The sequence below is a fragment of the Pseudomonas putida W15Oct28 genome (genome assembly GCF_000708715.2).
Taxonomy (GTDB): Bacteria; Pseudomonadota; Gammaproteobacteria; order Pseudomonadales; family Pseudomonadaceae; genus Aquipseudomonas; species Aquipseudomonas putida_R.
In genome coordinates this window covers 1-44454 of sequence record NZ_JENB01000043.1, presented here as the reverse complement: position 1 = coordinate 44454, position 44454 = coordinate 1, and the positions used below count along the sequence as shown (strand labels likewise).

The 44454-nt window shown below is 63.6% G+C and carries 43 protein-coding genes and 2 pseudogenes; 27 read left to right on the top strand and 18 right to left on the bottom strand.

What is annotated here, in order from left to right; translation table 11 throughout:
* Positions 1–311: 311 nt before the first annotated feature.
* Positions 312–692 carry a hypothetical protein gene (locus AK81_RS22775; RefSeq protein WP_043202730.1) on the top strand — a complete coding sequence of 127 codons (381 nt, stop codon included), beginning with the start codon at positions 312–314 and terminating at the stop codon, positions 690–692.
* A 5-nt stretch (positions 693–697) separates the two neighbouring features.
* Here the strand turns inward: AK81_RS22775 and AK81_RS22770 are convergent, their stop codons facing one another.
* Entirely contained in the window at positions 698–1534 is an 837-nt protein-coding gene (locus tag AK81_RS22770) for a CvfB family protein (RefSeq protein ID WP_016498413.1), read from the bottom strand.
* Positions 1535–1664: 130 nt separating this feature from the next.
* Between AK81_RS22770 and AK81_RS22765 the strand changes: the two genes are divergently transcribed.
* Positions 1665–2525, top strand: a complete 861-nt coding sequence (locus AK81_RS22765) for a DUF6279 family lipoprotein (RefSeq protein WP_043202726.1) — start codon at positions 1665–1667, stop codon at positions 2523–2525.
* Between the two features lie 129 nt (positions 2526–2654).
* On the opposite strand, the gene aceK is transcribed toward AK81_RS22765, so the two are convergent.
* On the bottom strand, positions 2655–4364 hold the full coding sequence (aceK, locus tag AK81_RS22760) for a bifunctional isocitrate dehydrogenase kinase/phosphatase (protein ID WP_043202723.1): 1710 nt from the start codon (positions 4362–4364) through the stop codon (positions 2655–2657).
* 248 nt (positions 4365–4612) lie between these two features.
* On the opposite strand from aceK, the gene AK81_RS22755 reads away from it, so the two are divergent.
* The 18 genes and pseudogenes from AK81_RS22755 (at position 4613) to AK81_RS22675 (ending at position 21341) form a co-directional block, all read left to right on the top strand.
* Positions 4613–5494 carry a DMT family transporter gene (locus AK81_RS22755; protein WP_043202720.1) on the top strand — a complete coding sequence of 294 codons (882 nt, stop codon included), beginning with the start codon at positions 4613–4615 and terminating at the stop codon, positions 5492–5494.
* A 302-nt stretch (positions 5495–5796) separates the two neighbouring features.
* The gene (locus AK81_RS22750; RefSeq protein ID WP_043202719.1) at positions 5797–6642 is read left to right on the top strand and encodes an ABC transporter ATP-binding protein; all 846 of its coding nucleotides are present in this window, start codon (positions 5797–5799) and stop codon (positions 6640–6642) included.
* Positions 6643–6673: 31 nt separating this feature from the next.
* The gene (locus tag AK81_RS22745; RefSeq protein ID WP_050491936.1) at positions 6674–7675 is read left to right on the top strand and encodes an ABC transporter substrate-binding protein; all 1002 of its coding nucleotides are present in this window, start codon (positions 6674–6676) and stop codon (positions 7673–7675) included.
* Positions 7676–7704: 29 nt separating this feature from the next.
* A complete protein-coding gene (locus tag AK81_RS22740; RefSeq protein WP_043202718.1) occupies positions 7705–8481 on the top strand; it encodes an ABC transporter permease in 777 nt (258 codons plus the stop codon).
* Positions 8478–9209: pseudogene (locus AK81_RS30870) on the top strand (SDR family oxidoreductase); the annotation flags it as partial. The gene AK81_RS22740 and the pseudogene AK81_RS30870, both read left to right, overlap by 4 nt.
* Positions 9210–9212: 3 nt before the next feature.
* A pseudogene (locus AK81_RS30865) lies at positions 9213–9647 on the top strand (cupin domain-containing protein); the annotation flags it as partial.
* A 4-nt stretch (positions 9648–9651) separates the two neighbouring features.
* The gene (locus AK81_RS22730) at positions 9652–10509 is read left to right on the top strand and encodes an alpha/beta fold hydrolase (RefSeq protein WP_043202717.1); all 858 of its coding nucleotides are present in this window, start codon (positions 9652–9654) and stop codon (positions 10507–10509) included.
* Between the two features lie 5 nt (positions 10510–10514).
* Entirely contained in the window at positions 10515–11333 is an 819-nt protein-coding gene (locus AK81_RS22725; RefSeq protein WP_154100833.1) for an IclR family transcriptional regulator, read from the top strand.
* A 1-nt stretch (position 11334) separates the two neighbouring features.
* A complete protein-coding gene (locus tag AK81_RS22720) occupies positions 11335–12132 on the top strand; it encodes an SDR family oxidoreductase (protein ID WP_043202713.1) in 798 nt (265 codons plus the stop codon).
* Positions 12125–13807 carry a thiamine pyrophosphate-binding protein gene (locus AK81_RS22715; protein ID WP_043202712.1) on the top strand — a complete coding sequence of 561 codons (1683 nt, stop codon included), beginning with the start codon at positions 12125–12127 and terminating at the stop codon, positions 13805–13807. Before AK81_RS22720 ends, AK81_RS22715 begins: the two co-directional genes overlap by 8 nt.
* Positions 13808–13817: 10 nt before the next feature.
* Positions 13818–14621 carry an aspartate dehydrogenase gene (locus AK81_RS22710; protein WP_043202710.1) on the top strand — a complete coding sequence of 268 codons (804 nt, stop codon included), beginning with the start codon at positions 13818–13820 and terminating at the stop codon, positions 14619–14621.
* A 10-nt stretch (positions 14622–14631) separates the two neighbouring features.
* Positions 14632–16122, top strand: a complete 1491-nt coding sequence (locus tag AK81_RS22705) for an aldehyde dehydrogenase (protein WP_043202708.1) — start codon at positions 14632–14634, stop codon at positions 16120–16122.
* The gene (locus AK81_RS22700) at positions 16119–17087 is read left to right on the top strand and encodes a VOC family protein (RefSeq protein ID WP_043202706.1); all 969 of its coding nucleotides are present in this window, start codon (positions 16119–16121) and stop codon (positions 17085–17087) included. Before AK81_RS22705 ends, AK81_RS22700 begins: the two co-directional genes overlap by 4 nt.
* A 10-nt stretch (positions 17088–17097) precedes the next feature.
* Complete coding sequence (locus tag AK81_RS22695; protein ID WP_043202705.1) at positions 17098–17325, top strand: recombinase-like helix-turn-helix domain-containing protein; 228 nt, start codon at positions 17098–17100, stop codon at positions 17323–17325.
* A 20-nt stretch (positions 17326–17345) separates the two neighbouring features.
* A complete protein-coding gene (locus AK81_RS22690; RefSeq protein WP_043202704.1) occupies positions 17346–18380 on the top strand; it encodes an aromatic ring-hydroxylating oxygenase subunit alpha in 1035 nt (344 codons plus the stop codon).
* A gap of 14 nt (positions 18381–18394) precedes the next feature.
* On the top strand, positions 18395–19354 hold the full coding sequence (locus AK81_RS22685; protein ID WP_043202702.1) for a PDR/VanB family oxidoreductase: 960 nt from the start codon (positions 18395–18397) through the stop codon (positions 19352–19354).
* A gap of 194 nt (positions 19355–19548) precedes the next feature.
* Entirely contained in the window at positions 19549–20778 is a 1230-nt protein-coding gene (locus AK81_RS22680) for a hypothetical protein (RefSeq protein WP_043202701.1), read from the top strand.
* Positions 20779–20870: 92 nt separating this feature from the next.
* Positions 20871–21341 (top strand): DUF4265 domain-containing protein, encoded by a 471-nt coding sequence (locus AK81_RS22675; protein WP_043202697.1) that lies wholly within the window; start codon positions 20871–20873, stop codon positions 21339–21341.
* A gap of 3 nt (positions 21342–21344) precedes the next feature.
* Here the strand turns inward: AK81_RS22675 and AK81_RS22670 are convergent, their stop codons facing one another.
* From AK81_RS22670 to cysK, 3 genes are all read right to left on the bottom strand, one after another.
* Positions 21345–22226 (bottom strand): DMT family transporter, encoded by an 882-nt coding sequence (locus AK81_RS22670; RefSeq protein WP_043202696.1) that lies wholly within the window; start codon positions 22224–22226, stop codon positions 21345–21347.
* 451 nt (positions 22227–22677) lie between these two features.
* The gene (locus tag AK81_RS22665; protein WP_043202694.1) at positions 22678–23613 is read right to left on the bottom strand and encodes an aspartyl/asparaginyl beta-hydroxylase domain-containing protein; all 936 of its coding nucleotides are present in this window, start codon (positions 23611–23613) and stop codon (positions 22678–22680) included.
* A 171-nt stretch (positions 23614–23784) separates the two neighbouring features.
* Positions 23785–24759: a cysteine synthase A gene (gene cysK, locus AK81_RS22660; protein ID WP_043202693.1), complete on the bottom strand. Its 975-nt coding sequence runs from the start codon at positions 24757–24759 to the stop codon at positions 23785–23787.
* Positions 24760–24893: 134 nt separating this feature from the next.
* On the opposite strand from cysK, the gene AK81_RS22655 reads away from it, so the two are divergent.
* From AK81_RS22655 to AK81_RS22645, 3 genes are all read left to right on the top strand, one after another.
* The gene (locus AK81_RS22655) at positions 24894–25967 is read left to right on the top strand and encodes a DUF748 domain-containing protein (RefSeq protein ID WP_043202691.1); all 1074 of its coding nucleotides are present in this window, start codon (positions 24894–24896) and stop codon (positions 25965–25967) included.
* Between the two features lie 221 nt (positions 25968–26188).
* A complete protein-coding gene (locus AK81_RS22650) occupies positions 26189–27034 on the top strand; it encodes an AAA family ATPase (RefSeq protein WP_003254658.1) in 846 nt (281 codons plus the stop codon).
* A 13-nt stretch (positions 27035–27047) separates the two neighbouring features.
* Positions 27048–28226, top strand: coding sequence for a vWA domain-containing protein (locus tag AK81_RS22645; RefSeq protein WP_043202690.1), 1179 nt, complete (start codon positions 27048–27050; stop codon positions 28224–28226).
* 114 nt (positions 28227–28340) lie between these two features.
* On the opposite strand, the gene AK81_RS22640 is transcribed toward AK81_RS22645, so the two are convergent.
* The 7 genes from AK81_RS22640 to AK81_RS22610 all read right to left on the bottom strand — a co-directional run bounded on the left by AK81_RS22640 (position 28341) and on the right by AK81_RS22610 (position 33702).
* Positions 28341–29258 (bottom strand): biotin-dependent carboxyltransferase family protein, encoded by a 918-nt coding sequence (locus tag AK81_RS22640; protein WP_043202688.1) that lies wholly within the window; start codon positions 29256–29258, stop codon positions 28341–28343.
* Positions 29255–29941, bottom strand: coding sequence for a 5-oxoprolinase subunit PxpB (pxpB, locus tag AK81_RS22635; RefSeq protein ID WP_043202686.1), 687 nt, complete (start codon positions 29939–29941; stop codon positions 29255–29257). The genes AK81_RS22640 and pxpB overlap by 4 nt, the downstream gene beginning before the upstream one ends.
* Positions 29938–30717, bottom strand: a complete 780-nt coding sequence (locus AK81_RS22630) for a 5-oxoprolinase subunit PxpA (protein ID WP_043202684.1) — start codon at positions 30715–30717, stop codon at positions 29938–29940. The genes pxpB and AK81_RS22630 overlap by 4 nt, the downstream gene beginning before the upstream one ends.
* A gap of 150 nt (positions 30718–30867) precedes the next feature.
* The gene (locus tag AK81_RS22625; RefSeq protein WP_081042134.1) at positions 30868–31836 is read right to left on the bottom strand and encodes an RHS repeat-associated core domain-containing protein; all 969 of its coding nucleotides are present in this window, start codon (positions 31834–31836) and stop codon (positions 30868–30870) included.
* A gap of 46 nt (positions 31837–31882) precedes the next feature.
* Positions 31883–32404: a DUF2937 family protein gene (locus tag AK81_RS22620; protein WP_043202682.1), complete on the bottom strand. Its 522-nt coding sequence runs from the start codon at positions 32402–32404 to the stop codon at positions 31883–31885.
* 9 nt (positions 32405–32413) lie between these two features.
* A complete protein-coding gene (locus tag AK81_RS22615) occupies positions 32414–33187 on the bottom strand; it encodes a class II glutamine amidotransferase (protein ID WP_043202679.1) in 774 nt (257 codons plus the stop codon).
* Between the two features lie 17 nt (positions 33188–33204).
* Positions 33205–33702 carry a hypothetical protein gene (locus tag AK81_RS22610; protein WP_043202676.1) on the bottom strand — a complete coding sequence of 166 codons (498 nt, stop codon included), beginning with the start codon at positions 33700–33702 and terminating at the stop codon, positions 33205–33207.
* A 182-nt stretch (positions 33703–33884) separates the two neighbouring features.
* Here AK81_RS22610 and AK81_RS22605 point away from each other — a divergent pair, with 182 nt between their 5' ends.
* Complete coding sequence (locus AK81_RS22605) at positions 33885–35927, top strand: S9 family peptidase (protein WP_043202674.1); 2043 nt, start codon at positions 33885–33887, stop codon at positions 35925–35927.
* Positions 35928–36062: 135 nt separating this feature from the next.
* Here the strand turns inward: AK81_RS22605 and AK81_RS22600 are convergent, their stop codons facing one another.
* Positions 36063–36341, bottom strand: a complete 279-nt coding sequence (locus tag AK81_RS22600) for a hypothetical protein (protein ID WP_043202671.1) — start codon at positions 36339–36341, stop codon at positions 36063–36065.
* A 132-nt stretch (positions 36342–36473) separates the two neighbouring features.
* On the opposite strand from AK81_RS22600, the gene AK81_RS22595 reads away from it, so the two are divergent.
* Both AK81_RS22595 and AK81_RS22590 read left to right on the top strand, forming a co-directional pair.
* Entirely contained in the window at positions 36474–36845 is a 372-nt protein-coding gene (locus tag AK81_RS22595) for a YajD family HNH nuclease (RefSeq protein ID WP_016488597.1), read from the top strand.
* A 71-nt stretch (positions 36846–36916) separates the two neighbouring features.
* Entirely contained in the window at positions 36917–37387 is a 471-nt protein-coding gene (locus tag AK81_RS22590; protein WP_028613410.1) for an RNA methyltransferase, read from the top strand.
* A 184-nt stretch (positions 37388–37571) separates the two neighbouring features.
* On the opposite strand, the gene AK81_RS22585 is transcribed toward AK81_RS22590, so the two are convergent.
* The 5 genes from AK81_RS22585 to AK81_RS22565 form a co-directional block, all read right to left on the bottom strand.
* Positions 37572–39062 carry an aldehyde dehydrogenase gene (locus AK81_RS22585; protein ID WP_043202664.1) on the bottom strand — a complete coding sequence of 497 codons (1491 nt, stop codon included), beginning with the start codon at positions 39060–39062 and terminating at the stop codon, positions 37572–37574.
* A 13-nt stretch (positions 39063–39075) separates the two neighbouring features.
* Positions 39076–39969, bottom strand: coding sequence for a dihydrodipicolinate synthase family protein (locus AK81_RS22580; protein ID WP_043202662.1), 894 nt, complete (start codon positions 39967–39969; stop codon positions 39076–39078).
* Positions 39970–40042: 73 nt separating this feature from the next.
* A complete protein-coding gene (locus tag AK81_RS22575; protein WP_043202659.1) occupies positions 40043–41371 on the bottom strand; it encodes an MFS transporter in 1329 nt (442 codons plus the stop codon).
* A gap of 183 nt (positions 41372–41554) precedes the next feature.
* Complete coding sequence (locus tag AK81_RS22570; protein WP_043202657.1) at positions 41555–42874, bottom strand: NAD(P)/FAD-dependent oxidoreductase; 1320 nt, start codon at positions 42872–42874, stop codon at positions 41555–41557.
* 61 nt (positions 42875–42935) lie between these two features.
* Entirely contained in the window at positions 42936–43652 is a 717-nt protein-coding gene (locus AK81_RS22565; protein WP_043202655.1) for a GntR family transcriptional regulator, read from the bottom strand.
* 301 nt (positions 43653–43953) lie between these two features.
* Here AK81_RS22565 and AK81_RS22560 point away from each other — a divergent pair, with 301 nt between their 5' ends.
* Complete coding sequence (locus AK81_RS22560) at positions 43954–44292, top strand: YgaP family membrane protein (protein ID WP_043202654.1); 339 nt, start codon at positions 43954–43956, stop codon at positions 44290–44292.
* Positions 44293–44454: the final 162 nt, after the last annotated feature.

Genomic DNA, 44454 nt, shown 5'->3' with positions numbered 1-44454 from the left:
TTCGCCGATCAATCTGACTCGTTGATCCATGGGGGACTCTTGATTCCAGGGCATGATCAGATACCTCCTGATCATGCGTATTAGCCTGTAAACCATGTCCCCGGTTTGGAATGTAAACGATGTCTCCGGTTTGTACCGCGGGCTTGCCCGCTCCCACAGGGACCGCACGGTTTACAAACCTGTGGTAAACCTGTGGGAGCGGGCAAGCCCGCGAAGAGGCCGGCACAGGCTACGCAAGTTACAAACCTTGCCCCGCCCGGTGCCACCCCTCACAATGCAGGCCTTCATAGCGTCAACCCGCAGGAACCTGCATGAAACTCGACAAACCCGCCGCCATCGCCCGGCGCAACGAAGCACTGGCCAAGCCGGTGCTGAACAGCAGCAACACGCTGTTCGCCATCCTGGACAACAACCGCAACCTGTGGTGGTTCGAAGTGCCCGTGAAGCTGCTGGGCAAGGGCCAGGCCGACTGGGTCAACCTGCTGCTGCACACGCCAGAAAGCGATGAGCTGCAGCACCTGAAGGTGCCCACCAACTTCCTCAAGGCTCACCTGGAGCAGATGGAAGTGCGCAAGCCCGGCAAGCGCCGCTCCACCATCAGCCTGGCCCTCAGCGCCGACCGCGACTCGCTGCTGCGCGACACCCGTCCGGGTGGCGAGCAGCTGGACTTCCGCAACTTCGTACAGGCGTAAGGCGGTCAGGCCTTCTCGATACGATCGTCATGGATGACGATCAGGCCCTGCTTGAACAACGCGCCGATGGCCTTCTTGAAGTTGCCCTTGCTGACGTTGAACAGCTTGCTGATCAGCGCCGGGTCGCTCTTGTCGCACACGCCCAACACCCCACCTTCAGCCTCCAGGCGCGCCATGATCTGCTCTTGCAGGCTGTCGGCCAGGGCCGCACCTACCGGTTGCAGGCTCAGGGCGATCTTGCCGTCGTGGCGCACTTCCTTGATGAAGCCCTTCTCGTGCATGCCCGAACGCAGGAACTTGAACACCTCGTTCTTGTGGATCAGGCCCCAGTGGCGGTTGTTGATGATGGCCTTGAAGCCCATCGGCGTTTCGCCGGCCACCAGCAGCTCGACCGGTTGCCCGACTTTGTAGTCGGCCGGGGTGACGTCAAGGTAACGGTCCAGGCGTGACGTGGCGGTGATGCGGCGGGTGCGCTTGTCGAGGTAGACGTGCACCACGCAGTAATCGCCGATCTTCAGCTGCCGCGCCTCTTCCGAGTACGGCATCAGCAAGTCCTTGGGCAGGCCCCAGTCCAGGAAGATACCGGCACCGTTGATGTCCTTGACCTTGAGGCTGGCGAACTCACCCACCTGCACCTTGGGCTTCTCGGTGGTGGCGATCAGCTGGTCTTCGCTGTCCAGGTAGATGAACACGTTCAGCCAGTCATCCACCTCGGTTTCGGCGTTTTTCGGGATGTAGCGCCCCGGCAGCAGGATCTCGCCATCGGCGCCGCCGTCCAGGTACAGACCGAAGTCCACGTGCTTCACGATTTGCAAACTGTTGTAACGCCCAAGCAGAGCCATTTCCGATGTTCCTCCAGACAAGGCGGCTATTCTACACCTGAAGCCAGCGGGCCGCCCGACCGCTGATGCAGTGGAACCGTCAGCAGCCCCTTGCGTCTACCGTGTGGCCAGCCATTGCAAGGAACAGCACATGCCTCTCCGCCTGTCCAAAGCCCTGCTCATCGCCATCGGCTTCGCCCTGGCTTTGGCCGCCTGCAGCCGTATCGACCTGGCCTACCGCAACCTCGACCGCCTGGTGCCGTGGTCGCTGGGCGATTACCTGGACATGAACAGCGAGCAGAAGGCCTTGCTCGACGACCGCTTGCGCGAGCACCTGGCCTGGCATTGCAAGACCCAGCTGCCCGGCTACCTCGACTGGCTGGACCGGGTACGCGCCATGGTCGCCGATGGCCAGGTGACCGACCAGGCCCTGCAGCAACGCACCCGCGAGGCCCGTGAGGCGATTGGCCGGGTGGCGGAGGAAATCACCCCGTCGGCCACCGAGCTGTTGCGCGGCATGAGCGACAGGCAGGTGGCGGAAATGCGCGACGCCTTTCGCGAGGACATCAGCGAACGGCAGAAGCAGTATGTGGATACGCCGCTGCCCAAACAGATCGCCCGCCGTACCGAGCGCATGGAAAAACGCCTGACGCCCTGGCTGGGCGAGCTGACAGCGGAGCAGAAGCAGCGGGTGCAGGCCTGGTCGCAGGCGCTGGGCGACCAGAACCGCGAATGGATTACCAACCGTGCCCACTGGCAGCAGCAATTGATGCTGGCGATGAACCAGCGCAAAGACGCCAGCTTCGAACCACGCCTGGCGACACTGTTGCAGCGCAAGGAAAGTTTGTGGACGCCTGAATACCGCTCGGCGTTTCAAAATACCGAACAACAGGCGCGTAGTTTGCTGGTGGACCTGGTGCAGCAGAGCACCCCGCAACAGCGGCGGTTTTTGCAAGAAAAACTGGGCAAGGTGCGCACCGACTTCAGTGAGTTGAAGTGTTTGAAGGGTTGAAGTCACTGGTTGCCTGTCCTGGCCCTATCGCCGGCAAGCCAGCTCCCACAGGTACCCGAGAAAGCTCAGCCCTGTGATAATCCTGTGGGAGCTGGCTTGCCGGCGATAGGGCCAGGACAAGCCAAGCATTTACCGGGCCTTGCGCCGATACGGAAACACATCAATCACCTTTCCCTCGCGAATCGCTGCCTGCAGCCCCTTCCAGTAATCCGCGTCGTACAACTCCCCATGCAAGCGGCTGAACAAACGCCGCTGGCCCATATCGGCAAACAGGAACGGCGGAAACTCTTCGGGGAACACGTCATGTGGCCCGATCGAGTACCACGGCTCGCCCGACATCTCGTCTTCGGGGTAACGCGGTGGCGGAATATGGCGGAAGTTCACTTCGGTCAGGAAGCTGATCTCGTCATAGTCGTAGAACACCACCCGACCATGGCGAGTAACGCCGAAGTTCTTCAGCAGCATGTCGCCGGGGAAAATGTTCGCCGCCGCCAGCTGCTTGATGGCCAGGCCGTAATCCTCCAGCGCCTCCAGCACCTGGCCTTCGCTGGCATGCTCCAGGTACAGGTTCAACGGCGTCATGCGCCGCTCGGTCCAGCAGTGGCGGATCAGTACCGTGTCACCCTCCAGTGCCACCGTCGACGGCGCCACCTCCAGCAGTTCGGCCAGGCACTCCGGCTCGAACTTGCCACGCGGGAAGCGAAAATCGGCAAATTCCTGGGTATCGGCCAGGCGCCCGACGCGGTCGACGCTTTTCACCAGCCGGTACTTGTCGATCACCGTGGCGCGGTCCACGGTCTTTGACGGCGAGAAACGGTCCTTGATGATCTTGAACACGGTGTTGAAGCCCGGCAGGGTGAACACGCTCATGACCATGCCGCGCACCCCGGGTGCCATGACGAAGCGGTCGTCGCTGCCGGCCAGGTGGTTGATCAGCGCCCGGTAAAATTCCGACTTGCCGTGCTTGTAGAAACCGATGGAGGTGTACAGCTCGGCAATGTGCTTGCCCGGCAGGATGCGCTTGAGGAAGTTGACGAACTCTGCCGGCACCGGCACATCGACCATGAAATAGGAGCGGGTGAAGGAAAAAATGATCGACACCTCGGCTTCGTCGGTAATCAGCGCGTCGGCCTCGATACCGTGCCCTTCACGGTGCAGCAGCGGGATCACCAGCGGCCACTGCTCATCGCTGTTGTACAGCCGGCCGACCAGGTAGGCGCCCTTGTTGCGGTACAGCACCGGCGAAAACAGCTCCACCGCCAGCGTCGGGTCTTTGCACACCCAGTCGGGCAGGCACTCGCGCAGTTGCTCCTCAAGGCGTGACACGTCGCTTTCAAGGTCGCCATAGGCGAATGCGTAGTTGGCGAGGATCGCCCGCAACAGGCCCTTGAGGTTGCCATCGGGGCGATAGGTAGAGGTTTGTGCAGCGCGCTGGCGGCTGCGGATCGACGGCCGGGTGGTGTGGATGAACATGCAGCCGTCGCTGATCTGGTCATGGCTGAACAGGCTGCAGAACAACGAGTTGTACCAGGTCTCCGACAGTTCATCGTCCAGCCGCGGGTCGATCAGCCGTATATAGGCACTTTTCACCAAAGGCCACTGCTCGACCGCCAGCAGCACCTCGTCATCGAACGCATCACGCAGCCAGCCGTTGACCTCGCCGACTTTCTGTTCGTACAGGTTGATCCGAGCGGCGGCTGCCCGCTGGCTATCTTGCCAGCGCGCCTGTTCGAAGCGTTCGCGGGCACCCAGGGTGATGCGGCGGAAATGCTCGCGGTAGTCGTCAAAGCCATCGAGGATCATCCGGGCGATCTCGCCGGCAGGCCAGTGCTGGGTCATGCGGGACACCTCGGTGCGGGGTGAGATAGACAGCTTAGTCGCACTCTCGAGGGTGTGGAGCCTGTGCCGGCCTCTTCGCGGGTAAACCCGCTCCCACAGGTCAAGCACGGTCCTTGAAGCCTGTGGTGTACCTGTGGTAGCGGGTTCACCCGCGAAAAGGCCGGTACAGGATTGCACCGCAAGAAAGCACAAGAATCCCCCCGCCCCCTGACGTACACTCGCGCCCTGCCCTGTACCCGGAGACTGCCGTGAGCCCCATCGCCCTAGCCCGCCTGCTGACCCTTGCTGCCGTCTGGGGGGCGAGCTTCCTGTTCATGCGCATCATCGCCCCCGAGCTGGGCACGGTGCCGACCGCGTTCTTCCGCGTGTCCATTGCCTGCCTGGGCCTGATTGGCATCGTCGCCGTCGCCCGCGTGCGTTGGGACTTCCAGGGCAAGCTTGGCGCCTGCCTGGTACTGGGCATGATCAACTCCGGTATCCCCGCCACCTTCTATTCCGTCGCCGCTCAGGTATTGCCTGCTGGCTACTCGGCCATCTTCAATGCCACCACGCCACTGATGGGCGTGCTGATCGGCATGCTGTTCTTCCGTGAGCCCATGACCCTGCCCAAATTGTGCGGCATCTTCCTGGGCCTGTTTGGCGTCGGCATCCTCAGCGGCGCCGGCCCGGTAGCGCTGGACATGGCCCTGCTGCAAGGCGCCCTCGCCTGCCTGGCGGCCACCACCTGCTACGGCTTTGCCGGCTTCCTTGCCCGCCGCTGGATCAGCGGCCTGGACAGCCGCCTGTCAGCGCTGGGCAGCATGCTCGGCGCCACCTTGCTGCTAAGCCCGCTGTTCGCGTGGAGCGCGCTTAGCCAACCGCCTGCCAGCTGGGGCGGCTGGCAGGTGTGGCTGTCGCTGCTGGGCCTGGGCCTGTTGTGCACGGCGTTCGCCTATATCCTGTACTTCCGCCTGCTGGAAGAAATCGGCCCGGTCAAGGCCAGCACCGTGACCTTCCTCATTCCAGTGTTCGGCGTACTGTGGGGGGCATGGCTGCTGGACGAGTCGCTGTCCATGGGGCACCTGTACGGCGGCCTGCTGATTGCCGCAGCACTGTGGCTTGTGCTCAAGCCCGCACGGCGCAGTGCCTGATAGATTTCACGGGGGCTGCCGTGCAGCCCGACCGCCACCGTTTCACCTGTAAAACCACACCCGCCTGCGTTACCCCAAATGCCCAGTTCCCTCGCACGAATATAAATTCATGCGCGGTTGCTGGGCATTTTCGTGCCATATAAAAAACCATGTTTCATATATAAAACAACCACTAAACCACCCTGAAATCGCAAGTTATTAATAAACAATAACTTTATTGATAATTACACGAAAGTTTGTACTTGGCATTGTTCATGCACTAAACGGCGTATCACCTATAAAACAGACCAGAGAGCATTCCCATGGCTGTGAAAGAGATGTACGCAATCGCCCCGCAATGGCATGAACCTCAGCGCAACGAAGCCCAGACGGAAATCGAATTCCGTAATGTCGGCAAAGCGTTCCCGGCCAAAGGGCGAACCGATGCCCCGTTCGCCATCCGTGGTGTGAACTTCAAGATCCGTCGCGGCGAAGTGGTGTCCATCATCGGCCCTTCCGGCTGTGGCAAAAGCACCATCCTCAACATGGGTTCTGGCCTGTACCGGCCCACCGAGGGCGAAGTGCTGGTCAGCGGTGAAGCGGTCAACGGCCCGGTCCCGAAAGTCGCCTTCATGCTGCAGAAAGACCTGCTGATGCCGTGGCGCAGCATCCGTCGCAACGTCGAGCTGGGCCTGGAGATCCAGGGCATGCCCGCCGCCCAGCGCAAGGTCATCGCCGAGGACCTGCTCAAGCGTTGCCACCTGCAAGGCTTCACCGACCACTACCCGTTCCAGCTGTCCGGCGGCATGCGCCAGCGCGCCGCGCTGGCCCGCACCCTGGCGATCGACCCGCAGGTGCTGTTTCTCGACGAGCCGTTCTCGGCCCTCGATGCGCAAACCAAGATGATCCTGCAACAGGACCTGGCGCAGATGCTGTTCGAGGAAAAGAAGACAGCCTTGTTCATCACCCATGACTTGGTCGAGGCCATCGCCCTGTCCGACCGCCTGCTGGTGATGAGCGCACGCCCCGGCACGATCATCGAGGAAATCGAGATCGACCTGCCGTACCGCAACAACCCGCTGGAGCGCCGCAAGCTGCCGGAAATCGGCCCGCTCGCCGGCCGCCTGATGGATCTGCTCAAGGTCGGCGAAGACCTCGACCTGCACTGACCGACGCCCCACTCACCACTCGGGAGTTAGCATGTTCACCACACACCTCAAGCGCGTGGCACACACCACCCTGGCTGCCTTGGCACTGAGCCTGGCCGCCCAGGTTCAGGCCGAGCCGACCAAGGTCACCTACCTGCTGCCCGCGCCGCCCAGCCTGCCGGCATTCGCGCCGTGGATCATCGCCAAGGAAAAGGGCTACTACCAGGCCCAGGACCTGGACGTGACCTTCATCGCCGCCAAGGGCGGCGTCGACGTGGCCAAGCAGATCGGCGCCGGCAACGCACTGGTCGGCGGCGCCATCGGCGACACCCCGATCATCGTCCGCCCCAACGGCATCCCGGTGCGCACGGTGGCGGTGCTCGGTGGCGGCGGGGTAACCATGATCGCCACCAATGCCAGCGAGAACATCCAGACGATCCAGCAGCTCAAGGGCAAGACGCTGACGGTGATGTCCTACTCCGACACCACCTACTACGCCCTGCTTGCCTCGCTGCGCAAGGCGGGCCTGGGCAAGGACGATGTGAACATCCAGGCCGCTGGCCCGTCCGGGGTGTGGCAGCTGTTTTCGGCCGGCAAGGCCCAGGCCATGGCCGGGGTACCGGACTGGGTGATCAACGCCGAGGACGCCGGGCTCAAGTACTCGCTGATCCCTCGCGAGCAAGTGTTCGAGAGCATGGCACAGGCCATCCTCGCCTCTGACGACGCCATCGAACATCACCCGCAGATCGTCCGCGGCGTGGTCCAGGCCACCCTGCGCGGCCTGCAGGACATCATCGACGACCCCAAGGCCGCCGCCGCCAGTTTTGCCCGCGCCGTCCCGGCCTACGCCGGCAAGGAAGCGTCGCTGGAAAAAACCCTGCGCCTGTATGTGGAGTACGTCTACGCCGGCCAGCCGGTGCTCGGCCGTATCGACCCGGCACGCCTGGATGCGGTGCGCAAGTTCTATGTCAGCGAGGGCATCGTCCCCCGCGAAACCAAGCTCGACGAGCTCTACAGCAACCAGTTCATCGAAACCCGCACCGCGGCCAAGTAAAGGCCCGGCAATAACAAGGTAAACGCCCGATGAGAAACCTCAATCCGTCCGTGGCCGGCAGCGTCGCCCTGCTGGTCCTGTTTCTGGTGCTCTGGCAATGGGGCCCGGGGCTGGTCGGCATGCCCGAGTTCGTCATGCCGCAACTGAGCCGGGTAGCCCAGGAAAGCCTGCTGATGTGGCAGTCCGGCAACCTGCTCGAACATACCCTGATCACTGCCTTCGAGATCATCGTCGGCTTCGCCCTTGGCGCCCTGCTGGGTGTGGCCATCGGCGTGTCGCTGGGCCTGTCGCCGTCGGCCGAGGCCATGCTGTCGCCGTACATCCTGGCCCTGCAGATCGCCCCCAAGGTGGCCTTCGCCCCGCTGTTCGTGATGTGGCTGGGCTACACCATCTACCCGAAGATCCTGATCGCCATCCTGATCGTGTTCTTCCCGGTGATGATCAACGTGCTCTCGGCCATCCGCACCGTCGACCCGGACATGATCAACCTGGTGCGCACCATGAATGCGAGCCGCTGGCAGATCTTCCGCCTGGTCGAGTTTCCCTCGGCCATGGCCGCGCTTTTTTCCGGCTTGCGCATTGCCTCCACCCTCGCGGTCATCGGCGTCACCGTCGGCGAACTGGTCGGTGGCAACCAGGGCCTGGGCTTCCTGCTGGTGGACGCTGAAGGCCAGGGCAACACCGCCGGGGTGTTCGTCGCCATCGTCATGCTCACCCTGATCGGCGTGCTCGCCTACGGCGCCGTGGTCTGGGCCGAAAAACGCGTGCTCCATTACCTCCCCAAAGCCATGCTGAGTAGCCAATGATGAGCAGCTTCAACAACCTTCTCGAAGGCCGCCGGGTGCTGGTCACCGGTGGTGCCCGCGGCCTGGGTTATGCCTTTGCCCAAGCCATCGCCCAGGCCGGCGCCCGGGTGGTCATCGCCGATGTGCTCGCCGGCCGCGTACAGCAAGCCGCCTGCGAACTGAGCGGCATGGGCCTGGATGTCACGGGCGTCAGCCTGGACCTGGCCAGCCCCGAGTCGATCGACACCTGCATCGAACGCACGGTCAAGCGCCTGGGCGGCCTCGACGGCCTGGTCAACAACGCCTCGATCACCAACTCCGGCGGCAAGAGCTGCGAGGAGCTGGACATCGAGACCTGGGACCAGGTCATGCAAGTCAACGTGCGCGGCACCTGGCTGATGACCCGCGCCGCCCTGCCGGCGCTGCGTGAAAGCGGCCGCGGTGCGGTGATCAACCTGGCCTCCGACACCCCGCTGTGGGGTGCACCGAACCTGCTGGCGTATGTCGCCAGCAAAGGCGCGGTGATTGCCATGACCCGCAGCCTGGCCCGCGAGCTGGGCAATGCCAACATCACCGTAAACGCCATCGCCCCCGGGCTGGTGCTGGTGGAGGCCACCGCCTACGTGCCCGAGGCCCGCCACCGTATGTACACCGAACAACGTGCCATCCAGCGCCCGCAACTGCCCGACGACGTCAGTGGCGCGGTGCTGTTCGCCCTGTCTGACCTGTCGCGCTTCATCACTGGACAGCCCCGCCGCTACGACTGGGATGCGCTGAAGTTCCAGGCCGACTACGACCCCAAGTTCCGCCGCGCGCAGATGCGCTACGTGGGCACTGGCGGCACCGGTGTGAGCAGTGACATGAACACCATCCCGTCCGAGCACTTCACCTTCTCCACCATGGTCATCCCGGCCGGCCACGAAGGCCCGCCGCACCTGCACACCGACGTCGAGGAAGTGTTCTTCGTGTTGCGCGGCAAGCTGAAGGTGATCATCGAAAAGGATGGCGAGCGCTTCGAGACCATCCTCACCGACCGCGACCTGATTTCGGTACCACCCGGGGTGTACCGCGAAGAGATCAACGTGGGCGATGAAGACGCGCTGATGTGCGTGATGCTCGGCGCCAAGAAGCCGGTGACCCCGACCTACCCGCCAGCGCACCCGCTGGCATCGATCAAGCGCGGGTAAGCCGATGCTGCCGATCACCCCCATCGCCCCGCTGCTCGCGCAGCTCGACCAGTGCTTCCCCGAGCGCCTGCTGCGCCTGGCCCAGGGGCGGCAGGCAGTGCGCGAAGCCGGCAGTGGCCAAGCCATGGTGCTGCTACACGGCATCGGCTCGGGCGCAGCCAGCTGGTTGCAGGTGGCCCAGGGCCTGAGCGAGCGGGCGCGGGTGATCGCCTGGGACGCCCCGGGCTACGGCCAGTCCACACCATTGCCAATGGCAGCGCCCGAGGCCCACGACTACGCCGGGCGCCTGCTGCAGATGCTCGACGCCTTGGCCATCGAGCGCTGCGTGCTGGTCGGCCATTCCCTCGGCGCACTGACCGCCGCCGCGTTCGCCCAGGCCCACCCGGCACGCGTCAGCCGCCTGGTGCTGCTAAGCCCTGCGCGCGGCTACGGTGCGCAACCCGAACAAGGCCAGGCGGTGCGCAGCAAACGCCTGCACAGCCTGGAGCACATGGGCATCGAGCAGATGGCCCGCGAACGCAGTGCGCACTTGCTGTCCGCCAGCGCCAGCAACGAGGCACTGGGCTGGGTGCAATGGAACATGGCGCGGCTACAGCCACATGGCTACCGCCAGGCCATCGAACTGCTGTGCGGTGATCACCTGTTGCGCTACGCGCCGTTGGCGGTGCCCTGCGAAGTACACGGCGGCAGCGCCGACGGCATCACCCGCGCCGACGACTGCCAGGCCCTGGCCGCTGCCCTGGGCGCGCCTTTCAAGCTGATACCCGGCGCCGGCCATGCCTGCGCCATCGAACAACCCGACACGGTGACGGGCCTGCTGGCCCGCGCCCTGGACGCCTCTCTCACAGGTAGCGTGCTATGAACGATATGGATCCGTTTAAGGAAAACCAGGACAAGTACATTGTCCCGGGGCTGGAACGCGGCCTGCTACTGCTGTGCGAATTCAGCCGGCAGAACCGCACCCTGACTGCCCCCGAGCTGGCCCGACGCCTGTCGCTGCCACGCTCGACCATCTTCCGCCTGCTGACCACCCTGGAAACCATGGGCTTCGTCACCCGCAGCGGCAACGAGTACCGCCTGGGGATGTCGGTGCTGCGCCTGGGCTTCGAGTACCTGGCCTCGCTGGAACTGACCGAGCTCGGCCAACCCCTGCTGGCACGGCTGTGCGACCACCTCAACTACCCGAGCAACCTGGTGGTGCGCGACGGCCGCTCGATCGTTTACGTGGCCAAGGTGTCGCCGCCGTCGGTGTTCTCCAGCGCGGTCACCGTCGGTACCCGCCTGCCGGCCCATGCCACCGTGCTGGGGCGCATCCTGCTGGCCGACCTTAGCCTCGGCGAATTGCGCGAGCTGTACCCGGAAGAGCACCTGGAGCAGTTTTCGCCGTGCACGCCGAAGACCGTGCTGGAGCTGTTCGACCTGGTCCAGGCCGACCGCCTGCGCGGCTACGTCAGCGGCGAAGGCTTCTTCGAGTCGACCATCTCCACAGTGGCAGCACCGGTACGCGACGCCAGTGGCCAGGTGGTCGCCGCGCTCGGCCTGACCATCCCCACCGTGCAGATCGGCCATGTCAATTTCGACAACCTGCTGGGCCAGGTCCGTAACAGCGCCGATGAGCTGTCGCGGCTGCTCAACTACACACCCAACGCAGGCCACGGCCGCGTCACCGCGCTGATGAGGGACTGAGATGAACCCCTATCAACTCCACGACAGCACGGTGATCGTCACCGGCGGCTCGTCGGGCATCGGCTACGCCTGCGTCGAGCTGCTGCTCGAAGCCGGCGCCCGCGTGGCCTTCTGCGGGCGCAACGAAGACCGCCTGCGCAGCGCCGAGGCGCGGTTGCGCGACCGCTTCCCCGAGGCGCGCCTGCTGGCCCAGGTGTGCGACGTGCTCGACGCCGGTTCCGTGCAGGCCTTTGCAACTGCCAGCCAAGCCGCACTCGGCCCGGCCCAGGTGCTGGTCAACAACGCAGGCCAAGGCCGCGTGTCGACCTTTGCAAGCACCACCGACGAGGCCTGGAACGACGAACTGCAACTGAAGTTCTTTTCGGTCATCCACCCGGTGCGTGCCTTCATGACGCAACTGCAAGGCCAGGCCAACGCCTCCATCGTTTGCGTCAACTCGCTGCTGGCCAGCCAGCCGGAACCGCACATGGTGGCCACCTCGGCCGCCCGTGCGGGGCTGAAGAACCTGGTGCGCTCGATGGCCTTCGAGTTTGCCGAACACGGCATCCGGGTCAACGGCATCCTCATCGGCCTGGTCGAGTCCGGGCAATGGCGCCGCCGTTTCGAGGCCCGCGAAGAGCGCGAGCTGGACTGGGCGCAATGGACCGCGCAGCTGGCACAACGCAAACAAATCCCCTTGGGCCGCCTTGGCCTGCCGAAGGAGGCGGCGCAGGCGATCCTGTTCCTCGCCTCACCCCTGTCGGCCTACACCACTGGCAGTCATATCGATGTATCCGGAGGCCTGTCCCGCCATGCGTAACGAAAACACTGTCACCGTCGGTGCCGTCATCACCGCGTTCCTTGAGCAATGCGACGTCAAGGCGGCGTTCGGGGTGATCTCGATCCACAACATGCCGATCCTCGATGCCTTCGCCGTACGCGGCAACATCCGCTTCGTCATGGCCCGCGGTGAAGCCGGGGCAACCAACATGGCCGATGCCTATGCCCGCAGCATGGGTGGCCTGGGCGTATGCCTGACCTCCACCGGCACCGCCGCCGGCAACGCTGCCGGGGCGATGGTCGAAGCACTCACCGCCGGCACGCCGCTGCTGCACATCACCGGGCAGATCGAAACCCCGTACCTGGACCAGGAACTGGCCTACATCCACGAAGCGCGCGACCAACTGACCATGCTCAAGGCGGTGTCCAAGGCAGCCTTCCGCGTACGCAGCGTGGAGACCGCGCTCAGTACCCTGAAGCTGGCCGTGCAGACCGCGCTGACCGCCCCCACCGGCCCGGTCAGCGTGGAAATCCCGATCGACATCCAGTCGGCCTTCATTCCCATGCCGACCGACCTGTCACCGCTGCCGATCCCGGTCGCCGCCCCCGCCGCCGAAGCCCTCGACCTGGTGGCCGAGCGCCTGGCCAACGCCACCCGCCCTCTGCTATGGCTTGGCGGCGGCGCCCGGCATGCCGGCGCACAGGTCAAGCGCCTGCTGGACATGGGTGTCGGTGTGATCACCTCGACCCAGGGCCGTGGCGTGGTCAACGAGGATGACGAGCGCTGCCTGGGCGCGTTCTCGCAGAACAAGCTGGTCGAAGGCTTCATGCAGACCTGCGACGCGCTGGTGGTGGCGGGCTCGCGCCTGCGCAGCAACGAGACCTTCAAGTATGCCTTGAAGCTGCCACGCACCACCCTGCGCATCGACGTCAACCCGGCCATCGAAGGCCGAAGCTACCCCAGTGACCTGTTCATCTGCGGCGACGCCGCGCTGGCCCTGGAAGGCCTGGCCGACCGCCTGCAGGGCCGCCTGAACATCGATCCGAACTTCCTGGCCGAACTCAAGGCCGTGCGCGAGCAGGCCCGCAAGCAACTGGTCGCCGACCTTGGCCCGTATTCGGCGCTGGTCGAGCAGTTGCAGGCGCAAACCGGGCGCAACTTCACCTGGGTGCGCGACGTGACCCTGTCCAACAGCATCTGGGGCAACCGCCTGCTCAACCTCTACCACCCGCTGTCCGGCGTGCACGCCCTCGGTGGCGGCATCGGCCAGGGCCTGGCGATGGGCATTGGCGCGGCGGTAGCAGCGGCGGAAACCGCACCCGGGCGCAAGGTGTTCGCCCTGGCAGGCGACGGTGGTTTCATCCTCAACCTGGGTGAACTGGCAACGCTGGTCCAGGAGAAGGCCAATGTGGTCATCCTGCTGATGAACGACCAGCGCTATGGCGTGATCCGCAACATCCAGGATGCCATCTACGGCGCACGCCATGCCTACGTCGAACTGCACACGCCCGACTACAGCAAGCTCGCCGAATCGCTCGGCCTGCGCCATGGCCTGGTCAGCGACCTGAACCATTTCGGCAACGTGCTCGAAGGTGCCCTGGGCACACAAGGCCCGTTCCTGCTGGAAGTGGACATGCTCAGCGTCGGTGGCTTCGCCACCCAGTTCGCCGGCCCGCCCAACAGCGAAACCAAGGCGCAGAAGGCTACGGCCTGAGGACCCCGCCATGTTGCATATCACCATGATCGGCTGCGGCGCCATTGGCGTCGGCGTGCTCGAATTGCTGGAGCAAGACCCACAGCTGTGCGTCGATGCGGTGATCGCTTCGGCCGGCTCCGAAGCGCTGGTGCGCCAGCGCCTGGCCAGCTTTCGCCAGCCGCCCCGGGTGCTCACTGCGCTGGCCACCGATGCGCGCCCCGACCTGCTGGTCGAGTGCGCCGGCCACAAGGCCATCGAAGAGCACGTGCTGCCGGCGCTGGAGCGCGGCATCGCCTGCCTGATCGTCTCGGTCGGCGCGCTGTCCGAACCCGGCCTGGTCGAACGCCTGGAAGCGGCGGCGGCACGCGGCAATACCCGCATCGAACTGCTGCCAGGTGCCATCGGCGGCATCGATGCCCTGTCAGCCGCCAAGGTTGGCGGGCTCGACGCCGTCAACTACACCGGCCGCAAACCGGCGCAGGCCTGGAAGAACACCCCGGCCGAGCAGGTGTGCACGCTGGACAGCCTCAGCGAAGCGACGGTGATCTTCGACGGCAGCGCCCGTGAAGCGGCGCGGCTGTACCCCAAGAACGCCAACGTCGCCGCCACCCTGTCGCTGGCAGGGCTCGGCCTGGACCGCACCCGCGTGACCCTGATCGCCGACCCGCACAGCGAAGAAAACGTGCACCAGGTCGAAGCCCGCGGCGCCTTCGGCCGCTTCGAGATGAGCCTGCGCGGCAAGCCGCTGGCAGCCAACCCGAAGACCTCGGCGCTGACCGTCTACAGCGTGGTGCGCGCCCTTGGCAACCACGCCCATGCCATTTCCATCTAGGGGACTGCCAATGACACTGGAACAGACCTTGCCCATCTGCATCGCCGGCACCTGGCGCCTGGGCGGCGGCGAACGCTACGCCACCTGCTACCCGGCCACCGGCGAGCCGGTCGCCTGGCTCAATGCCGCCAGCCTTGAGGATGTCGAGGCCGCCGTACAGGGCGCGCACCACGCCTTCCTGCACAGCGGCTGGGCCCAGCGCAAACCGCACGAACGCGCCGCCGTGCTGTACCGCACCGCCGAACTGATCCGCGAGCGCGCCGAAGAGCTGGCGCAACTGCAGCGCCAGGACAACGGCAAACCGATCAACGAAACCCGCGCCCTGGTCGCCAGCGCGGCCGGCACCTTCCAGTTCTTCGCCGCCGCCTGCGAAACCCTGGAAGAAACCATCACCCCGTCACGCGGCGACTTCATCAGCATGAGCGTGTACGAGCCCATGGGCGTGGTCGCAGCGATCACGCCGTGGAACTCGCCGATCGCCAGCGAGGCGCAAAAGGTTGCCCCGGCCCTGGCCGGCGGCAACGCGGTGGTGATCAAGCCAGCGGAAATCACCCCGCTGCTGGCCCTGCAGCTAGCTCGCATCTGCGAAGACGCCGGGCTGCCGAAGGGCCTGATCAGCGTGCTGCCGGGCAAGGGCTCGCTGCTCGGTGACGCCTTGACCCGCCACCCGCTGGTCAAGCGCGTCTCGTTCACCGGCGGCACCCGCACCGGCAAGCACATCGCCCATATTGCCGCCGACAAGATGATGCCGGTGTCGTTGGAGCTGGGCGGCAAGTCGCCAACCATCGTCCTCGAAGACGCCGACCTCGACCACGCCGTGGCCGGTGTGCTGTACGGCATCTTCAGCTCCTCGGGCGAGGCCTGCATCGCAGGGTCGCGGCTGTTCGTCGCCCGTGCCCTGTACGAACCGTTCATGGCTCGCCTGACCGCCGCTGCCGCGCAGCTGCGCCTGGGCGACCCGGCCGACGAACGCACGCAGATGGGCCCGCTGATCAGCGCTGCGCACCGTGAGTCGGTGGAACGCTACGTGGCCCTGGGCCTGGCCGAAGGTGGCCGCCTGCGCCTGGGCGGTGAACGCCCGCGCGGCGGGCTGTTCGACCAAGGCTACTTCTACCCGCCGACCATCCTCGAAGGCCTGGGCAACCACCAGCAGGTGTGCCAGGAAGAAATCTTCGGCCCGGTGCTGGTGGCCATGCCATTCGACAACGAAGACGAGCTGCTGGCCCAGGCCAACGACAGCCTCTACGCACTGGCCGCCGGCATCTGGACCCGCGACTACAAACGCGCCTGGGCCCTGGGCCGCAAGCTGCAGGCCGGCACGGTATGGATCAACACCTACAAGCAGTTTTCCATCTCGACACCGTTCGGCGGCTGGCGTGACAGCGGTCTTGGCCGCGAAAAAGGCCGCCTGGGCATTCTGCAGTACATGGAACAGAAGAGCCTCTACTGGGGCATGAACCAACAGCCGCTGGCGTGGGCCGGCGTGGAGGCAGGGCAATGAGCGTACTGGGCATCGACGAAGTCACCTATGGCGTGGAAGACCTCGCCACCTGCGCGCGCTTCTTCGCCGACTGGGGGCTGAGCAAGGTCAGCGAGCAGCCCGACGAGGTGATCTTCGAAACCCTCAATGGTTGCCGCGTGATACTGGCCGCCATCGACAAACCCGGCCTGCCGCCGGCCATCGAACCCGGCTCGACCGTGCGCGAAGTGGTCTGGGGCGTGGCAAGCCAGGCGGACCTGGCACTGTACAGCCAGCGCATCGCCAACGACCCGGGTTTTGTCGAAGGCAACGGCCGCATCGGCTGCACCGACCCCAATGGCCTGGCGATCCGCCTGCAGGTCACCCGCAAACGCCCGCTGGACATCGAATGCAGCGGCCACAACACCTGGGAGACCAAGGGCCGGATCAACAAGCCGGCGCCGGTCTACGAACGTGCCACGCCCATCGAAGTGGGCCACGTGGTGTTCTTCGTCAAGGATGTGAATGCCTGCGAAGCGTTCTACCACGAGCGTTTCGGCTTCCAGGCCTCGGACCGCTACCCCAACCGCGGCGCCTTCCTGCGCACCGCCGAGGAAGGCGGCCACCACGACCTGTTCATGCTGCAGCTGCCGGCCCCACGTGCCGGGCTCAACCACGTGGCCTTCACCGTGCGTGACCTGCACGAAGTGTTTGGTGGCGGCATGCACATTTCCCGCTGTGGCTGGGCCACCGAAATCGGCCCGGGCCGGCACCCGGTGTCGTCGGCGTTCTTCTGGTACTTCAAGAACCCCGCAGGCGCACTGGTCGAGTACTACGCCGACGAAGACCAACTGACCGGCGACTGGCAGCCGCGCGAATTCGAACCCGGCCCGACCGTGTTCGCCGAATGGGCGATCGCCGGTGGCATCGATGGCAACACCCGGCGCCAGCAGCATATCGAAGCACCGCAAGGCAAGTTCCTCACCGACAAACCCAAGAACAATTGAGGCCAATCCCATGAGCACACCCGAGGTTTACCTGCAGCCGCATCAGGCCCGCAAACGCCCCAACACGCCGTTCGAAGACCTGCTCGGCGACTCGATCGAACGCGCCTACGGCAACGGCGTGAGCGAACTGGGCGAATTGATTGCGCACCTGAACCTGGCCGGTCCGCCCTGCCCGCTGACCCGCGGTGAATGGACCGAAGACACTTTCAAAACCCTGATGGCACGGCTGGGCGAATGACCCGCCGGAGGTAGAACAAGATGAACATGCAGATCACCGTCGACCCTGTTGAAAACCACCTGGCCAACGGCCTGAAAGACCTCTGGTTCCCGGTATTACCGTCGGAGCTGCTCGGCGAGAAACCCGTCTCGATTCGCCGCCTGGGCTACAAGATCGCCCTGTGGCGCGACAACGACGGCAGCGTCCATGCCCTCGAAGACCACTGCCCGCACCGCGGTGCGCCGTTGTCCCAGGGGCCGGTACTGGGTGACCGCCTGCAGTGCCCGTACCACGGCGTCGAAGTGCGCTGTGACGGCACCGTGACCAAAGTGCCCGGCAGCCCCGGCTGCAAGCTTGAAGGCAGCCGCCCGACGCGGATGTTCCATACCCGCGAGGCCGCTGGCGCGATCTTCCTGTTCAACGCCACCGAGCCGAACCTGGACACACCGCCAGAGCTGGTACTGCCCGAACAGCTGAGCTCGCCCGAGTGGAGCAGCTTCCTCTGCTACACCGAGTGGAAAGGCGACTACCGCTACGTGCTCGACAACGTCATGGACCCGATGCACGGCACCTACCTGCACAAGATGTCGCATTCGATGAGCGAGGGTGAGGCTACCGCCAAATTCGTCACCCGCGACACCGACCAGGGCTTCTTCTTCGAGAAGGAAGGCCAGCGCGGGGTCAACTTCGACTGGACCGAATTCCTCGACAACGGCTGCCACTGGCTGCGCCTTGAAATCCCCTACCCGAAGACCGGTGGCCCGGGCGGCAATTTCTCGATTGTCGCCAGCTACACCCCTAGCAGCCGCGCCCTGTCGGCAGTATTCCACTGGCGCACGCGGCGGCTGAGCGGCTGGCAGCGCGACACCTGGCGCTTCCTCTACAAGAACCGCCTGGAGGCGCGCCACTGGGCGGTGCTGGAGCAGGACCGGGTGTTGCTGGAGTTCATGGAGTTCGACGCCAACCAGCGCGAAAACCTCTACCAGCACGACCTTGGCGTGGTGCGCCTGCGCCGTTACCTGAAGGGCAAGGCCAAGGAACAGCTGGCCCTGATCGAAACCCGGCAACTGGCCTGAGCATGAGGTGACCGATGTCCAACTCCTCCACCATCAGCGCGTTGGTGCATACCCTGCGCCATGAAGCCGAAGGCATCATCAGCGTCGAGCTGCGCCCGTGGGGCGATACCGTGTTCACGCCGTTCGAGGCCGGTTCGCACATCGACCTGCACCTGCCCAACGGCCTGGTGCGCAGTTACTCGCTGCTGAACGCGCCGAGCGACCAGGGCCGCTATGTGGTCGGTATCCTGCGTGACCGTGCCAGCCGCGGCGGCTCGCGCTACGTTCACGAGCAACTGCGGGTGGGCACGCAGTTGCAGATTTCCCAACCGCGCAACAACTTCGCCCTCGACACCCGCGCCAGCCACAGCGTACTGGTGGCCGGCGGCATCGGCATCACGCCGATCTACTGCATGTTCCGCCAGTTGCTGGCGCTGGGACGCTCGGCCGAACTGGTCTACTGCGCCCGCTCGCGCGCCGAAGCGGCGCTGGTGGAGGAGATCACCGGGCTGGGTGCAAAGGTGCTGTACCACTTCAACGACGAGAAAGGCGGCCTGCCGGACCTGGCCAGTTACCTGGCCGGGCGCCCTGCGGACACGCACTTCTACTGCTGCGGGCCGACGCCGATGCTGGATGCCTTCGAGCAGGCCTGCGAACGCCTGGGGTACCCGCATGCGCACATCGAGCGGTTTACCGCCGCCGAAGTGGCACCGTCGCAAGATGCCCAGGACAGCTACAGCGTCGAGCTGAGCAAGTCGGGCAGGACCGTTAGCGTCGAGCCTGGGTTGAACCTGCTGGACGTGCTGCTCGAAGCCGGCTGCGATATCGAGTACAGCTGCCGCGAGGGTGTATGCGGCTCTTGCGAAACGCGGGTGCTGGACGGCGATATCGACCACCGCGACGGCGTACTGACCAAAGCCGAACGTGCGGCGAACAAATCGATGATGGTCTGCGTGTCGGGCTGCAAAAGCCGGCGCCTGGTGCTCGACCTCTGAGTTGACTGGGCTGGCCCTTTCGCGGCGATCCGATTTACCCGCGAACGGGCCAGCACAGACACACCAAAAAAACTAGAACAATAAACCAGCCAGCAGTTTTCGCCTTCAGCCAGCTATCCCCTCGAAACACCCTGTCAAAAGGGTGAGGGCCCGCTGCTGCCTGCGAAAACTGCTCCAACCTTGCAGGGCACAGCATGAACAGATATCTGATAAGCCTCGGTCTGATTCTCGGCAGTTGCACCAGCTTCGCCTCCGAACCCGGCCCCGCCGCCCCGGACCAGCCACCCACCGCGAAAAAGCCCTTCCCGCACGTTGCCTGGCGCAGCGACGACGGCCAGAGCAGCCTGGACATCGGCGGCGCCCTGCGCGTCAACTACCGCGACGAACACTGGGACACCACGGAAAACAACGGCCGCTTGCTGTTCGATACCTTTCGCATCGATGTGCAGGCCAGCCACCGCCAGCTGTTCAGCGATGTCGGCTACTGGTTCCAGGACGACGGCAAGCGCTCCATCGACCGCGGTTACATCGGCTACCGCTTCAGCCCGCAAGCCAACCTGCAACTCGGCGCGCCGTTCAAGCCGTTCGGCCTGGAGCCTTACCCGCAGTTCGGCTGGAGTTATCACATTCCATTTTTCATGGGCTATGGCGTCAGCGCCGGCACGGGCCTGAAATACAGCTACAAGGATGCGCAGTGGGACCTGCAACTGGGCTACTTCCCACGCATGCTGCCCTCAAGCCTGCGCTACTCGCCGGAGGTCGGGCGCTACGCCGACCTTGACGACAATGCCGTACCTTTCACCCAGTCGCGCCAGGACAACGAAAAGCGCAACCAGGTCAACGCCCGTGTTGCCCGAACCTTCACAGGCGACGGCTGGAAGACCGAGCTGGGCGCTTCGCTGGCCGCTGCCGAACTGTACAACGCCACCACCCATGACGATGGCGACTATTGGGCAGGCGGTGTGCATGCGCTGTTCAACAAAGGCCCCTGGACGTTGACGGGCCAGGCGATCCGCTATGAATACAACCCGAAAAACCCGGCCGGCGTCAGTGACAGCGCGGTACTGATGGGCGGCAACGGCCTGACCCCGGCTTACCTGATCGCCGCCAAGGCGAACATCGCCGCAGTCAACCTTGGCTATGACGTGTTCACCCCCAAGCTTGGGCAGTTGAAGAAGATAAAGCTCTACACCGACTACAGCCGGATGATGAAGGATGAGCACGGCTGGGACGATTCGCAGATGTTCACCGTCGGCGCGCAGTTCCTGGCCATGCCGATCATGGCCTGGGTCGACTTGACCTGGGCGCGCAACGCCAACCCGTTTGGTGGGGCGGAAAATGGCACGGGCTGGACCAGCACCAGCTCGGTGGGCAGCAATGACTGGTATTACCGGACCAACATCAACATCGGGTATTACTTCTAACGCCTTATCTGTCTGTGCCGGCGATGAGGCCGGTACAGACAACACCCGCAAAGCGCATTACGATAGGCAGCCCCCCTGACACGTAATGCCCCATGCCCCCCGAGCAAACCCCAGCCTACAAGATTGTGCTCTGGCGCCTGGAGCAGGATGCCCAAGGCTACCCACCCGCTTCGGTCGAAGGGCTCTGGGCAAAACCCACGGCAACCGGTTACCAGGTCGACAGCATTCCCTTTTATGCCTACGGCATCGCACCCGGCGATACCATCTGCATTCGTGAAGACGGCGAACAATCCTGGTTCGCGGCCCTGCTGCAAAGTGGCGGCGCTTCGGTGTTCCGCGTTCTTGTAAAAGCCGCAGGCGACCTGGACCAGGTGCGTATGGCGCTCGAGGATTTCGGCTGCGCCTGCGAAGTCGAAAAGGCCGTGAGAATGCTGGCCGTCGAAGTCCCGCCAGCGCGTTCGCTCGACACCCTGCTCTACTACCTGCTCACCCAGCGCGAAGCCGGCCTGCTGGACTTCGAGGAAGGCGTACTAAGGCACGCCATCCCCGAAGAATTCCGCTAACGCCTACGCCTCTGCCAGGCGCGCGGCGGGCTTGCGAAACACGAACAGCAGGCCCACCACGATCAACCCCATGCCCAGCAGGCTGAGCGGTGCCAGGCGGTTGCCGAAGATCAGGAAGTCCATCACCGCAGTGACGGCCGGCACCAGGTAGAACAGGCTGGTGACATTGACCAGGTTGCCCTTGGCGATCAGCCGATACAGCAGCAAGGTCGCCAGCAACGAAACCACCAGGCCCATCCACAGCAGCGCGCCGACAAAGCCGCCGGTCCACTCGACATGCAGTGGTTGCAGCGGTGCGAACAACGCGCACATGGCAAAGCCGGCCAGGTACTGCAAGGGCAGCGTGCCCATGGGGTTATCGGTGATGCGTTTCTGCAGGATCGAGCCCAAGGTCATGCTGGCCAGCGCCAGCAGGGCAAACAGCATCCCCGCCAGTGACACCCCGCCCAGGTTGATGCCTTGGTAAACCACCATGATCAAGCCGCCCAATCCCAGCCCCAGGCCGAACAGACGGCTCCAGGAGCGCTGACGCTCCATCAGCACCACGGTGAGGATCGGTTGTACCCCCATCACCGTGGCCATGACGCCAGGCGTCACATGGGTATTGAGCGCCAGCAAGTAGAAAATCTGATACGCGCCGAGCAGCACACACCCTGTGCCCAGCGCACGCAGAATCGCCCCCCGGCTGCGCGGCCAGCGCAGCCCCAGCAGCGGGCCGATCAACAACAGGCCGGCCAAGGCCAGCGCCGAGCGCAACAGCAAAAAGGCGAACGGGCTGGCATGCGCCAGGCCCAACTTGGAGACGATTGCCCCGCTGCTCCACAGCAGGACGAACAGGCTGGTAGTGGCCGCCGAGGCCACGGAAGTTTTGGAAAAGACAGACATGTATGCACCTGTATTCGGGCAAAAAAGCCGAACGGTGGGCGTGAACTTCAGCTGGGGAAGTAGCCGACCGTGTTCAGTAGGTTGCGTGTGCGAAGGGGTTCGGCAGAAAGCCGATCAGCCCAGCACGACCACGCAGGGAGGCGGAGCTACGCCGCCTACAACGCCACTGACAGGTGGTGGGTAATGACTGATCATAACCGGCTGCTGGCTGCCACGCACGACCATGCCCGCGACTGGCGCGAGGGCAAAGCTTGTGGTGGAAGGGATGGCGGGCATGTTCAGGTCTTCAGGGAAGATAAGTGTTTCGGAATATAGCGGTGAACTCTTGATTGGGCAATAACCTGAACCGGCCTCTTCGCCGATAACCCCGCTCCCACAGGTACAGCATGGGCCTGAAGCCAGCGCCGTACCTGTGGGAGCGGGTTCACCCGCGAAGAGGCCGGGCCTGCAATCAGAACAACCAGCGGTACAGCAAATAAGCCACCACCACCGCCAGCACCGGCCGCAGCACGCGGTAGGCCTTGGGGTTGGCGCGCTTGAACTGCTTCACATGGCCGCTGATCTTGTTGCTGAAGCGTTTGCTCCAGGCATACGCCTGGTTGATCCCGCCCACACGCTCGTCGTCGGTGTTCTGCGGCGCAGTGGCGCGACCAAGGAAGGCGCTGACCTGGCGGTTGATGCGGGTCATCAGCGAGCTGCTCAGCGGGCGCTCGATGTCGCAGAACAGGATAACGCGGGTAACGTCGGTCTCGTTCTTGACCCAGTGCACGTAGGTTTCGTCGAACATCACGTCTTCGCCATCACGCCAGGCGTATTCCTCGCCATCGACATAGATGCGGCAAGCATCGGAGTTCGGCGTGGACAGGCCCAGGTGATAGCGCAGCGAGCCTGCAAAGGGGTCGCGGTGCGGGTTCAGGTGGCTGCCGCCGGGCAGCAGGGCGAACATCGCGCCCTTGACGTTGGGGATACTGCTGACCAGCTCGACAGTGCGCGGGCACAGGGCTTCGGCCGAAGGCAGCGGTTTGTCGTACCACTTCAGGTAAAAACGCTTCCAGCCTTTCTTGAAGAACGAACCGAAGCCGGCGTCGTTGTCCTTTTCGGCGGCGCGGATGTAACCCTCGTCGAACAGGCGCATGGCCTCTTCGCGGATGTCCTGCCAGTTGTCCTTCAGCACGTCCAGCTCAGGGAAGCGCTGGCGGTCCAGGTAGGGCTTGGACGGCACGCCGGAAAACAGGTACATCAGGGCGTTGTAGGGGGCGAACAGCGCCGAATGGTTGACGAACTGGCGCAACACCGGCAGGCGAGCCTTGCCGCGCAGGTGCACGAACAGCACGCTGCCGAAAAACACCAGCAGGACACCCGCCTTGGCTGCAAAGGAAAAGGTCATGCTTCACTCCTTGGAAAGGAGACAGGGCTGCGCAGCCTGGCTCCTGAAAATCATCCTGCCATCATAAACTGATCCCGCCGCGGTAAAAACAACCCGGGCGGGATCGCATTGATGAAGATTTTGCAATAAACCAGGCCGCCAAACGTTGCGTCGGATCAGCGGCGAGGCCGATTACTGCTGGTTTTCCTGCTCGCTGAACAGGTCACTGAACAGCATGCTCGACAGATAGCGCTCGCCCGAGTCGGGCAGAATTACGACGATGGTCTTACCCTGCATTTCCGGTTTTTCAGCCAGGCGCACCGCGGCGGCCATTGCCGCACCACAGGAAATACCGCAAAGGATGCCCTCTTCCTGCATCAGGCGAATGGCCATGGCCTTGGACTCTTCGTCGGTCACCGTTTCTACCTGGTCGACAATCGACAGATCGAGGTTTTTCGGCACGAAACCGGCGCCAATGCCCTGGATCTTGTGCGGGCTGGGCTTGAGCTCTTCGCCTGCCAGGGTCTGGGTGATCAGCGGCGATGACACCGGCTCGACAGCCACCGACAGGATTGCCTTGCCCTGGGTGTGCTTGATGTAGCGCGACACACCGGTGATGGTGCCGCCCGTGCCCACGCCCGCCACCAGCACGTCGACTGCGCCGTCAGTGTCGTTCCAGATTTCCGGGCCGGTGGTTTTTTCGTGGATGGCCGGGTTGGCCGGGTTCTCGAACTGGCCCGGCAGGAAGTACTGAGCCGGGTCGGAGGCGACGATTTCGTTGGCCTTCTCGATGGCGCCCTTCATGCCTTTGGCCGGCTCGGTCAGCACCAGTTCGGCGCCCAGGGCCTTCAACACCTTGCGCCGCTCCAGGCTCATGGAGGCTGGCATGGTCAGCATCAGCTTGTAGCCACGGGCGGCGGCGACAAAGGCCAGGCCGATACCGGTGTTGCCCGAGGTAGGCTCGACGATGGTCATGCCCGGCTTGAGCTTGCCGCTGCTCTCTGCGTCCCAGACCATGTTCGCGCCGATGCGGCACTTGACCGAGTAGCCCGGGTTGCGCCCTTCGATCTTGGCCAGGATAGTTACGCCACGCGGGGCGATGCGGTTGATCTGCACCAGCGGCGTGTTACCGATGGAGTGGGCGTTGTCTGCAAAGATACGGCTCATGGCAGGGGTCCTTGGCATGAAAAACAGCAGGGAAAGACCTCAAGGGTAAGCCCCGGCCGGTGGCCCGTAAAGCCTGTTCGAACTCGACCGGGCGCGTTGCGGTCAACCGCACATCCCGCCTTGGAGACGCCCCGATGAGAGCCCGTTACCGCTGGCCGCTGATCGGCCTGGGCAGCCTGATCGTGCTGCTGGTGGCCCTGCACCTCGCCCTGCCCTACCTGGTACGCGACTACCTGAACGATAAACTGGCCGACATGGGCGATTACCGTGGCCAGGTCGCCGACGTGGACCTGGCCTGGTGGCGCGGCGCGTACCAGATCAACGGGCTGAAAATCGTCAAGACCAGCGGCAAGGTGCCGGTACCCTTTCTCGACGCGCCGCTGATCGACCTTTCCGTGAGTTGGCATTCGCTGTGGTCCGACAGGGCGGTGGTGGCCGAGGTGACCTTTGTGCGCCCGGAGCTGAACTTCGTCGACGGCGGTAGCAAGCAGGCATCGCAGACCGGCCGGGGCACCGACTGGCGCCAGCAACTGGAAAAACTGCTGCCCATCACCCTCAACGAAGTGCGGATCGACAACGGCGTGCTGACCTTCCGCAACTTCAACTCCAAACCTCCGGTCGACCTGAAGGCCACTCGGCTGGAAGCCAGCATCCGCAACCTGACCAATGTTCGCGACAAGAAAGGCCGTCGCGATGCGAGTTTCGAAGGTACGGCGCTCATCGCGGGCGATGCGAAGGTAGAAAGCCGTGCCACTTTCGACCCGTTCAGTGATTTCGATGACTTCGAGTTCAGGCTGCGCGCCACCGGCATCGAACTGCGCAAACTGAACGACTTTGCCAGCGCCTATGGCAAGTTCGACTTCAATGCCGGGCACGGGGACGTGGTCATTGAGGCGCAAGCGGAGAACGGCCGGCTGAAGGGCTACATAAAGCCGCTGCTGCGCGATGTGGATGTATTCGACTGGCAACAGGACGTCGAGGAAAAGGACAAGGGCTTCTTCCGCTCGGTGTGGGAGGCGGTGGTGGGGGCGACCGAGACGGTGCTGAAGAACCAGCCAAAAAACCAGTTTGCCACCCGGGTGGAGCTGAGTGGCAGCGTGCGCAAACAGGACATCAGCGCCTTCGAGGCGTTTTTGCAGATCCTGCGCAACGGGTTTGTCCAGGCGTTCAATGCCCGATACGAGCGAGGGGCGCCGGATGCCGACTGAGTGGGCGTGACGGGGCATTCAGGGACTGAATACCCGGTCTGCGTTTCCAGCTGCTTAACCCCGCGTTATAGTCGGTAACGAATCGAAAACAGGTGTTGGGCCTTTCGCGGGCACGCCCGCTCCCACAGGTAACCCACAGATCCAGAGATGTGTGCAGTACCTGTGGGAGCGGGCGTGCCCGCGAAAGGGCCGGTACAGGCATACAGCAGAGGACAGACCCCATGAAGTTCGAAGGCACCCGCGACTACGTCGCCACAGACGACCTGAAACTGGCGGTAAACGCGGCCATCACCCTCGAACGCCCGCTGTTGGTAAAGGGTGAGCCCGGCACCGGCAAGACCATGCTGGCCGAGCAGCTGGCGGCCTCGTTCGGCGCGCGGCTGATCACCTGGCACATCAAGTCCACCACCAAGGCCCACCAGGGCCTGTACGAGTACGACGCGGTCAGCCGCCTGCGTGACTCGCAGCTGGGCGTGGACAAGGTGCACGATGTGCGCAACTACCTGAAAAAGGGCAAGCTGTGGGAGGCTTTCGAGGCCGATGAGCGGGTTATCCTGCTGATCGACGAAATCGACAAGGCCGACATCGAGTTCCCCAACGACCTGCTGCAAGAGTTGGACAAGATGGAGTTCTACGTCTACGAAATCGACGAGACCATCAAGGCCAAACAGCGCCCGATCATCATCATTACCTCCAACAACGAAAAAGAGCTGCCAGACGCCTTCCTGCGCCGCTGCTTCTTCCACTACATCGCCTTCCCCGACCGCACCACGCTGCAGCAGATTGTCGACGTGCACTACCCGAACATCAGCCAGTCGCTGGTCAGCGAGGCGCTGGATGTGTTCTTCGACGTGCGCAAGGTGCCGGGCCTGAAGAAAAAGCCGTCCACCTCCGAGCTGGTCGACTGGCTCAAGCTGCTGATGGCCGACAACATCGGTGAAGCCGTACTGCGCGAACGCGACCCCACCAAGGCCATCCCGCCGCTGGCCGGCGCGCTGGTAAAAAACGAGCAAGACGTGCAGCTGCTGGAGCGCCTGGCCTTCATGAGCCGGCGCGGCAACCGCTGACAGGAGCCGGGCCATGCTGCTCAACCTGTTCAATGAAATGCGCGCGGCCAAGGTGCCGGTGTCGGTACGCGAGTTGCTGGACCTGCACCAGGCCCTGCAAAAGCACGTGGTGTTCGCCGACATGGACGAATTCTACTACCTCGCCCGCGCCATCCTGGTGAAGGACGAACGCCATTTCGACAAATTCGACCGGGCCTTCGCCGCCTACTTTCAGGGCCTGGAAAACCTCGACCGGCACATCGAGGCGCTGATCCCCGACGACTGGCTGCGCAAGGAGTTCGAGCGTTCGCTCACCGATGAAGAACGTGCGCAGATCCAGTCCCTGGGGGGCCTGGACAAGCTGATCGAGGAGTTCAAAAAACGCCTTGAGGAGCAAAAGGAACGCCACGCCGGCGGCAACAAGTGGATCGGTACCGGCGGTACCAGCCCGTTCGGCTCGGGCGGCTTCAACCCCGAAGGCATCCGCGTGGGTGAGGCAGGCAAACGCCAGGGCAAAGCGGTCAAGGTGTGGGACCAGCGCGAGTACAAGAACCTCGACGACCAGGTGGAGCTTGGCACGCGCAACATCAAGCTGGCCCTGCGCCGGCTGCGCAAGTTCGCCCGTGAAGGCGCCGCCGAAGAGCTGGACATCAACGGCACCATCGACCATACCGCGCGGGACGCCGGCTTGCTGAACATCCAGATGCGCCCCGAACGGCGCAACACGGTGAAGCTGCTGTTGCTGTTCGACATCGGCGGTTCGATGGACGCCCACATCAAGGTTTGCGAAGAGCTATTCTCGGCCTGCAAGACCGAGTTCAAGCACCTGGAGTACTACTACTTCCACAACTGCGTGTACGAGTCGGTGTGGAAGAACAACCTGCGCCGCACCTCGGAGCGGTATTCCACCTTCGACCTGCTGCACAAATATGGCGATGACTACAAAGTGGTGTTCGTCGGCGATGCGGCCATGGCGCCCTACGAAATCACCCAGCCGGGTGGCAGCGTGGAGCACTGGAACGAAGAAGCCGGGTATGTGTGGCTGCAGCGCTTCATGGAGAAATTCAAGAAGATCATCTGGATCAACCCGTACCCCAAGCAGGCCTGGGACTACACCGCATCGACCCACCTGGTGCGGGACCTGATCGAAGACAAGATGTACCCGCTGACCTTGCAGGGGCTGGAAGAAGGGATGCGGTACCTGTCCAAGTGATATGGCCTGTACCGGCCTCTTCGCGGGCTCGCCCGCTCCCACAGGTATTCCACAAACCTCAGCGTCTGTGGTGTACCTGTGGGAGCGGGCGAGCCCGCGAAAGGGCCGGCGGCCTTACAACCAACGGCCCAGATATATCTGCTGCTCCCGCCAGGCCTCGTCCTGCACAACCGCCCTGAACCGCACCACCGCCCCCGGCATGCACTGCGCCAGTTGCGCCAGCGCCAACGGCGTCAACGCCCCCAGCCGCGGATAGCCGCCAATGGTCTGCCGGTCATTGAGCAACACGATCGGCTGCCCATCCGGCGGCACCTGCACCGCCCCCAGCGGTATCCCCTCAGAAATCATCGGCGCCCCCTGGTAAACCAGCTGCGGTCCCAGCAGGCGGATGCCCATGCGGTCAGCCCGGCTGTCCAGCGTCCACTCCCGGTTGAAGGCTTCGAACAGGCTGGTACCACTGAAATCACCGATCTGTGCGCCCATCATCAGGTCGAGCACAGGCTTTTCTGCGTACTGCGGGCGCAACGCTTGCGGTACCTCGCGCAGGGTTGCATCGCTGCCGGTAAACGCTAATGCCTGGCCTGTAGCCAGCGCAGCACCCTGGCCATTGATGCCACCCAGTGCTTCACGTACCACCGTGGCACAGCTGCCCAGTACATCCTCGCCGAGGAACCCGCCCGGTGCCGCCAAGTACGCCCGCACGCCCTGCTTCGGCTGCTTCAGGGTCAAGCGCTGGCCCTTGCCCAGGGCAAAGCTGCGCCAGGGCGCGACAGGCTGATCATCGACGCGTGCATCCAGATCGGCACCGGCCAGGGCCAGCACACAATCCTGTTCGGCCACTACGCAAAAGCCACCCAGCGCCACCTCGACCACCGGTGCCCCCAACGGGTTGCCCAGCAGCCAGTTGGCCCAGTGCATGGCCACCCAGTCCAGCGCGCCGCCCTGGGTCACGCCCAGGTGGCGCACGCCGAAGCGGCCAGCATCCTGCAACTGGCACAGCGGCATGCTGGCCTCGATCTTCAACTGCTTCACCCTTGTGCCTCCACATCGCCGCCCAACGCCAGGAACTCGCTGCGCGAAACCGGCACGAAACGCACCCGGTCGCCGGGCTGCAACAGGCTGTAGCCCTCCCGCTCACGGTCGAACAGGCGCACCGGGGTGCGCCCGATCAGGTTCCAGCCACCCGGCGATACCGCCGGATACGCCGCCGTCTGGCGCTCGGCAATGCCCACGCTTCCCGCCGCCACCCGCTTGCGCGGGGTGCTCAGGCGAGGACTGGCCAGGCGTTCGTCGACCAGGCCCATGAAACCGAAACCGGGGGCGAAGCCCAAAGCGAACACGGGATAATCACGTTCGCTGTGCAAGCGCACAACCTCGGCTTCACTCAAACCGCTGCGGGCCGCCAGCACAGGCAGTTCAGGGCCGACACTGGCGTCGTACCACACCGGGATCTCGTGGCGTCGGCCACCACTGCCGGTGTCTGGCTGCAACCCTTCCAGCGCCTGGGTGATCAGCGCCCTCGCCTGGCCCGGCGGCAGGTCGAACTGCACCATCAGCGTAGTGTAGGACGGCACCAGGTCCAGCAGGTGCTCGCCGAACGCGTCGCTCAGGCGCTGACTGGCGGCCAGCATCCACGGCATGTTGGCCTCGTCGATACGGTCGAACAGGCGCACCATCAGGCTGTCGATGGCCACCACTTCGATGCGTGTTTTCATCGCGGCTCCAGGGCATCGAGTGCCTGGCGTATCTGCCGCACCGCCGCCACCGAACTGTCGTTGTCGCCATGAACGCAAAGGGTGCTGGCCTGCAGGCGCAGGGCGCTGCCATCGTCCGCCACCAGCGTATCGCCACGGGCCAGGCGCACAGCCTGCTCCACCACCACCGCCGGGTCGTGATGCACCGCGCCAGGCAAGCGGCGCGACACCAGGTGGCCGCTGGCGGTGTAGGCGCGGTCGGCGAACGCCTCGAACCACAGCGGCACGCCGATTTCATCGCCCAGGGCCTGGGCGGCGCGGTTGTCGGCGGTGGCCATCAGCATCAACGGCAGGTTGCTGTCGTAGGCCGCCACGGCCTCCAGCACGGTACGCAGCTTGAGCGGGTCGGCCATCATGTCGTTGTACAGCGCGCCATGGGGCTTCACATAGGCCACGCGGCCACCCAGCACTTTGCAGATACCGTCCAGCGCACCGATCTGGTAGTGCAGCAGGTCGCGGATTTCCTCGGGGCTGCAGGCCATGGAGCGGCGGCCGAAGCCGACCAGGTCCGGGTAGGCCGGGTGCGCGCCGATTGTCACGCCATGCTCCAGCGCCAGGGCCACGGTGCGGCGCATGATGCCGGGGTCGCCGGCGTGGTAGCCACAGGCAATGTTGGCGCAATCGATGTAGGGCATTACCTCGGCGTCCAGGCCCATGCGCCAGCTGCCGAAACTCTCGCCCATGTCGCAATTGAGTAGCAGGCGTTCCACCACGCGGTCTCCCTTGTTGTTGTTCATAAGCCTACCTTACCGCGCCTTGAGCAGTTTGCCGCGGGTTTCCGGTAGGCTCAGCGCCGCCAAGATGAACACGCCACGGATCATCCCGGTAGAAAACAAGGTAAAGCCTTGTGCACGAGCACCAGACAAGGGAGATCGGGAGCGATGAGTTCAACGCCGCCCAGGTCTGGAAATTGTAATTTTTACACCGTCATGCATGGGAACAGATAATCTTCTAATTTCCAGGCCGTGGTCTTGTATCTCATTAAAGAGCTGAGATGTAGAATTCTCTGCAAACATTTGAATTGCGGCGGTACTCGGAACCCCCTCCATACGCCCTGAACGTGCCGCGTCATAAAGGAGCTCCCTTTCAAACAACCTCCCCTGAGCGGCACCTGTTTGCAAACCATCTTTCAAGCCATGCGTATAGGCCTCTTGGCCACCCATCATCGCCCCAGCTTCAAACCCCGTTACGAAACCTTCATCACGCCCCAACCCCAGCCCTTCTTCTTTACCCTTATTGAAGGCTTCCTGCGCAGCCATTTTCGCCTTCGATTCTTTTTGGGCTTTTATCTTGGCTCTATATCGCGGAGAGAGCTTTTTAAGAAATTTAGGCGTCAGCCGACTGAGCAAAGAGGAAGATTGCCCGGTAGGGTCTATACGATTAATCGGATCCCCCAGACAATAAACATAGCTATTAAACCCACCTCGATCGAATGGACTGAGAGTGTCGGCCGAATAAAACCTCATGAGAGCGGGTGAGTAAACGCGGCGCCCAGCGCCTAACAAATAACTACCAGAAGCCTGATCCAAAAGCTGCCCCACAAAACCGGTTCTTGACTCAATGGCTTCGTACTTAGCCCCAAAAAAGCCATACGCCGTATACCCTAGGTCTTGAGCGATGCCACCCATACCAAATACTGTTCCAGCATGATCCACCAACGGCAACCGGCTTAAACCGGCCGCTTGTTCGCCCAAAAGCAAGCGAGAATGCCGAAAGAACGATACAGCCTCACCAGCCTGCAAAATGGAAACAGCACCATTCGAATAGAAGAGTCTTGCTGCCGCTTTCAAAGGCTTCATACTCATCACCCTATAACTTGACTTGATTAAAGCAACAATCAAAATTAAGTCATGCATCTACCCGGGCATCAACTAGCAAAAATGACAGGTATAATGGGAGGTATTATCGCCAACTTTCCTTGACTGCCCTGCGCCGCCCGCCCAGGATTACCCAGCCAAGCCCCAGCAACAGGCTTTCGACCACAAAGGCCAGCACAAACCCTGCACCAACACCCCAGCCAACCGCCTCGGGCACCAGCAGAATCTGGTAGCTGTATCCATTGAGGGTTTCTTCGCGCAACTGCGGGTCGGCCTGCACCAGCACATGCCAGGTACGCTGGGCCCAGGGCCCTTGCAGCGCCTGCCATTCGTTTTCCAGCAGTTCGTTGCGGATCATCAGGCTTTCGATGCTGTTGGCATCACTGTTGAACACCGGGTCGTCACTGCTGCGGTAATGCTGCAGCAACGCCTGCAAGTCGCCCTTGAAAAAGCGCTCGGCCGTTTGCCGGAACCCATCAAGCGCCTCGCGCGATTCGAACAGGTGCGCCTCGACCCGCTGGCTATAGTCCTTGACCAGCCCCGGGACCTGGATACCGGCCAGCAGGCCGAAGGTGAACAGCAGCAACCGCAGGTAACTTCTGAACATGCAGCGTCCTTAGCTCTGGCCGTGCGCCACGCACTCGCCGTGCCGCCACAGGGCCCATTGACCCGGCTCGTAGCGGTGCCAGGTCTCGTTCTCGGTCAGGGCCTCGGTGGCAATCACCGTGACCACATCGTTGGGGGTGGTTTCGGTATGAAAATCGACGATCAGGTCGACATCCTTCAACCGCGCGGCACCAAACGGCGCACGGCGGGTAATGTGCACCAGCTTGGTCGAGCAGAAGCAGAACAGCCAGTCGCCGTCGCTGAGCATGCAGTTGAACACGCCCAGGCCCCGGTACTCGGCACAGGCTTCGACCAGCACCGGCAGCAGCTGTTCCACCGGCACCGGCTCGGGGAAGGCACTGCGGATGCGGTTGAGCAGGTCGCAGAAAGCCGCTTCGCTGTCGGTGTCGCCCACCGGCCGGTAGAAACTGGCCAGGCCCTTGAAGTCGCCCAGTTGCCCGTTGTGCGCGAAGCACCAGTTGCGGCCCCACATTTCCCGTACGAACGGGTGGGTGTTGGACAGGCAGACCTTGCCGACGTTGGCCTGGCGGATATGGCCGATCACCACTTCACTCTTGATCGGGTAGCGCTGCACCAGGTTGGCCACTTCCGACTCGCTGCTCGCGGCCGGGTCCTGGAACAGGCGCAGACCGCGGCCTTCGTAGAAGCCGATGCCCCAGCCGTCACGGTGCGGGCCGGTACGGCCACCGCGCTGCATCAGGCCGGTGAAGCTGAAAACGATGTCGGTGGGGACGTTGGCACTCATGCCCAGCAGTTCGCACATAGGCGTGTCTCCTGCGCTTACAGACGGGGCTCGACCCGGCCATTGCCGCGGGGTGCGGCAGGGCGTGGGTCGTCGCGGTAACGGTCGCCGCGCTCGGCGGCCAAGGGGGCTTGCCCGCCGACCTGGTTATCTTCGTCCGCCTGGCGCTTGGCGGCGGCCTCGGCTTGCGCACGGCGCTCGCGGGCGCGCTTTTCCAGCGGCCAGCGCAGCAGCACGAAGAGGAAATACAGGCCGAAGGCAATCATGCCGTACATGGCGAAGTCGGACACCGCACGCCAGGCGTTGTTGCCGACCTTGAAGGCGACATCCAGCGCGGTGATGGCGATGGCCGGGGCGAAGTTGTCCTTGACCGGGTCGACGACGGTCGGGGTCAGCAGCAGCACGGCCAGCACCACCCGCAGCGGTTCGCGCAGCCAGCGCCACATCCAGCCGGTGAGCTTGAAGCCCACCAGCAGGCAGCCCAGGGCGGCCACGGCGTACAGGCCCCAGGCGAAGGTGTAGTCGTTCTCGGTCATGGTGTTCGTGCAAGCCAGGCAAAGAGATGCCTATGATAAACACTTTTCCGGGCGCAGACAGTGTTTGCCTGTGCGGGCCTCTTCGCGGGCTCGCCCGCTCCCACAGGTATTGCGCTATCCCTGTGGGAGCGGGTTCACCCGCGAAGAGGCCCGCACAGGCGACCCCAATCAAGAGATCATCAATGCAAACCAAGCCCCAACCGCCCATCGCCCACGCCGACAATGCCGCCGACCCGTACGCCTGGCTGCAACAGCGCGACACCCCCGAGGTACTCGCCTACCTGCAAGCCGAAAACGCCTACCAGGAAGCCTGCCTGGCCGATCAGGCAGCGTTGCGCGAGCAGTTGTTCGAAGAGATCAAGGGCCGCATCCTGGAAACCGACCTGTCGCTGGCGGCCCCCTGGGGCCCCTACCTGTACTACACCCGCACCACCGCAGGCGACGAGTACCCACGCCACTACCGCTGCCCGCGCCCGGCCGACGACTCGAACACCGTCGATGAAAGCCAGGAGCAGCTGCTGCTCGACCCCAACGCCCTGGCCAATGGCGGCTTCCTGTCGCTGGGGGCGTTCAACGTCAGCCCCGACCACCGCCTGCTTGCCTACAGCCTCGATACCAGCGGCGATGAAATCTACACCCTGTACGTCAAGGACCTGGCCACTGGCAGCATCACCGCCCTGCCCTTCGACGACTGCGACGGCAGCCTGACCTGGGCCAACGACAGCCAGACGCTGTTCTTCGCCGAACTGGATGACACCCACCGGCCTTGGCGCCTGCGCCGCCACACCCTGGGCAGCGACGCTGCGCAGACCGTGTTCGAAGAACCCGACGGGCGCTTCTTCCTGCACTGCTACCGCACCAGTTCCGAGCGCCAGCTGGTGCTGCTGCTGAACAGCAAGACCACCAGCGAGGCCTGGGTACTGGACGCCGAAACCCCGCAGGCGCCGTTCACCTGCCTGGCGCCGCGTGTCGAAGGCCATGAGTACTTCCCCGACCATGGCCAGCTCGACGGCGAGTGGCGCTGGTTCATCCGCACCAACCAGGACGGTATCAACTTCGCCCTGTACCACGCCCCGGTCGCACCGGTGCCCAGCCGTGATCAATGGCAGGTGCTGGTGGCGCACCGCGACGCGATCATGCTCGAAGGCCTGAGCCTGAATGCCGGCGCCCTCACCCTGAGCCTGCGCGAAGGCGGCCTGCCGATCATCGAAGTACGCCCACAAGGCCTGCCGGCTTACCGCGTGGAACTGCCCGACGCCGCCTACAGCCTGTACGTGCAGGACAGCCTGGAGTTCGCCAGCACGCGCGTACGCCTGCGCTACGAAGCGCTCAACCGCCCAGCCCAGGTGCGCCAGCTGGAGCTGGCAACGGGCGCCCAGGCCGTGCTCAAGCAAACCCCGGTGCTGGGTGCGTTCGATGCCGATGACTATGTCAGTGAGCGCCTGTGGGCAACCGCCACGGACGGCACCCAGGTGCCGATCAGCCTGGTGCGTCGCCGCCAGGACCTGGGCAAGGCCGTGCCGCTATACCTGTACGGTTACGGCGCCTATGGCGAAAGCCTCGACCCGTGGTTCTCCCACGCGCGCCTGAGCCTGCTCGAACGCGGTGTAGCCTTTGCCATCGCCCATGTGCGCGGCGGCGGCGAACTGGGCGAAGCCTGGTACCGCGCCGGCAAGCAGGAGCACAAGCCCAACACCTTCAGCGACTTCATCGCCTGCGCCGAGCACCTGATTGCCGCAGGCGTGACCACGGCCGAGCGGCTGGCCATCAGCGGCGGCAGCGCCGGCGGCCTGCTGATAGGCGCAGTGCTGAACCTGCGCCCCGAGCTGTTCCGCTGTGCGATTGCCGAAGTGCCGTTTGTCGACGTACTCAACACCATGCTCGACCCCGAGCTGCCGCTGACCGTGACCGAGTACGACGAATGGGGCAACCCGCAGGAGCCAGAGGTGTATGAGCGGATCAAGGCGTATGCGCCCTACGAGAATGTAAGAGCGCACGCGTACCCGGCGATGCTGGTGGTGGCGGGTTACAACGACAGCCGCGTGCAGTACTGGGAAGCGGCCAAGTGGGTGGCGCGGTTGCGTACGCGCAAGACCGACAACAACCTGCTGCTGCTCAAGACCGAGATGGGGGCTGGGCATGGCGGGATGAGCGGGCGGTACCAGGGGTTGAAGGATGTGGCCCTGGAATATGCGTTCGTGTTTGGCGAGCTTGGTATCGCCTGAATCCAGGTTGAGCACCCTCGCGATCCCTGTGGGAGCGGGCAAGCCCGCGAAGAATTCAACGCGGTGCCTGGCACCGGCTGCGCCGGTGTTCGCGGGCATGCCCGCTCCCACATGACCGGCGCGGACCGTTAATGCTCAATCATCCTGCGCCGCCGGCTTCGCCGGGTCTTGGCGCAACCCTGGCAAAGGCTGGTCCTTCGGCGGCCCGGGCACCGGCATTGGCGGCAACAAGGGCGCCCCCGGCTGGCTGTCATACGCCTTGGGCGGCGTACTCGGGGTTATCTGCGGGTATGGCGTGGGCGTGGGCGTACCCGGCGCACCTGGCACCGGTGTAGTGAGCCTGGGCGGCGTACTGGCAGCTTCGGCCAAGGGCAGGCCAGCCATCAACAACGCGGTGAGGATCGCGTGAAACATCAGCAACCTCCTGTCGGGAACCTTCCTACAGGCTACGCCTAAATCAAAGCTTTCGCCTGTCCGCCTGCCCTGCAAGCGCGCTAGACTCAATGACATAACCGTCATCTGCCTGATCAGAACAAAGGAAACACCATGAGCTCCACTTCTTCCGCCGCCGCCACCGCGCGCCTCGACCGCATCCTGGCCGATGCCAAGCGTGACAAGGAAATGGGCTACCGCGACAAGGCCCTGAGAATGTACCCGCACGTTTGCGGCCGCTGCGCCCGCGAGTTCGCCGGCAAGCGCCTGAGCGAGCTGACCGTGCACCACCGTGACCACAACCACGACAACAACCCGCAGGACGGCTCCAACTGGGAGCTGCTGTGCCTGTACTGCCACGACAACGAGCACTCGCGTTACACCGACCAGCAGTACTTCAGCGAAGGCTCCACCAGCACGCCGAGCATCGCCAAGGCCACCCACAACCCGTTCGCCGCGCTGGCGGGCATGTTGAAGAAAGACTGACCATCGATTCGGCCCCCGCTGTTACCGGGCAGCCCGTATAATCGCGCTTTTTTCGCGAAGGGCCCCGGTACGTGGCAAACAAACGATACAGCTGCATCGGCCTGTTCAACCCAAAGTCGGCAGAAAACGTCGGCTCGGTGATGCGCGCTGCGGGCTGCTATGGCGTCAATTCGGTGTTCTACACCGGCAAACGCTACGAACGCGCGCGTGACTTCGTCACCGACACCAAGCGCGTGCACTACGACATTCCGCTGATCGGCATCGATGACCTGCAGCGCATCATCCCGCTGGGCTGCACACCGGTCGCGGTCGAGCTGGTGGAAGGTGCGCGGCCACTGCCGGAATATACCCACCCGGACCGGGCCATCTATATCTTCGGGCCGGAAGACGGCAGCCTCAGCCCCGAGGTGCGGGCGTGGTGCGAAGAGACCATCTACATCCCCACCGAAGGTTGCATGAACCTGGCGGCGACGGTGAATGTGGTGCTGTATGACCGCTTGGCCAAGGGGCTGAATACCCGCTCGGGGCCCAAGTTCAAATAAAAAGGCCGCTTTTGCGCTGGCCTGTACCGGCCTATCGCCGGCAAGCCAGCTCCCACAGGTCGTGCACAGGCCGTGAAGACTGTGTTACCTGTGGGAGCTGGCTTGCCGGCGATAGGGCCAGCAAAGCCACCACAAAAACGGCCAGGTGCTGAGCTCCGTCAGAACAGCACCGGTGTTGCTCAGATCACGAAGCGTTGATCCAGATGGTCTTCAGCTCCGTGTACTGGTCGTGGGCCCAGATGGACTTGTCGCGCCCACCAAAGCCAGACTCTTTGTAGCCGCCGAACGGCGTAGTCACGTCACCCTCGCCGAAGCAGTTGACCGTGACCACACCCGCGCGGATTTCACGCGACAGGCGCAGCGCATTGCGCAGGCTGCCGGTGTACGCCGAAGCCGCCAGGCCGTAGATGGTGTCGTTGGCGAGCTCGATGGCTTCATCGATGGTCTCGAAGCTGGTCACGCTCAGCACCGGGCCAAAGATTTCTTCCACGAACAATTTGTTGTCGCGGCCAACGTTGTCGACGATGGTCGGCTGCACGTACACGCCTTCCTCGGTTTCGCCACCCTGGACGATACTGAGCTTCTGCTCGGCGGCGTACTCCAGGTACGACTTGACCTTCTCGAAGTGCGACTTGCTGACCATGGCGCCCAGGCGATTGTCCGGGTCCATCGGGTCGCCCAGTTTCCAGTCCTTCAGGTGCTTGGCCATCAAGCCCAGCAGCTCATCCTTCACGTCCTTGTGGACGATCAGGCGCGAAGAAGCAGAGCAGTTCTCGCCCATGTTCCAGAACGCGCCGGCGGTGACGAACTGGGCCACTTCGTCCAGGTCTTCGCAGTCGTTCATGACCACGGCCGGGTTCTTGCCACCCAGTTCCAGGACGATGCGCTTGAGGTTGGACTCGGCAGCGTATTTCAGGAACAGGCGGCCAGTGTCGGTGGACCCCGTGAAGCTGACCATCGGGATGTCCATGTGGCGGCCGATGGCCTCGCCCACTTCACGGCCACCACCCGGCACCAGGTTGAACACACCGGCCGGAATGCCAGCCTCATGGGCCAGCTCGGCCACGCGCAGGGCGCTGAGGGTGGTTTCCTTGGCGGGTTTGACCACGATCGAGCAACCGGCAGCCAGCGACGGGGCGATCTTCCAGGCCAGCATCAGCAGCGGGAAGTTCCACGGCAGCACCAGGCCGACCACGCCGATGGCTTCACGCACCACCATGGTCACGGCAGCGTTGCCGGTCGGCGCGGTGGCGTCGTAGATCTTGTCGATCAGCTCGGCGTGCCAGCGAATGGTGTGGATGGTTTCCGGCACGTCGACGGCCTGGCACTCGCTGACCGGCTTGCCGCTGTCCAGCGCTTCCAGTACCGCCAGTTCGTGGGCGTTGTCTTCCAGCAACTGGGCGAACTTCTGCAGCACATGCTTGCGGTCGTTCGGCTGCATCTTCGACCAGGTGCCTTCTTCGAACACACGCTTGGCAGCCGCCACGGCCACGTTCACGTCATTGACGTCGCAGGCGGCGACTTCGGCCAGTTGCTTGCCGGTGGCCGGGTTGGTGGTGACGAAGGTGCGGCCGGAGATGGCGTCGCGGAATTCACCGTCGATGAACGCCTGGGTACGCAGTTGCAGTTCGGCGGCGATGGCCGCGTATTGTTCCTTGCTCAGCAATTCAGCCATTTTTCCAGCCTCCTTATTTGATCAGGGCGATGGTGGCCTTCAGTTCGGTGACCACGCGCTTGAGTTCCTGCTTCTCGGCGTCGTCCAGGTCGTACAGCGGCTTGCGCACGCCGCCGGTCTTCAGGCCGTTCAGGGCCACGCCGTTCTTGATGGCCTGGACGAACTTGCCACCTTCGAGGAAGTCCATCAGCGGCATCATGGCGGCCATGATCTTGCGGCCTTTGGCAAAGTCCTTCTCGATCACGCAGGCTTCGTACAGGGCCACGTGCTCACGCGGGATGAAGTTGGAGCCAGCGCAGACCCAGCTCTGCGCGCCCCAGGCGAAGAACTCCAGGGCCTGGTCGTCCCAGCCGCACGACAGCTGGATGTTCGGGCGATGGATGGCCAGGCGGTGCAGTTGGGCCATGTCGCCAGAGCTTTCCTTGATGGCGACGATGTTCTTCACATCAGCCACGGCATCGAAGAACTCTTCGCCCATGCTCACGCTCATGCGGCCCGGGTAGTTGTAGAGCATGATCGGCAGGCCAGCGGCGGCGTCGACCGCTTTGACGTGCAGGGCGATTTCCTGCTGGGTCGGCAGCGCGTACGGCGGGGTGCCGACCAGCAGCGCGTCAGCCTTGATTTCCTTGGCGTGCTGGGCGAAAGCCACAGCGTCTTCGGTGCGGATGCCACCGGTGCCGACGATCAGCGGCAGGCGGCCGTTGAGCACGTCCTTGGCCTGGGCGGCCAGCTCGATGCGCTCCTGGGTGGTGTGGGCGTAGTACTCGCCGGTGGAGCCGCCAATGATGACGCCATGGATTTTCGACTCGACCAGGTATTCGAGGACCTCGGCAAACGCTGCCTTGTCGATCGAGCCGTCCGCAGCCAGCGGAGTGATTGCCGGGGTGTAGATGCCTTCGAATTTCACGGTAGGTTCTCCAGTGCGTTGCTCAGTGTTGTAAAGACCGCCGCGCAACCACGCAGCGGCGGGTTGTAAGGTTTCAGCTCAGCGAAGCCGCTTGTTGCAGGTTCAGCGAGCGGGTTTCCGGGGCCAGGGCGACCGAGAAGGCCAGGCCGACGAAGGTCACGGCGGCAGCGGCATACATGGTGGCGCCGATGCCGTAGCTATCGAGCGCGATGGGCACCAGCCAGGTGCCGACCGCGGCACCGACCCGCGACATGGAGGTGCCCACGCCCACGGCGCCGGCACGGATTTCGGTAGGGAACAATTCGTTGGGGTACACCAGTTGCAGCACCTGGGCGCCACCGATGAACAAAGCGTAGGCACCGAACAGCACCAGGATGAGCATCTCGTTGCCGTTGCTGAAGGCACCCAGGCCCAGCAGCGCCAGCCCCGACCAGAAGAAGCTGTGCAGCAGCGTGGTGCGCCGGCCGAGGGTGTTGAGCAGGCGGGTGCCCACGATGCAGCCGACCACGAACAGGAAGGTGATGGCGATGGAGCCGATCGATGCCCAGTCACCTTTCAGGTTCAACGCACCCAGCACTTTCGGGGCGAACGCGTACACGGCGAACACCGGGATCACCGAGCAGGTCCAGAACATGGTGACGAACAGCATGCGTTTGCCGTAGCCGGAGTGCAGCAGGCTGAGGAACGACAGCTTGCGGGCCTTGGGCTCTTCCGGCAGGTTCTTCAGCGAAAAACCGTTGCCGTAGACACGCTTGATCACCTGCTCGGCCTCGGCCGAACGGCCTTTGCTGATCAGCCAGCGTGGCGATTCCGGGGTACCCAGGCGGATGGCGAACAGCAGCGCACCGATGACGGCAGCACTGGCCAGCACCAGGCGCCAGGCATCGTCGCCACCGTGGCGCAATATGGCCTCACCGGCCAAATAGGCGGTAGCGGCGCCGGCAAACCACAAAACCGTCAGCGTAGCCAGGCGCGGGCCACGGTTTTTCTTGGGCAGGAATTCCACCAGCAGCGAAGTTGCAACCGGGTATTCGATGCCTACGGCGATGCCAATCGCGAACCGTAGCAGGAACAGGGCCAGCGCCGACTCAACCCAGAACTGCGCGACCGAGGCCAGGATGAACAGGGTCGGGCCAACGAAAAACACGCGCTTGCGGCCAAAGCGGTCGGTCAGCCAACCGCCGAAAAAGCCACCGAAGAAAATGCCGATCAGCGCCGAAGCGGCAATCATGCCCTGCCAGAAACTGTTCAGGCTCAGGCCTGCAGACATCTGCACCATGGCCACGCCGATAATGCTCAGTACATAGCCATCGACAAACGAACCGCCGCCGGAACGCAGGGTCAGCAATTGGTGGAAGTTGTTGATCGGTACATCTTCAATCGAAACATTCGGATTTGTCATTGTTATTCCTGCCACGTCTGCTACATGCACATTTTCAAGGCGAGCGTGTCCGCGAAACTGAAAACTGCCTTCAGCCCCGGGTGATCGGACGACGCATCTCGATCATCAAATTCGGGCAAGCCGTGCCCGTGCCGGCCAAGTGACGCCGACGTAAAATGCTCTTTGGTCTAACTCAGATAGCGATCAGCTTTCTTTGCCAGCGCGCAACTGCCCCCACATCAGGTTGGCGTTCAGCCCCAGGGAAACCAAGGGCTGCGGCGGGTTTGCACAAGGCCCTGGGGCATTGAGCAAAAACTCGATCAGTTCGTTCTTGTCACCGGCCAGCCAGTCAGCCAGCAACTTGCCGGTGACGGTGCCACGGGTAACGCCCAGGCCGTTACAGCACAGTGCGCCGACGACATTGGGCGCCAACTTGCCGAAAAAGCCCATGTGGTTGCGCGACAGTGCCAGCGCACCGCCCCAGGTATATTCAAAGTTCACGTCAGGCAACATCGGGAAACGCCGGGCAAACGATTCGCGGTGGCGCTGAACAAAGCGCTCCAGGTATTTGCGGTTGCTACGGCCGTCGGGGTTGTAACTGAAGCTGTTGCGGATCAGCAGGCGGTTGTCGACGGTGCGGCGCATGGTGGTGCCGAACGGGTCGGCGGGGATCACGCCCCAGTAGGGTTTGCCGCCCAGGCGCGCCTGTTCTTCTTCGGTCAGCGGGCGGGTGATGCTGCCGTAGGTAAACACCGGCAGCATGCGGCCCTTGAGGAAACCGAAGCTCATGCCGAAGGCGTTGGTGGTGAGCACCAGCTTGTCGGCAGTGATCGAACCCTTGGCGTGGCGCAGCACCACCTTGTCACCGTACTCGACGTCTGTGATCGGTGTGTGTTCATACAGCGAGACGTTCGACGGCAGGCTATCGGCCAGGCCTTTGACCAACGCCGAGGGTTGCAGCAGGGCAGTGCCTGGCGTGAACAGGCCCTTGCGGTAGAAGTCCGTGCCGATGTGCTCGGGCAGGTCGCGCCCCTCGATCACTTCGTAGCGTTGACCCAGTTTGTCCAGCCCCCGGCGGTAGGCATCCAGCACGGCAATACCGCGGTCTTCGATGGCCGCCTGGTATTTGCCGCAATGACGGAACTGGCACTCGATGTCGTAGCGATCGATCAGGTCCTTGAGGTACTGCTGGCCACCCAGGTTGAGCTTGAGTACGGTCTTGGCGATGTCGATGTCGCCTATGTAGTCCTCGGCACCGATATCGTGCGGCAGGTCGATGGCAAAGCCGGCGTTGCGCCCGGAAGTGCCAAAGCCGACCTCCTGGGCTTCGACCAGCACGATCTCGTCATGCGGAAAGTTCGCTGCCAGCTGCCGTGCAGCAGCCAGGCCGGTGAAACCTGCCCCGACCACCACCCAGCGCGCCTGGCTGTGCCCACTGTGGGCCGGCCTTGGCGTACGCGGTTTGCTCAGGTGGTACCAGCCGCAGCTGGCGTCATCGGCAGGTAACGAACTTATTCTTGTCATGTCACTAACCTGGATCTTGTTGTCGATGGGTGGTCAACGCCGGTGGCCTGACCTTGGTAATTCATATCTGGATCGGTACATCCAGCCCTTGCGGTGCGGCGTACTCGGCCATGCGTCGGCGCGACAGCTCGAAGTGCTCGCGCACCAGCTGGCCGGCAGCTTGCGGGTCACGGCGCTCGATGGCCTGGATCATCTGCTCGTGCTGCTCGCAGGCAATTTCGAGGTCGCGCTGCATGTCATCGGTAGTCGGGTGGCGATAGAAGATCTTGCCCAGCCGGGTGTGATCGATCAGCAGGCGACGCAGGCTCGGCATCAGGTAGTCGTTGTGCGCCATCTTGCCGATTTCCAGGTGGAAGGCGTCGTTGTAGAGCACGCGGTTTTCCACGTCGCGCTCTTCGATGGCCTGACGGAACTGCGCCTGAATGGCCTTGAGCACTTCGATTTCATCAGCGCTGGCGTAGGTGGCGGCCAGCTGGGTGGTGGCCACGTAGATAAGCGGGGCGGCAACGTAGAAGCTGTGCAGCGACTGGTGGCTCATGGCGGCGACGCGTGGCGCGCGGTTGGCTTCCAGTTCGATATAGCCTTCGGCGGCAATCTGGCGCAGCAGCTCGCGGACCGGGGGGCGCGACAGGCCGAACTCGTCGCACAGCGCCAGTTCGTCCACCACGGCGCCCGGGGCCAGTTCCATGCTCATGATCCGGCGGCGCAGTGCTTCGGCGAGGACGGCTTTGCGGTCCTGCGGCACTTCGGCGGCGAGTGGTTGGACGGTGGCTTTCATGGCGGCCTTCTTTGTTGTCATAGCGCTATGTCTACTATTTGTATAACGACTATAGGGCACTGTTAGACAATGTGTCTACAGCATTTTCGATGAGCGGTTAAATCTGTCTGGGCCTTTGTTTTTAAGGGTTCCAGCGGTTTTCCAGGGTGAGATTAAACACCCTTGGGGATGCATTGCCAAACCGGACAAGTAAGTATCCAGATCCGACAAATCTGCGGCTCGGATGGCCGCTGGGCGACCCGAATGAACGCTGGCGGCATCCGGCAGGTCAGCTGCTTACATTTCACACGGAGGTCTTGCCATGCTCGATATCCACGCTGCTGCGTCTTCGCAGCACAATGTCCATGGTTTGGAACGGGTCGGCTCGCTGGCCGGCGGGGCGCTGATGCTCAGCAAGGGGCTACGCCATGGCGGCCTGATCGGCTTGCTGCAGATGGTGGTGGGCGGTATTGCGGTGGCTCGCGGGGTCAGCGGGCATTGCTCGACCAAGGCCTGGTGGCAGCAGCATCGGCAGGAGTACCACCGGTTGCGTTCGGATATAGAACGCAGTGCGGCGGAGCTGGAAGTGTTGAAGGCCAGTGCCAGGGCGGCAACCAGAGGGGTGACGGTGACCGGGAAGGATCCGTTGGCTGACAGCTGACTCTGGTCGGCCTGTGCTGGCCTCTTCGCGGTGTACGACCGGAGACATCGTTTACATCGTAAACCGGGGACATGGTTTACACATTTGAGGCTTGGACGCGGTTTGCACCCCGTTCAAGCCTCCCCAGGAGATGGTCACACAGGAACACATCCCAAACATCAT

What these genes read in the sequence shown, in the direction of transcription:
- AK81_RS22775 (WP_043202730.1), top strand. Translation starts at nt 312, where the DNA reads ATGAAACTCGACAAACCCGCCGCCATCGCCCGGCGCAACGAAGCACTG.
- AK81_RS22770 (WP_016498413.1), bottom strand. Translation starts at nt 1,534, where the DNA reads ATGGCTCTGCTTGGGCGTTACAACAGTTTGCAAATCGTGAAGCACGTG.
- AK81_RS22765 (WP_043202726.1), top strand. Translation starts at nt 1,665, where the DNA reads ATGCCTCTCCGCCTGTCCAAAGCCCTGCTCATCGCCATCGGCTTCGCC.
- aceK (WP_043202723.1), bottom strand. Translation starts at nt 4,364, where the DNA reads ATGACCCAGCACTGGCCTGCCGGCGAGATCGCCCGGATGATCCTCGAT.
- AK81_RS22750 (WP_043202719.1), top strand. Translation starts at nt 5,797, where the DNA reads ATGGCTGTGAAAGAGATGTACGCAATCGCCCCGCAATGGCATGAACCT.
- AK81_RS22745 (WP_050491936.1), top strand. Translation starts at nt 6,674, where the DNA reads ATGTTCACCACACACCTCAAGCGCGTGGCACACACCACCCTGGCTGCC.
- AK81_RS22740 (WP_043202718.1), top strand. Translation starts at nt 7,705, where the DNA reads ATGAGAAACCTCAATCCGTCCGTGGCCGGCAGCGTCGCCCTGCTGGTC.
- AK81_RS22730 (WP_043202717.1), top strand. Translation starts at nt 9,652, where the DNA reads ATGCTGCCGATCACCCCCATCGCCCCGCTGCTCGCGCAGCTCGACCAG.
- AK81_RS22725 (WP_154100833.1), top strand. Translation starts at nt 10,515, where the DNA reads ATGGATCCGTTTAAGGAAAACCAGGACAAGTACATTGTCCCGGGGCTG.
- AK81_RS22720 (WP_043202713.1), top strand. Translation starts at nt 11,335, where the DNA reads ATGAACCCCTATCAACTCCACGACAGCACGGTGATCGTCACCGGCGGC.
- AK81_RS22715 (WP_043202712.1), top strand. Translation starts at nt 12,125, where the DNA reads ATGCGTAACGAAAACACTGTCACCGTCGGTGCCGTCATCACCGCGTTC.
- AK81_RS22710 (WP_043202710.1), top strand. Translation starts at nt 13,818, where the DNA reads ATGTTGCATATCACCATGATCGGCTGCGGCGCCATTGGCGTCGGCGTG.
- AK81_RS22705 (WP_043202708.1), top strand. Translation starts at nt 14,632, where the DNA reads ATGACACTGGAACAGACCTTGCCCATCTGCATCGCCGGCACCTGGCGC.
- AK81_RS22700 (WP_043202706.1), top strand. Translation starts at nt 16,119, where the DNA reads ATGAGCGTACTGGGCATCGACGAAGTCACCTATGGCGTGGAAGACCTC.
- AK81_RS22695 (WP_043202705.1), top strand. Translation starts at nt 17,098, where the DNA reads ATGAGCACACCCGAGGTTTACCTGCAGCCGCATCAGGCCCGCAAACGC.
- AK81_RS22690 (WP_043202704.1), top strand. Translation starts at nt 17,346, where the DNA reads ATGAACATGCAGATCACCGTCGACCCTGTTGAAAACCACCTGGCCAAC.
- AK81_RS22685 (WP_043202702.1), top strand. Translation starts at nt 18,395, where the DNA reads ATGTCCAACTCCTCCACCATCAGCGCGTTGGTGCATACCCTGCGCCAT.
- AK81_RS22680 (WP_043202701.1), top strand. Translation starts at nt 19,549, where the DNA reads ATGAACAGATATCTGATAAGCCTCGGTCTGATTCTCGGCAGTTGCACC.
- AK81_RS22675 (WP_043202697.1), top strand. Translation starts at nt 20,871, where the DNA reads ATGCCCCCCGAGCAAACCCCAGCCTACAAGATTGTGCTCTGGCGCCTG.
- AK81_RS22670 (WP_043202696.1), bottom strand. Translation starts at nt 22,226, where the DNA reads ATGTCTGTCTTTTCCAAAACTTCCGTGGCCTCGGCGGCCACTACCAGC.
- AK81_RS22665 (WP_043202694.1), bottom strand. Translation starts at nt 23,613, where the DNA reads ATGACCTTTTCCTTTGCAGCCAAGGCGGGTGTCCTGCTGGTGTTTTTC.
- cysK (WP_043202693.1), bottom strand. Translation starts at nt 24,759, where the DNA reads ATGAGCCGTATCTTTGCAGACAACGCCCACTCCATCGGTAACACGCCG.
- AK81_RS22655 (WP_043202691.1), top strand. Translation starts at nt 24,894, where the DNA reads ATGAGAGCCCGTTACCGCTGGCCGCTGATCGGCCTGGGCAGCCTGATC.
- AK81_RS22650 (WP_003254658.1), top strand. Translation starts at nt 26,189, where the DNA reads ATGAAGTTCGAAGGCACCCGCGACTACGTCGCCACAGACGACCTGAAA.
- AK81_RS22645 (WP_043202690.1), top strand. Translation starts at nt 27,048, where the DNA reads ATGCTGCTCAACCTGTTCAATGAAATGCGCGCGGCCAAGGTGCCGGTG.
- pxpB (WP_043202686.1), bottom strand. Translation starts at nt 29,941, where the DNA reads ATGAAAACACGCATCGAAGTGGTGGCCATCGACAGCCTGATGGTGCGC.
- AK81_RS22630 (WP_043202684.1), bottom strand. Translation starts at nt 30,717, where the DNA reads ATGAACAACAACAAGGGAGACCGCGTGGTGGAACGCCTGCTACTCAAT.
- AK81_RS22625 (WP_081042134.1), bottom strand. Translation starts at nt 31,836, where the DNA reads ATGCATGACTTAATTTTGATTGTTGCTTTAATCAAGTCAAGTTATAGG.
- AK81_RS22620 (WP_043202682.1), bottom strand. Translation starts at nt 32,404, where the DNA reads ATGTTCAGAAGTTACCTGCGGTTGCTGCTGTTCACCTTCGGCCTGCTG.
- AK81_RS22615 (WP_043202679.1), bottom strand. Translation starts at nt 33,187, where the DNA reads ATGTGCGAACTGCTGGGCATGAGTGCCAACGTCCCCACCGACATCGTT.
- AK81_RS22610 (WP_043202676.1), bottom strand. Translation starts at nt 33,702, where the DNA reads ATGACCGAGAACGACTACACCTTCGCCTGGGGCCTGTACGCCGTGGCC.
- AK81_RS22605 (WP_043202674.1), top strand. Translation starts at nt 33,885, where the DNA reads ATGCAAACCAAGCCCCAACCGCCCATCGCCCACGCCGACAATGCCGCC.
- AK81_RS22600 (WP_043202671.1), bottom strand. Translation starts at nt 36,341, where the DNA reads ATGTTTCACGCGATCCTCACCGCGTTGTTGATGGCTGGCCTGCCCTTG.
- AK81_RS22595 (WP_016488597.1), top strand. Translation starts at nt 36,474, where the DNA reads ATGAGCTCCACTTCTTCCGCCGCCGCCACCGCGCGCCTCGACCGCATC.
- AK81_RS22585 (WP_043202664.1), bottom strand. Translation starts at nt 39,062, where the DNA reads ATGGCTGAATTGCTGAGCAAGGAACAATACGCGGCCATCGCCGCCGAA.
- AK81_RS22575 (WP_043202659.1), bottom strand. Translation starts at nt 41,371, where the DNA reads ATGACAAATCCGAATGTTTCGATTGAAGATGTACCGATCAACAACTTC.
- AK81_RS22570 (WP_043202657.1), bottom strand. Translation starts at nt 42,874, where the DNA reads ATGACAAGAATAAGTTCGTTACCTGCCGATGACGCCAGCTGCGGCTGG.
- AK81_RS22565 (WP_043202655.1), bottom strand. Translation starts at nt 43,652, where the DNA reads ATGAAAGCCACCGTCCAACCACTCGCCGCCGAAGTGCCGCAGGACCGC.
- AK81_RS22560 (WP_043202654.1), top strand. Translation starts at nt 43,954, where the DNA reads ATGCTCGATATCCACGCTGCTGCGTCTTCGCAGCACAATGTCCATGGT.